The organism is Pseudomonas segetis, from assembly GCF_900188155.1.
GTDB classification, from domain to species: domain Bacteria; phylum Pseudomonadota; class Gammaproteobacteria; order Pseudomonadales; family Pseudomonadaceae; genus Aquipseudomonas; species Aquipseudomonas segetis.
In genome coordinates this window covers 169,001-225,840 of the sequence record NZ_FZOG01000005.1, presented here as the reverse complement: position 1 = coordinate 225,840, position 56,840 = coordinate 169,001, and the positions used below count along the sequence as shown (strand labels likewise).

At 55.8% G+C, this 56,840-nt stretch carries 59 protein-coding genes (2 of these 59 running past the window's edge); 21 read left to right on the top strand and 38 right to left on the bottom strand.

What is annotated here, in order from left to right; translation table 11 throughout:
• A protein-coding gene (locus CHB79_RS16965; RefSeq protein WP_089360758.1) for a xanthine dehydrogenase family protein molybdopterin-binding subunit crosses the window boundary here: on the bottom strand, positions 1–1,907 show its 5' portion. Its footprint begins 925 nt before the window's first position; 1,907 of the gene's 2,832 nt are visible here — the first part of the coding sequence; its start codon is at positions 1,905–1,907; its stop codon lies off the left edge, out of view.
• Between the two features lie 332 nt (positions 1,908–2,239).
• On the opposite strand from CHB79_RS16965, the gene CHB79_RS16960 reads away from it, so the two are divergent.
• The gene (locus tag CHB79_RS16960; RefSeq protein ID WP_089360757.1) at positions 2,240–3,496 is read left to right on the top strand and encodes a cation:proton antiporter; all 1,257 of its coding nucleotides are present in this window, start codon (positions 2,240–2,242) and stop codon (positions 3,494–3,496) included.
• Between the two features lie 18 nt (positions 3,497–3,514).
• Here the strand turns inward: CHB79_RS16960 and CHB79_RS16955 are convergent, their stop codons facing one another.
• From CHB79_RS16955 to tam, 3 genes are all read right to left on the bottom strand, one after another.
• A complete protein-coding gene (locus tag CHB79_RS16955; RefSeq protein ID WP_089360756.1) occupies positions 3,515–4,207 on the bottom strand; it encodes an RES family NAD+ phosphorylase in 693 nt (230 codons plus the stop codon).
• Positions 4,201–4,605, bottom strand: a complete 405-nt coding sequence (locus tag CHB79_RS16950) for an antitoxin Xre-like helix-turn-helix domain-containing protein (RefSeq protein WP_010488852.1) — start codon at positions 4,603–4,605, stop codon at positions 4,201–4,203. The genes CHB79_RS16955 and CHB79_RS16950 overlap by 7 nt, the downstream gene beginning before the upstream one ends.
• A gap of 123 nt (positions 4,606–4,728) precedes the next feature.
• Entirely contained in the window at positions 4,729–5,490 is a 762-nt protein-coding gene (gene tam / locus CHB79_RS16945; RefSeq protein WP_089360755.1) for a trans-aconitate 2-methyltransferase, read from the bottom strand.
• 206 nt (positions 5,491–5,696) lie between these two features.
• On the opposite strand from tam, the gene CHB79_RS16940 reads away from it, so the two are divergent.
• The 11 genes from CHB79_RS16940 to CHB79_RS16895 all read left to right on the top strand — a co-directional run bounded on the left by CHB79_RS16940 (position 5,697) and on the right by CHB79_RS16895 (position 13,747).
• Positions 5,697–6,044: a metalloregulator ArsR/SmtB family transcription factor gene (locus tag CHB79_RS16940; RefSeq protein ID WP_089360754.1), complete on the top strand. Its 348-nt coding sequence runs from the start codon at positions 5,697–5,699 to the stop codon at positions 6,042–6,044.
• A gap of 47 nt (positions 6,045–6,091) precedes the next feature.
• Positions 6,092–6,562, top strand: a complete 471-nt coding sequence (locus tag CHB79_RS16935; protein WP_089360753.1) for an arsenate reductase ArsC — start codon at positions 6,092–6,094, stop codon at positions 6,560–6,562.
• A gap of 9 nt (positions 6,563–6,571) precedes the next feature.
• On the top strand, positions 6,572–7,270 hold the full coding sequence (gene arsH, locus CHB79_RS16930) for an arsenical resistance protein ArsH (protein WP_089360752.1): 699 nt from the start codon (positions 6,572–6,574) through the stop codon (positions 7,268–7,270).
• 197 nt (positions 7,271–7,467) lie between these two features.
• Positions 7,468–7,785: an isochorismate lyase gene (locus tag CHB79_RS16925; RefSeq protein ID WP_089360751.1), complete on the top strand. Its 318-nt coding sequence runs from the start codon at positions 7,468–7,470 to the stop codon at positions 7,783–7,785.
• A gap of 316 nt (positions 7,786–8,101) precedes the next feature.
• Positions 8,102–9,085 (top strand): DUF1852 domain-containing protein, encoded by a 984-nt coding sequence (locus CHB79_RS16920; protein ID WP_089360750.1) that lies wholly within the window; start codon positions 8,102–8,104, stop codon positions 9,083–9,085.
• A 27-nt stretch (positions 9,086–9,112) separates the two neighbouring features.
• Complete coding sequence (locus tag CHB79_RS16915) at positions 9,113–10,147, top strand: methionine synthase (RefSeq protein WP_089360749.1); 1,035 nt, start codon at positions 9,113–9,115, stop codon at positions 10,145–10,147.
• 52 nt (positions 10,148–10,199) lie between these two features.
• Entirely contained in the window at positions 10,200–10,709 is a 510-nt protein-coding gene (locus CHB79_RS16910; protein ID WP_089360748.1) for a flavin reductase family protein, read from the top strand.
• A gap of 136 nt (positions 10,710–10,845) precedes the next feature.
• The gene (locus CHB79_RS16905; RefSeq protein WP_089360747.1) at positions 10,846–11,499 is read left to right on the top strand and encodes an epoxyqueuosine reductase QueH; all 654 of its coding nucleotides are present in this window, start codon (positions 10,846–10,848) and stop codon (positions 11,497–11,499) included.
• Between the two features lie 73 nt (positions 11,500–11,572).
• Positions 11,573–11,860 (top strand): hypothetical protein, encoded by a 288-nt coding sequence (locus CHB79_RS16900; protein WP_141133435.1) that lies wholly within the window; start codon positions 11,573–11,575, stop codon positions 11,858–11,860.
• A gap of 355 nt (positions 11,861–12,215) precedes the next feature.
• Complete coding sequence (locus tag CHB79_RS21945; protein WP_141133434.1) at positions 12,216–12,587, top strand: hypothetical protein; 372 nt, start codon at positions 12,216–12,218, stop codon at positions 12,585–12,587.
• 464 nt (positions 12,588–13,051) lie between these two features.
• The gene (locus CHB79_RS16895; protein WP_141133433.1) at positions 13,052–13,747 is read left to right on the top strand and encodes a hypothetical protein; all 696 of its coding nucleotides are present in this window, start codon (positions 13,052–13,054) and stop codon (positions 13,745–13,747) included.
• A 356-nt stretch (positions 13,748–14,103) separates the two neighbouring features.
• On the opposite strand, the gene CHB79_RS16890 is transcribed toward CHB79_RS16895, so the two are convergent.
• Both CHB79_RS16890 and CHB79_RS16885 read right to left on the bottom strand, forming a co-directional pair.
• Positions 14,104–14,772 (bottom strand): MAE_28990/MAE_18760 family HEPN-like nuclease, encoded by a 669-nt coding sequence (locus CHB79_RS16890; RefSeq protein ID WP_089360744.1) that lies wholly within the window; start codon positions 14,770–14,772, stop codon positions 14,104–14,106.
• 1 nt (position 14,773) lies between these two features.
• On the bottom strand, positions 14,774–15,817 hold the full coding sequence (locus CHB79_RS16885) for a DUF262 domain-containing protein (protein WP_089360743.1): 1,044 nt from the start codon (positions 15,815–15,817) through the stop codon (positions 14,774–14,776).
• A gap of 524 nt (positions 15,818–16,341) precedes the next feature.
• On the opposite strand from CHB79_RS16885, the gene CHB79_RS16880 reads away from it, so the two are divergent.
• Positions 16,342–17,022: a tetratricopeptide repeat protein gene (locus tag CHB79_RS16880; RefSeq protein WP_089360742.1), complete on the top strand. Its 681-nt coding sequence runs from the start codon at positions 16,342–16,344 to the stop codon at positions 17,020–17,022.
• A gap of 68 nt (positions 17,023–17,090) precedes the next feature.
• On the opposite strand, the gene CHB79_RS16875 is transcribed toward CHB79_RS16880, so the two are convergent.
• The 4 genes from CHB79_RS16875 to CHB79_RS16860 form a co-directional block, all read right to left on the bottom strand.
• The gene (locus tag CHB79_RS16875) at positions 17,091–17,780 is read right to left on the bottom strand and encodes a GNAT family N-acetyltransferase (RefSeq protein WP_089360741.1); all 690 of its coding nucleotides are present in this window, start codon (positions 17,778–17,780) and stop codon (positions 17,091–17,093) included.
• A 148-nt stretch (positions 17,781–17,928) separates the two neighbouring features.
• Entirely contained in the window at positions 17,929–18,360 is a 432-nt protein-coding gene (locus CHB79_RS16870; protein ID WP_010488886.1) for a carboxymuconolactone decarboxylase family protein, read from the bottom strand.
• A gap of 23 nt (positions 18,361–18,383) precedes the next feature.
• Positions 18,384–19,004: an FMN-dependent NADH-azoreductase gene (locus tag CHB79_RS16865; RefSeq protein WP_089360740.1), complete on the bottom strand. Its 621-nt coding sequence runs from the start codon at positions 19,002–19,004 to the stop codon at positions 18,384–18,386.
• Positions 19,001–19,447, bottom strand: a complete 447-nt coding sequence (locus CHB79_RS16860; RefSeq protein ID WP_089360739.1) for a GNAT family N-acetyltransferase — start codon at positions 19,445–19,447, stop codon at positions 19,001–19,003. The genes CHB79_RS16865 and CHB79_RS16860 overlap by 4 nt, the downstream gene beginning before the upstream one ends.
• An 88-nt stretch (positions 19,448–19,535) precedes the next feature.
• On the opposite strand from CHB79_RS16860, the gene pdxR reads away from it, so the two are divergent.
• Complete coding sequence (gene pdxR, locus CHB79_RS16855; protein WP_089360738.1) at positions 19,536–20,939, top strand: MocR-like pyridoxine biosynthesis transcription factor PdxR; 1,404 nt, start codon at positions 19,536–19,538, stop codon at positions 20,937–20,939.
• Positions 20,940–20,975: 36 nt separating this feature from the next.
• Here pdxR and CHB79_RS16850 read toward each other — a convergent pair whose 3' ends face one another.
• Together CHB79_RS16850 and CHB79_RS16845 are read right to left on the bottom strand one after the other, a co-directional pair.
• The gene (locus CHB79_RS16850; protein WP_089360737.1) at positions 20,976–21,869 is read right to left on the bottom strand and encodes a radical SAM protein; all 894 of its coding nucleotides are present in this window, start codon (positions 21,867–21,869) and stop codon (positions 20,976–20,978) included.
• Between the two features lie 153 nt (positions 21,870–22,022).
• The gene (locus tag CHB79_RS16845; protein WP_010488898.1) at positions 22,023–22,661 is read right to left on the bottom strand and encodes a TetR/AcrR family transcriptional regulator; all 639 of its coding nucleotides are present in this window, start codon (positions 22,659–22,661) and stop codon (positions 22,023–22,025) included.
• A 74-nt stretch (positions 22,662–22,735) separates the two neighbouring features.
• Here CHB79_RS16845 and CHB79_RS16840 point away from each other — a divergent pair, with 74 nt between their 5' ends.
• Complete coding sequence (locus CHB79_RS16840) at positions 22,736–23,869, top strand: aminotransferase class V-fold PLP-dependent enzyme (RefSeq protein ID WP_089360736.1); 1,134 nt, start codon at positions 22,736–22,738, stop codon at positions 23,867–23,869.
• 230 nt (positions 23,870–24,099) lie between these two features.
• Here CHB79_RS16840 and CHB79_RS16835 read toward each other — a convergent pair whose 3' ends face one another.
• The 13 genes from CHB79_RS16835 to CHB79_RS16775 form a co-directional block, all read right to left on the bottom strand.
• Entirely contained in the window at positions 24,100–24,885 is a 786-nt protein-coding gene (locus CHB79_RS16835) for a TatD family hydrolase (RefSeq protein ID WP_089360735.1), read from the bottom strand.
• 90 nt (positions 24,886–24,975) lie between these two features.
• A complete protein-coding gene (locus CHB79_RS16830; protein ID WP_003245164.1) occupies positions 24,976–25,332 on the bottom strand; it encodes a PilZ domain-containing protein in 357 nt (118 codons plus the stop codon).
• A 37-nt stretch (positions 25,333–25,369) separates the two neighbouring features.
• Positions 25,370–26,356, bottom strand: coding sequence for a DNA polymerase III subunit delta' (locus tag CHB79_RS16825; protein ID WP_089360734.1), 987 nt, complete (start codon positions 26,354–26,356; stop codon positions 25,370–25,372).
• Positions 26,349–26,981: a dTMP kinase gene (tmk, locus tag CHB79_RS16820; protein WP_010488913.1), complete on the bottom strand. Its 633-nt coding sequence runs from the start codon at positions 26,979–26,981 to the stop codon at positions 26,349–26,351. The genes CHB79_RS16825 and tmk overlap by 8 nt, the downstream gene beginning before the upstream one ends.
• Positions 26,978–28,042 carry an endolytic transglycosylase MltG gene (mltG, locus tag CHB79_RS16815; protein ID WP_089360733.1) on the bottom strand — a complete coding sequence of 355 codons (1,065 nt, stop codon included), beginning with the start codon at positions 28,040–28,042 and terminating at the stop codon, positions 26,978–26,980. The genes tmk and mltG overlap by 4 nt, the downstream gene beginning before the upstream one ends.
• A 3-nt stretch (positions 28,043–28,045) precedes the next feature.
• Positions 28,046–28,861, bottom strand: a complete 816-nt coding sequence (gene pabC / locus CHB79_RS16810) for an aminodeoxychorismate lyase (protein ID WP_089360732.1) — start codon at positions 28,859–28,861, stop codon at positions 28,046–28,048.
• Entirely contained in the window at positions 28,861–30,105 is a 1,245-nt protein-coding gene (fabF, locus tag CHB79_RS16805) for a beta-ketoacyl-ACP synthase II (protein WP_089360731.1), read from the bottom strand. Before fabF ends, pabC begins: the two co-directional genes overlap by 1 nt.
• A 466-nt stretch (positions 30,106–30,571) precedes the next feature.
• On the bottom strand, positions 30,572–30,805 hold the full coding sequence (acpP, locus tag CHB79_RS16800; protein WP_010488922.1) for an acyl carrier protein: 234 nt from the start codon (positions 30,803–30,805) through the stop codon (positions 30,572–30,574).
• A 195-nt stretch (positions 30,806–31,000) separates the two neighbouring features.
• Entirely contained in the window at positions 31,001–31,744 is a 744-nt protein-coding gene (fabG, locus tag CHB79_RS16795) for a 3-oxoacyl-ACP reductase FabG (protein ID WP_010488924.1), read from the bottom strand.
• Between the two features lie 14 nt (positions 31,745–31,758).
• Positions 31,759–32,697: an ACP S-malonyltransferase gene (gene fabD / locus CHB79_RS16790; protein ID WP_089360730.1), complete on the bottom strand. Its 939-nt coding sequence runs from the start codon at positions 32,695–32,697 to the stop codon at positions 31,759–31,761.
• A gap of 107 nt (positions 32,698–32,804) precedes the next feature.
• A complete protein-coding gene (gene plsX / locus CHB79_RS16785) occupies positions 32,805–33,815 on the bottom strand; it encodes a phosphate acyltransferase PlsX (RefSeq protein WP_029529613.1) in 1,011 nt (336 codons plus the stop codon).
• Between the two features lie 2 nt (positions 33,816–33,817).
• Positions 33,818–34,000, bottom strand: a complete 183-nt coding sequence (gene rpmF, locus CHB79_RS16780; RefSeq protein ID WP_010488930.1) for a 50S ribosomal protein L32 — start codon at positions 33,998–34,000, stop codon at positions 33,818–33,820.
• A gap of 12 nt (positions 34,001–34,012) precedes the next feature.
• Positions 34,013–34,540, bottom strand: a complete 528-nt coding sequence (locus CHB79_RS16775; protein WP_010488932.1) for a YceD family protein — start codon at positions 34,538–34,540, stop codon at positions 34,013–34,015.
• A gap of 241 nt (positions 34,541–34,781) precedes the next feature.
• On the opposite strand from CHB79_RS16775, the gene CHB79_RS16770 reads away from it, so the two are divergent.
• A complete protein-coding gene (locus tag CHB79_RS16770) occupies positions 34,782–35,360 on the top strand; it encodes a Maf family protein (protein WP_089360729.1) in 579 nt (192 codons plus the stop codon).
• 180 nt (positions 35,361–35,540) lie between these two features.
• On the opposite strand, the gene sppA is transcribed toward CHB79_RS16770, so the two are convergent.
• The 3 genes from sppA to rluC are packed head-to-tail and all read right to left on the bottom strand — an operon-like array spanning position 35,541 to position 38,164.
• Entirely contained in the window at positions 35,541–36,536 is a 996-nt protein-coding gene (gene sppA, locus CHB79_RS16765) for a signal peptide peptidase SppA (protein WP_010488936.1), read from the bottom strand.
• Entirely contained in the window at positions 36,526–37,218 is a 693-nt protein-coding gene (locus CHB79_RS16760) for an HAD-IA family hydrolase (RefSeq protein ID WP_089360728.1), read from the bottom strand. The genes sppA and CHB79_RS16760 overlap by 11 nt, the downstream gene beginning before the upstream one ends.
• The gene (gene rluC, locus CHB79_RS16755) at positions 37,211–38,164 is read right to left on the bottom strand and encodes a 23S rRNA pseudouridine(955/2504/2580) synthase RluC (protein ID WP_010488940.1); all 954 of its coding nucleotides are present in this window, start codon (positions 38,162–38,164) and stop codon (positions 37,211–37,213) included. The genes CHB79_RS16760 and rluC overlap by 8 nt, the downstream gene beginning before the upstream one ends.
• Positions 38,165–39,011: 847 nt before the next feature.
• Here rluC and rne point away from each other — a divergent pair.
• The gene (gene rne / locus CHB79_RS16750; RefSeq protein WP_089360727.1) at positions 39,012–42,053 is read left to right on the top strand and encodes a ribonuclease E; all 3,042 of its coding nucleotides are present in this window, start codon (positions 39,012–39,014) and stop codon (positions 42,051–42,053) included.
• 434 nt (positions 42,054–42,487) lie between these two features.
• Here rne and CHB79_RS16745 read toward each other — a convergent pair whose 3' ends face one another.
• The 4 genes from CHB79_RS16745 to CHB79_RS16730 all read right to left on the bottom strand — a co-directional run bounded on the left by CHB79_RS16745 (position 42,488) and on the right by CHB79_RS16730 (position 47,587).
• Entirely contained in the window at positions 42,488–43,453 is a 966-nt protein-coding gene (locus CHB79_RS16745; RefSeq protein ID WP_089360726.1) for a CobW family GTP-binding protein, read from the bottom strand.
• A 52-nt stretch (positions 43,454–43,505) separates the two neighbouring features.
• Positions 43,506–45,242: an amidohydrolase gene (locus CHB79_RS16740; RefSeq protein WP_089360725.1), complete on the bottom strand. Its 1,737-nt coding sequence runs from the start codon at positions 45,240–45,242 to the stop codon at positions 43,506–43,508.
• 132 nt (positions 45,243–45,374) lie between these two features.
• Positions 45,375–46,763 (bottom strand): YjiH family protein, encoded by a 1,389-nt coding sequence (locus tag CHB79_RS16735; protein WP_029529615.1) that lies wholly within the window; start codon positions 46,761–46,763, stop codon positions 45,375–45,377.
• Positions 46,764–46,843: 80 nt separating this feature from the next.
• Complete coding sequence (locus CHB79_RS16730; RefSeq protein ID WP_089360724.1) at positions 46,844–47,587, bottom strand: class II aldolase/adducin family protein; 744 nt, start codon at positions 47,585–47,587, stop codon at positions 46,844–46,846.
• Positions 47,588–47,760: 173 nt separating this feature from the next.
• Between CHB79_RS16730 and CHB79_RS16725 the strand changes: the two genes are divergently transcribed.
• From CHB79_RS16725 to CHB79_RS16710, 4 genes are all read left to right on the top strand, one after another.
• Positions 47,761–48,660 (top strand): LysR substrate-binding domain-containing protein, encoded by a 900-nt coding sequence (locus CHB79_RS16725; protein WP_029529616.1) that lies wholly within the window; start codon positions 47,761–47,763, stop codon positions 48,658–48,660.
• Positions 48,661–48,779: 119 nt separating this feature from the next.
• Entirely contained in the window at positions 48,780–49,556 is a 777-nt protein-coding gene (locus CHB79_RS16720; RefSeq protein ID WP_089360818.1) for a (Fe-S)-binding protein, read from the top strand.
• A complete protein-coding gene (locus CHB79_RS16715) occupies positions 49,556–50,989 on the top strand; it encodes a lactate utilization protein B (RefSeq protein ID WP_089360723.1) in 1,434 nt (477 codons plus the stop codon). The genes CHB79_RS16720 and CHB79_RS16715 overlap by 1 nt, the downstream gene beginning before the upstream one ends.
• Positions 50,986–51,615 (top strand): LutC/YkgG family protein, encoded by a 630-nt coding sequence (locus tag CHB79_RS16710; protein WP_089360722.1) that lies wholly within the window; start codon positions 50,986–50,988, stop codon positions 51,613–51,615. The genes CHB79_RS16715 and CHB79_RS16710 overlap by 4 nt, the downstream gene beginning before the upstream one ends.
• On the opposite strand, the gene CHB79_RS16705 is transcribed toward CHB79_RS16710, so the two are convergent.
• The 6 genes from CHB79_RS16705 to CHB79_RS16680 all read right to left on the bottom strand — a co-directional run.
• Positions 51,612–52,628 carry a LacI family DNA-binding transcriptional regulator gene (locus CHB79_RS16705; protein ID WP_245851538.1) on the bottom strand — a complete coding sequence of 339 codons (1,017 nt, stop codon included), beginning with the start codon at positions 52,626–52,628 and terminating at the stop codon, positions 51,612–51,614. The genes CHB79_RS16710 and CHB79_RS16705 overlap by 4 nt on opposite strands.
• A gap of 112 nt (positions 52,629–52,740) precedes the next feature.
• Positions 52,741–54,354 (bottom strand): 5-guanidino-2-oxopentanoate decarboxylase, encoded by a 1,614-nt coding sequence (locus tag CHB79_RS16700; RefSeq protein WP_010488963.1) that lies wholly within the window; start codon positions 54,352–54,354, stop codon positions 52,741–52,743.
• Between the two features lie 155 nt (positions 54,355–54,509).
• Entirely contained in the window at positions 54,510–55,529 is a 1,020-nt protein-coding gene (murB, locus tag CHB79_RS16695) for a UDP-N-acetylmuramate dehydrogenase (protein ID WP_089360720.1), read from the bottom strand.
• On the bottom strand, positions 55,526–55,990 hold the full coding sequence (locus CHB79_RS16690; protein WP_010488966.1) for a low molecular weight protein-tyrosine-phosphatase: 465 nt from the start codon (positions 55,988–55,990) through the stop codon (positions 55,526–55,528). The genes murB and CHB79_RS16690 overlap by 4 nt, the downstream gene beginning before the upstream one ends.
• Entirely contained in the window at positions 55,990–56,754 is a 765-nt protein-coding gene (kdsB, locus tag CHB79_RS16685) for a 3-deoxy-manno-octulosonate cytidylyltransferase (protein ID WP_089360719.1), read from the bottom strand. Before kdsB ends, CHB79_RS16690 begins: the two co-directional genes overlap by 1 nt.
• Positions 56,755–56,840 carry the final stretch of a Trm112 family protein gene (locus tag CHB79_RS16680; RefSeq protein WP_089360718.1) on the bottom strand. The gene runs 100 nt beyond the window's last position, so 86 of the gene's 186 nt are visible here — the last part of the coding sequence; its start codon lies off the right edge, out of view; its stop codon occupies positions 56,755–56,757.

The window sequence follows — 56,840 nt, the reverse complement described above, 5'->3', positions numbered from 1 at the left end:
AACTTGCCGACCCAACGCGGATTACGCAGGAAGCTGTCCTGCTCTGCCTGGCTCATGGTGTAGGGATTACCGCCACTGGTGAGCTGCAGCTCCTTCCACTCGGTCTCGCCGGTTTTTACTTCAGTGGCTGGCATGCCGAGGAAATCCGCAACGACCAGCGCCTGGGACGTCGACATGCCTGTGCCGATTTCGATGCCGATGTGACGCAGACTGATGTGCCCATCGGCCGTGAATTCGATACTGGCCATCGGCGCCTCGGAGCCAGTACCGAAGTCTTTCTGGCAAATAGCGAAGCCAACGCCATGCCAGTGATCCGGATCCTGCGCCTCGCGTTGCTGCTTGAGCGCATCGCGATTTTTCCAGACCTCATGCACAGCTGCCTTGTCGAGGATTTCATGCAGGCGCAACGCACCGCCCGGCACCGCGCCCTGGGTATTTTTCATACCCGAAACCATGGCGTTCTTCTTGCGCAGGTCGATAGCATCAATGCCCAGACGTCCGGCAATTTCGTCGACCATCATCTCGGTGGACGCCATGCTCTGCAGCGTCCCGTAACCGCGCATTGACCCAGCCTCGACCGCGCGCGAGTGATAGGCAGTCACCTGCAAGTCGTTCTGCGGCATGTAGTAGATCGACTGTGCAGCGGTGGCTCCGACTGCCGCCACCGAAGGGCTGTAGTTGGCCCGCCCACCGCCATCGACTGTCATTTCAGCGCGGAAAATCTTGAAACTATGGTCGTTCTTGTCGACCGCCAGTTGGTAACGGATATCGAATGGATGACGCTTGATTCCACTCTGGAACTGCTCATAGCGATCATTGGCCAGACGTACCGGCACACCTGCGCCATACAGGGCTGCAAGTGCCGCGTAGTAGACAAATATATTGTGATCCTTGGAGCCGTAGCCAACTGTGTAGCCAGGATGCATGTTCAGCTTGGCCAGGCCGAAACGCGAAGGTGCGATCATCTTCGCCGTTTCCGTTGCGGCCTCATGCGGGCACTGGGTTGCCACCACGAAATGCAGGGTTTTGCTTACAGGATCGAACCAGCCATTGCCGTTGTCGGGCTCCATTGCGGCAGGCTCGATCGAAGGGGTCTTGTAGCGCTCGTCGAACACCAGCCAATCATCTGATGGATTGTCGATCTGTTGCTTCATGCGCTCGGCATAGAAAAGCCCGCGCTCGGTCAGGTTGCCGTGCAGGTCCGGCTGCGAATTCCATACCGGACGGCGGTTGCGCAGCATCGGGAACAGGATCGAATCCTTGAGGCTGGCGAACTCGTCTTCATCTGCGGATGTGGCACCACCGACCCGCACATAGCGGAAGCTGCCGTAAGGGTCTGCCTGGTACAGCGGCGCCTTGTCACCGTAGCGAATCGCCTTGTCATTGAACTTGAGCTTGAGCTTGGCCTGACGAAAACGCTCGAAATCATTCCAGATCAGAATCGCCACCGGATGACCAATAAACATTGGCACCTTGCCAACAGGCAACAGTGGATCGGGCGCATGCTCCTCGGGGAAAACAATGCCATCGTTGAGCAAATCTTCGGCGGTAACGATTCGGTCTGGCTGCAACTCGGCGCCGAGCCACGACAGATCCATGCCTGCGTATATGCGATCGGCCTTGATGGTTTTCAGCAGCATGGCATGCCCCTGCTGCGCGGGCCAACCCGGCATGTCCTTGGCCCGAATATCACGGGCAAAGACCTTGCTGCCGCACACCTTGGACAATGCATCATTACGCGAGCGCGCCTTGCCGTTGTTGCCGAGCCACTGCTCGGACGGCACGGTCACGCTGTCTTCCATCAAGGCCGCCATGGCCTTGCTGCCGAGTGGCATAAGCGTCACGCTCACGCCTGCCACCAGCCCGCCCTGAAGAAAGGAACGCCTGGATATATCACGGTTGGACATAAATCATCCTCTGGGCAGTTATCGACCTGCCCTTTTGCTTATGTATTGCACTTCAGCAATGCGCTTGCTGAAAAAGAGAGCCTTTGCATGCCAGTCAAATCCTGACTTACTGGTTAGGTTATTGGGTTTCAGCATCTGCCGCAAACAATCCGTTACAAAAACCTAAAAAAATCCGAGGACACCGCTTTGCTGACAACCAGTCGAAACCGCGTCGCCGACCGCAACGGGGGTTTGCTGATTGGGCAAGGTGTATGCTCTATGCCTTGGAAGTCAGTCGCTGGCAGCCCCAGCTCAACAAAGGGGCGCTAGCTGAGTAAGGAAATCCCCGCACCATGCTCGACATCATTGCGCTATTTCTCTGCATCACGGCGGCGCTCGCCTACCTTAATCGTCGTTATATAGGCTTGCCGCCTGCGATCGGCGTAATGGGGATTGCCCTGGCGCTGTCGTTGCTCAACATGTCACTCGATGCACTGGGCTTTCACACCCTGCACAGCCTTGAGCAATCGCTGGTCAAGTCCATCGACTTCTCCGAGTTGCTGATGCAGGGCATTTTGTCGTTGCTCCTGTTCGCCGGCGCACTCCATGTTGACTTGTCGCACCTGCGCGCTTACAGGTGGCAAGTTGCCTCGCTGGCCGTCGTGGGCACAACCCTTTCAACGCTCCTCATCGGCTTTGTTCTCTGGCAGTTGCTGACCTTGACTGACTTGCAACTGCCACTCTCCTATTGCCTGGTTTTCGGTGCCCTGATCTCACCGACCGACCCTATCGCGGTAATGGGCATCCTCAAGTCAGCGGGTGCGCCCAAGAGCGTTGAACTGGTGATCTCGGGAGAGTCGTTGTTTAACGACGGGGTCAGCGTCGTCTTGTTTTCACTCATTGTGGCGATGATTGCCAGCGGTGAAGCGCCCTCGGTATCAGGAGCCTCGCAACTGCTGCTCAAGGAAACCGGCGGCGGCATACTGTTGGGCGCAGTAGTCGGCTATGTCACTTACCGAATGCTCAAGAGCATAGACAGCTACCAGGAAGAAGTACTTATCACCCTGGCAGCGGTGCTGGGCGCCTATGCCATCGCAGCACACCTGCATATTTCCGGCCCGTTGGCGATGGTGGTCATGGGCCTGATAGTCGGCAATCAGGGACGCTCCTATGCAATGTCTGAACAGACCGAGAAGAACGTCGACATGTTTTGGGAGCTGATCGATGAAATCCTCAATGCCGTGCTCTTCGTACTGATCGGCCTGGAAGTGATTCTGATCCAGTTCTCCAATTCGCTTGTGGTCACCGGCCTGATGATTATCGTGCTGACGCTGCTCGCACGACTGTTGACTGCCGGGGTGCCGATTGCCCTGCTCGGCCAACGCTTCCGGCTGCCCAAAGGTGCCTGGAGTGTTGTCACCTGGGGCGGCTTGCGCGGCGGTATCTCGGTAGCACTGGCATTGTCGCTGCCGCCAGGCGAGGCGCGTGACCTGGTGGTGTCCCTCACCTACCTGGTGGTGGTTTTTTCCATCCTGGTTCAGGGCATGACCATCGGCAAGCTGGTCAAGCGAGTGATTCCCTGCAACCACGAGGCAAAGCCAAATGAGTGAGGCCTGAGCCGGCTCTGCTCAGAGCGTGCTGATCCGACTGACGCTGATGATGTGCCCATTCCAGACCATCTCATAATGGGCCGCCTGGATGATTGAGGCTACAGGTCGTGGCGTCAGCAGCGCCCAACAGATACCGCCAGGCGAACGCACCGAGTTGTAGCGCAAGCCCGGGCAATTGTTCTGTTTGGCTTGCTGACCAAGCTGACGAGCCTGGGTGTAATCATCAGGGTCATATATGGGGTCCGACAGCGGCACCTTGGTTGCATCAAGCATGCCCGCATCGGAGATAGTGCAGGTCAGCCCCCGGAAGACAAAACGCTCGTAGTTCAACCCTTCGACGTTCGCCCAATACACCCCCTGGTGATGACGCACCTCGGCAATGGCTACATCCATCTTATCCGCCATGTACAGGACCCCAAAACTGCCGTCGCTAAAGCGTGAGCCAGCCGGATTAACATGGGTAAACGGCGCCGTTGCGTAGGAACAGCCGGTGATCCCAAATGGAATCTCACTGCGCGCGATCAACTCCAGCCGACCGACCTGGTTGAGCAATCTTGGATTGGTCAGGGCCTGTAGCTGATAAATGGTTTCGAAATCAGCCACATCGGCAACGTCATCGAACAAGTCGATAGGCGGAAACTTGGAATTGACCAAGCGATGCAGCTGTAAATCCTCGCCGCCCAAGACCTCAAGGCTGTCCAGCCTTACCACTGGGCACCGCGCAACGCATCAATGCGCCGGAACGTCTCGTACAGCGAAATCATGTCGCCCTGGGCGATGATCTCCAGTGGCGTACGGCCATTGAAGAACTCGTTGCGGTTGGCCATCGAGACAAAGCCATAGACGTTTTCAGGGTTGTCGAACACCAGGCGCAGCGCGGCATGGATATTCAGCACAAAGCTAATGCGTTGCATCTGGTCAGCGTCGAGGCCGACTGTCCACTCGGCGTCGTTTTGCCTTGCCCTGGTGTAGGTGCTGCGTGAAATACGCAGCACCCGGCAGGCTTGTTCGGCCGATGCCTGCCACTTGTCGAGTATATTCAGCGCCGCCCGCAGCCCTGCCACGCACTGGCTCTTGGAAAAATCCTGAGTCTGTATAACTGCGGTCATATATACCACCCCGCCAATAATCTACAGAATCAAAACTAGCAGAAATGGATCTACAGAACAACAAGCAGATCAATTCACGGAGTCAATGCAAGCAACCGGATTACAGTCGGCAGAGCCAAAAGGCTAACGCTGGGCGACAACAAAAAGCCGTGGAAACGGCAGCAGCACGGTGCCATTAGCCAGTGCCGGGTATGCCTGGCTGATTCGAGCCAGATAATCATCGAGAAATACGCCCTGCTCTGCCGCCGTCAACTTGGCTAAAAACGGACGCAGAGCCGTACCCTTGAACCATTCCACTACAGCCTGATGCCCCTGCGCCAATGGGTGGTAATAGGTCGTATGCCAGACATCGACCACACTGCAATGCGGGCTGAGCAACTCATAATAGAAGTCCGCCGAGTGACGCGGGTTATGCTTGACGTCACCGATCTTGTCGGCCCACGGCCCCTGTACTGCAATCTCACGAGCGAGCACATGTGCAGGCTCAGCGAGGTTGTCTGGCATCTGCACCGCCAAGCTTCCACCCGGCGCCAACTGGGCGACCAGATGCGGGTACAGATCAGCATGATCCGGCACCCATTGCAGCGATGCATTGGCCAGGATCAGGTCGAAGCGTCGAGTGGGCTGCCATGCGGCAATGTCCGCCAGTTCGAAATCAAGCTGCGGCAAACGCTGGCGAGCGCTCTGCAGCATATCCTCGGAACTGTCGATGCCCATCACAACGGCATTTGGATAGCGCTGCGTCAACACCTCGGTCGAGTTGCCTGGCCCGCACCCCAAATCGACAGCAAGCCGCACATCGCTCGCAACTGCGGCGACAAGGTCGCGAACAGGCCGAGTTCGTTGTTGCTCAAACTTCGAATACTGCTGTGCAGACCAACTCATCACTCTTTCCTCATCCAACAATACGAGGCACACAGAGTAGTTGCTCATCACCCGGCAAACAATTATCTCACCTGGCGTCAACACCCCGAGCACAGTCCTCCCGACACTGAGCCTTACCCACAGTCTGACCTGCTCCGGTTTTATGTCTTGCATCTCATATATGAAAATACGTATATTCGAATATCCACATACCAAGAGCGCTTCACATGATCCAGCCTCCCGAGGTGTTCAAGAGTTTGGCCGACGAAACCCGCACCCGAGCCATGCTGCTTATATCTGAACAAGGCGAGCTTTGCGTTTGTGAGTTGATGTGCGCGCTCAACGAGAGCCAACCGAAAATCAGTCGCCACCTTGCACTATTGCGCAGTAATGGCCTGTTGCTTGATCGACGCCAGGGCCAGTGGGTCTATTACCGCCTCAACCCCGACCTGCCGGATTGGGTTCTACAGGTGCTGCAACTGACCTCCAGCGCCAACGCCCATTGGCTCCAGGACAACGCCACACGCCTGCAAAGCATGGATGGTCGCCCCGTCCGCGAAACGGCCTGTTGCTGACCCCGAGCCGAGTCAAACGCCTGAACCTCTGACATCTGGAGTAACCCATGCAAATCCTGTTCATGTGCACAGCCAACAGCTGTCGCAGTAGCCTCTCGGAAGCCATGTTCAATCACCTGGCACCGCAGGGATTCGAGGCTGTGAGTTCCGGCAGCTTCCCCAAGGGCCAAGTGCTGCCCCGCAGCCTGTCCACTTTGCAGCAGGCCGGGATCTCGATTGAAAACTTATACAGCAAAGGCAACGACGCCTTTGAAGATAACCCGCCAGATATCGTGATCACCGTCTGTGACAAAGCAGCTGGCGAAAGCTGCCCGGTGTATTTTGGCCTGGCACTCAAGGCCCATTGGGGGCTTGCCGACCCATCAGAGGTGACTGGTGACGAAACCGCGATTGACACCGCCTTCCGCTCCACCCTCGCCCACATAGAGCGACGTTGCAAAGCCTTTCTCGCACTGCCCTTCAACCGCTTAAGCCGTGATGAGCTCAAAACCGAGCTTGATCGAATCGGCAGGCTCTAAGGAGAATTTATGTCTGAACACCTGCCCAACCTGGATCAAACCCTGTTAGAGGGCGTGCAAAATCCGACACAGGCTTCGCACAAACCACGCATCTTGTTGCTTTACGGATCAACCCGCGAGCGTTCATTCAGCCGTTTGCTGGTGGAGGAAGCCGCGCGCCTGCTTGAGCACCTGGGCGCTGAACCACGCATCTTCAACCCCTCCGGTTTGCCATTGCCTGACGACGCGCCGGTCGAACATCCCAAGGTTCGTGAGTTACGTGAACTGGTGCTGTGGTCCGAAGGCCAGGTCTGGTGTTCACCTGAGCGCCACGGCGCAATGTCAGCGGTATTCAAGGCACAGATCGACTGGATACCTTTGGAACTCGGCGCGGTTCGCCCCACCCAGGGCAAAACCCTGGCGGTGATGCAGGTCTGTGGCGGCTCGCAATCATTTAACGCAGTCAATCAACTGCGCGTGCTGGGTCGCTGGATGCGCATGTTCACCATCCCCAACCAATCCTCGGTGCCCAAGGCCTACATGGAGTTTGACGAGGCCGGGCGAATGAAACCCTCCCCCTTCTACGACCGGGTTGTAGACGTAATGGAAGAACTGATGAAATTCACGGTGCTGCTGCGCGACCAGCAGGAATTTCTGGTGGATCGCTACTCGGAACGCAAGGAGTCGGCAGAACAACTGATGGCACGCGTAAACCAGCGGGCAATCTGAGAGGCGTGTTATAGATGGCATGTGTGGAAGATGCTGCGGGTATCCCGGCAAAACACTGGAGCGCAGGCCACGGCTATTTTGTTTCGGCTCGAACACTCAAACCAATAGCATGCTGCACCCCTATTATTTTTAATAAGTAATATCTGCGCAGAACCAATTTGTACCTACCGCTTCTATCTACAAAAGCAATTATCTACATGGATGTTATAAATCAGATGCCTCCCGCCGAGTGCGCAGGCATGGAAGATATCCGGCGCGACATCGACACCCTGGATCAAGCGATTGTCCAGTTACTAGGAAGGCGTTTTCAATACGTAGTTGCTGCCTCTAAATTCAAGACCTCTGCGGCCTCGGTACGGGCTTCGGATCGATTCGATGCCATGCTGATGACACGGCGCAATTGGGCAATGGAAGCAGGCCTAAGCCCAGACGCAATCGAAAAAATGTTTCGGGACCTGGTGAACCACTTTATTGCCGAAGAAATGAAGCACTGGGCAAGTCATCAAACTGAATAATCATTTCTGACTCCATCGCAGTTGCGTCAGGCTGCTTTTGGCTGAAACCTGCAGCTCGCGACGGGCAAGCGTCGGCCAGAAGTTGACGCTGATGACGGACAGAAATGCGCCATAAGCTTCAAATTATTCCATAAACAGAATCAGGGCAATCTAGATCCAGAAGCATACACACTTCACCCGAAACAGTTCATGAGACGAACTAACGTTTCAGTGAAATCAATTCATTTTCACTCAATCAAAGACCCACCCTAGAATGCGTATTAATTAAAGATCATATGAACTCATATGCATCCCGACATCAGGGCGTCCGTTTCCAATGAGCAACGCATTCACTTTCAAGATCAAGAATATTCGCTTCGACGAGCATTATCAGCCGTCCGAAAATACGCGAATCACCACTAACTTCGCCAACTTGGCCCGGGGTGAAAGCCGTCAGGCAAACCTGCGCAATACCCTAACGATGATAGACAATCGTTTTAATACCCTGGCGCACTGGGACAATCCCAAAGGGGATCGTTACAGGATCGAACTTGAAATCATTTCCGCCGAAATGAATCTGGATGCCGAAAATACCAGTCATGCCATTCCATTGATTGAGATATTGAAAACCACCGTGGTGGACCTGCATACCCACGAACGTATCGACGGTATTGTCGGCAATAATTTCTCCTCTTATGTACGTGACTATGACTTCAGCGTGCTGTTACTGGGGTACAACAAGGGGCAGGCCGAGTTCAGCACGCCCAGCGATTTTGGCGACTTGCACGCCAAGCTGTTCAAGTGCTTTGTGAACTCGGACACCTACAAAGAGAACTTCAAAAAACCGCCGGTCATCTGCCTGAGTGTGTCGAGCAGCAAAACCTATGAACGTACTGAAAACCAGCACCCTGTCCTGGGAACCGAGTACCTGCAGGATGAATACTCGCTGACCGATGAGTACTTCAGGAAAATGGGGTTGAAAGTTCGCTACTTCATGCCTCCCAACAGTGTTGCGCCGCTGGCTTTTTACTTCTGCGGCGACTTGCTCGGCGACTACACCAATCTGGAACTGATCAGCACCATCAGCACCATGGATACTTTCCAGAAAATCTACAGGCCAGAGATTTACAACGCGAACTCGGCCGCCGGAAAGTCCTACCGGCCCAGCCTCAAGAACCAGGACTATTCGCTGACCCGCATTGTGTACGACCGGGAAGAGCGCAGCCGCCTGGCAATCGAACAGGGCAAGTTTGTTGAAGAGCACTTTATCAAACCTTACCAAGCTGTTCTTGAGCAGTGGTCTGCTCACTACGCTCTTTGACTTACTCCACCTACAAGGTCATCCCTCATGAAAAAACTGCTACCTACTTCAACGGCTGGCAGCCTGCCCAAACCTGCCTGGCTGGCCCAACCTGAAACCCTGTGGTCACCCTGGAAGCTGCAAGACGCGGAGCTCGTCGAAGGCAAGCAGGACGCCTTGCGCCTGTCACTGCAAGAACAACAACAGGCCGGTATCGATATCGTCAGTGACGGTGAGCAAACTCGCCAACACTTCGTCACCACCTTTATCGAACACCTCAGCGGTGTTGACTTTGAAAAACGTGAAACCGTGCGTATTCGTGACCGCTATGACGCCAGCGTCCCCACGGTAGTTGGCGAGGTAACCCGTCAAAGACCGGTGTTCATTGAGGATGCCAAGTTCTTGCGCCAGCAAACCGATCAACCCATCAAATGGGCGCTGCCTGGCCCAATGACGATGATCGATACGCTCTACGACAACCACTATAAAAGCCGCGAAAAACTCGCTTGGGAATTTGCCAAGATCCTCAACGAGGAGGCCCGCGAGCTGGAAGCGGCGGGCGTGGATATCATCCAGTTTGATGAGCCGGCTTTTAACGTCTTCTTTGATGAAGTCAACGAGTGGGGCGTTGCCACCCTGGAAAGAGCAATCGAAGGCCTTAAGTGCGAAACGGCTGTGCACATTTGCTACGGCTACGGGATCAAGGCCAATACCGATTGGAAAAAAACCCTGGGATCGGAATGGCGGCAATATGAAGAGGCCTTCCCCAAACTGCAAAAATCCAGCATCGATATCGTCTCGCTGGAATGCCACAACTCCCATGTCCCCATGGACCTGATTGAGCTGATTCGTGGCAAAAAAGTGATGGTCGGGGCCATTGATGTGGCCAACCATGCCATTGAAACACCCGATGAAGTGGCCAACACCCTGCGCAAGGCCCTCCAGTTTGTGGACGCCGACAAGCTCTTGCCGTGCACCAACTGCGGCATGGCTCCCCTGCCCCGTCAGGTGGCCAGGGGCAAGTTGAATGCATTGAGCGCCGGTGCAGACATCGTTCGACGCGAACTCTCACTATCACGCTGATGATGCAGCGGTACGCGGGCTTTGCGGCCCGCTCCCGTTTTCAGGAATTGCCATGCCACCGTCTACAACAACCATCGAGCCCTTGATCTTTCGTGAAGCACTCGGGCACTACGCCTCCGGCATCACGGTGATCACTTCACACTTCGAAAACGAGCCGGTCGGCTTCACTTGCCAGTCGTTCTACAGTGTGTCGATGAACCCGCCGCTGGTGTCATTCAGCGTCATGTGCAGCTCGGCCAGCTATCCCCGGATTCGCCAGGCCGGAAGATTCGCCGTGAACATCTTGTCGGATGAACAGGCTGGCATTTCCAACCAGTTCGCCCGCAAAGGCACTCAAAAATGGCAGGGCATTGACTGGCAGACCTCCCCTCTCGGTAATCCGGTCATTTCTGGCTGCCTTCACTGGCTGGACTGCGAAATACACGCAGAATACGCCGCCGGCGATCACATGATCGTGATTGGTGAAGTCAAAGCCCTGAACCTGCAGGAAGCTGTAGCGACGCAGCCCTTGCTGTATTTCAAAGGCCAGTATTGCAACCTTGAGGTACATGAGGGTGCTTGAGTATCTACTCCTTTCGTGAATACCTCGGGCACTGATCCGACCTTCAAAACCTCACGGCCACCTCTGCCAACGGGTCATCGGAGCCCTTCACGCCTGCCGGTGCTCATATGAACCGATAGACCCAGGACACACCGCCATGACAGACCTCAAAAGGCCCCAACTCAGCCTTCCCGAAGGTGCGGACAAGCTGTTGCTTCACTCGTGTTGCGCGCCGTGCTCGGGCGAAGTGATGGAAGCAATCACGGCGTCAGGCATCGACTACATCATCTTTTTCTACAACCCGAACATTCACCCCGAACGTGAATACCTGTTGCGCAAGGACGAGAACATCCGCTTTGCGGAAGATAACAACGTGCCGTTTATCGATGCCGACTACGACACAGACAACTGGTTCGAGCGCGCCAAAGGCATGGAGCACGAACCTGAACGCGGCGTGCGCTGCACCATGTGTTTCGATATGCGCTTCGAGCGTACCGCCCTTTACGCTTATGAAAACGGCTTCCGTGTGATTTCCAGCTCCCTCGGCATCTCGCGCTGGAAAGACATGCAGCAAATCACCGACAGCGGTATCCGCAGTGCACAAAAATACCCGGGCGTGACCTATTGGGACTACAACTGGCGCAAGGGTGGCGGTTCGGCGCGGATGATCGAAATCAGTAAACGCGAACGTTTTTATCAGCAGGAATACTGCGGTTGCATCTACTCGCTGCGCGACACCAACCATCACCGTAAAGACCAGAGTCGGGACATCATCCGCATTGGAGTCAAATATTACGGAAACGACAAGTGATCGTTTTACATCCTAGCCTGGGCATGGCTCATACGCTGCGTTGTACTGCAAGATCACCAAGCACTCTTGCCCCATGAGTACTATGAAGAAGGCGCTGAACGATCGCCTCTTCACTTGTGTCATGGAGCGAGTACCCACGCGCTCCACGAAACGTTTGGCTTCATCTGAAAAACTCATGCAGCAAATGCAGTTGGCTGCGATGGCTGACCGGGCCTCTGGGGATTTTGACATTGCACCGCTGAAAGAGGAGCGCTTACAAGTGATCAATAACTGTTTTTGGCCAAAAGCTGACACTAGTGACGGGCTGCTTTCGGCCAAGAGCGGTCATCGAGTGTCTACAAGAATATTTGCGATTCACTGATCCAGGGAAATCGAGCCGTTATTTTCTGCCCGCGCTCTTCCGTTAAGCCTTGCGATTACTGGGTTATAGCTAACTCACATCTGCTTTTCTTCGCTGTAGTTTCGACACTTTTTGACACGTCAGCTAGACAGCCTTGATGCCGATCAGTAGCGTCTAGCCATTACGTTGCTTTGGCTGGCTTGGTACGTGTTGGCTTTACATACCGTTTTTTCACCTGGCTTAGTCGCGATTGCCATTTTCGCATCTATGCAAATCAGGAGATTACTGAATGACAACGGATGTTATCAGACAGCTCAAGGTGTGTTATGCGACAGCAATGTCGCCTAATTAATAGTTAGGTGCCTTTGGAGGCTTTGTGGAATATCTAAACCGCATTAACGAAGCAGAAGTTACATTTCAAGATCTATGGCACATTGCAGGCGAAGCTGAAGAAGCTAGGGATTTAGGAAACATAATGCTTTTGATTGCCAAGCGCTTTCATGGCCAGCCAAGCAAAGGCAGTGCAGTGCTTTTCCGACTACAAGCTTTGGCCAGACTACTTGAAGAACATGGCGCTCCCGGCTGGGCGTTACCACCTCAAGCTGACGGTGCAATACCAACCCAAGAATGGGTGTTTGCTGCTGCCGCAGTTCAACCGTTGGTATTAATAAACGAGGAACTATGTTTTGAGCACGAATCATTTCTTTATAAAGTACTTGAGCTCGCCGAAGTTGAGGGTCGTGGCTAAGGCATCTAACAATGCGCTCAAAGCGCTCACTTCGTTCGCTGGGACCGGCGAAGCCTGCCCCTTAGCTTAATCGTTAGGGACTCTCTCAAAATCATGTGGCACAGAACAGTAGACCCAGAGGAATTAAAAGGGCTTCCGCCGAGGGCTAAACAACTATTTGTTCAGTTCTACAACATATCTGGCGGCAGCATTACCCACCCTAACGACCATCGCCGATTCAATGAATTTGTACGACATTGCCATGCTAAGAGAGTCAAGCTTTCAGAAAATTCCTTCAAGGCACTATTAAAGCGGATTGGCTGCACCGAAGTACACATTCAGGAATTGAGCACTATTTACTATTATGGTCGGGAGCTACTCAAATGCAGTTGTCCGTAGTCGCCCTTAATAATGTGCTCAAATCGCTCACTCCGCTCGCTGGGACCGGCAGAGCCGGCTCCTTAGCTTAATCGTTAGAAGCCAATATGAACTACCTAATAACTCCGCCGAATACACACTATGATGGTGGTTTAGGAATTACAGCATGCAATTTCTCGCAAGCTGCCGACTCCCTACGGGAGGTAAAAAATCTAATGATTGGCATACTCCCGACTTGTTACCTACAGAGGCATGCAATCGAGCTGTTTCTAAAGTCACTTATCGTAATACTTCACAAAAAATATGGCCTAACGTATGGTCAGGGTTTTTCACAAGAGAAGCCAGCTATAAAAGTCAACACAAAATGGGTTCCCCTATCAAACACCCACAACCTTCTAGATCTATTCAATTATTTCCAAGAAATATTCATACCCCTAATTCCTGAGCTACCTTCACGAACCGACTGGAGCCTGGAACCGGGCATAGAAAGTAAAATAAAATTAATTAGTGGCTCCGACCCAAAAAGCACGTATTTTCGCTATCCAGAATCAACAAACAGTGTTCAGGACTCCAAGAAATCCTCTATACAACCTGAAACCATGGAATCAATACTTGGAAAATTCAAAGCGAAAAAAGAATTCGTAAAGTGCACGCTATTGCTCGACGAAAATGACAATTTAGTCCAAGCATACAGCTTAGATCACCCGCCAATACCAAACACTCTTGCAGCGCTTAAGTATTTGAGTGAATACTTTTATAACATGCATGCGGCATTTAGGTCCGAAATCACCAAAGGCTTCTAATAATTGGTTAAAATCGTTCGCTTCGCTCACTGGGACGGGCTAAACCCCGCCCCTTAACCAAGCGTTACACATATGACCAAGACCGATATTTCCATACGGCCAGCCAAATTTAGTGACCTTTCGACCATTCAAAAGCTTGGTTGCGAGACATATGGCGAACCATCCATGTGACTCGATGTACTAAAAACACTAAGGCTCAGAAGTTTTATTCACGCTCCGGCTTTAATCAGGTTGAAGCGCCCTGGTCTTGTAGACAGTCGATGACCGCTTTTGGCCGATTGCAGCCGACTTCGCAGAGTTCGGCAACAAGCAGCCAGCCAAAGAATTTAGGAAACCAAGTGCAATTCAGCACGTCTTTAATTCACTTTTAAAAAGGCCCTGGTGTTATAAAAAATTTCTAGATGAGCAATTACTGAGTCTATTAGGTTTGTAACAATTGAGAATTTATCCCGCAAAATTCTTGATCGATGCCTTTCCCCTACCGTTAATGCACTTTCGCGCCCGTGAGCTACTTTATTTCGGTTTTCTACGAGTTCATCTATTGTAGTGCGCACTCGCGGTTCCACTACGAAGCTTGCGATTCCAAAGGAGTTAAAAACTTCCAATATGGAGTTTGTCCATACGTTCATTAATACGTCTGAAAACTGAAACTCATCGATATTTGTTATCTCATTCGATTCCAAGCTAGAAAATATCGAGGATGCATTATCGTTATATACTTTATAGCTACAGCCCTTAAACGCCTGAAGCCGTCCGCGAGCGACCACGCTTCCAAAGCTAAGTTTATAGTCTTTGGCAGGAGTATTCTGAGATGCGATCAGTCGTAAAGTCAACTGCACTGCTTCATTGATGCTTTTTTCGAGGGCAGCGTATAGGTGTACGTAGAAAAAACCTCGCAGTATTTTTACTTCTGGCGGGTGAGGGGTAGTTACATCCTCTGGCTCTAAAGAGACAATATGATTTAAGAGCTGCTGAACTTCTGCGAGTCGCTCTCTAGATAAAGCTCTTACACCCTCGAAAAGCATATTATACGTTATCCTTTACATACATTATTCTTTCAAGTAATTTTTTTCTGCTGTTAGTTGCCCCCGTTGTTAGCACGGTTAGAGTTTTATTGTCTAGCAGATCTTTAAGCTTTTGGGGGTCAACCACCTTGCCACCTTTCAATGCATCAGCGACTCCTATGGCTATGGCTTCAAATAGAATCAATGGGGTAGTGTTTTTCCTGTTCGATCGAACAACCCCATCGGGCAGCATTTCTTCTAGCAGAGTAAATGTTGATTCGAATAAAAATTTCAGCTCTTTTTTGTTTTTAAAAGCTTGAGTTTTTTGTGCCATGTAATCATTAAGAAATCCTTTTACGCTATGAACAAACTGGTCGCGACTTTCGTAATAAGCGAAGAATTTTAAAACCAGCTCTTCAAGGTTTCCGTTTTTTTCAGCGTTAGCGCCAACTTTTACCGAATTTTTGAATGATGAAAACTTTGAGCATTCCCTTATGAATTGATTAAATGGACCTAAGTACACGCAGTTTCTAATTTCTTGGGGGTGAAGAATAACCCCGCCGGTATTCAGTCGCTCAAAAAGATCAAAACGTAGATCGAAATCACTTCTGTCGTTCAGAACGGTGATTCTTATCGGGCGCGTCATAAACATAAGCTGAATAGATTTTGGAATTTGGTCAAATTCAAATCCATTTAATGTATCGAGCTTATCGAGACCTTTTAGTTTTAATGGCTTACAGTCTTCGCTGATTTTATCAATTGCGGCTTTGTTGCCGATAAAATTTACAATTGTTGTCAGCCTCTGAAGACCATCAATTACCTCCCAGGTAGAATCTTTATTTGTGGCCATAAACAAGCTTGGAACCGGAATTCCTAGCAAAATCGACTCAATCAACTGAGATTGTCTCTCCTGATTCCAGACGAAGTGTCTTTGATATTCGGGTGTAACATCAATAATGTCTTCCGAGATCATGTCGTAAAGTTGTCTGACAGTGACATCGTAGCTATCAAAAGATACAGATCGTCGATTTGCATCTAGCTGTGATTGAATTGCTGTGCTGTCCATAAAGTCCTTTATAGCTGAGTATTCTCTCAGGGCACCAAAACTCCCTAAGTTAAGAGGTGAGTTTTTGGTAGGTGAGTAACATTACCGGGGCCTGCACCTCCTGTCGACAGTACGACTGGAGTCGCCCGATGGTTATTATTGGTGTAGGCGCCATGCTGGTGTGTCCTGCCAGATGATTTGCCATAAGCGTTACGAATAACCTCTCACCTGAGCCTGAGGGGAATGTTCGCTTCTGATCGATCGCGGATCTAGCCGAGCGTATGCTTTTTGGCCGGTATCGGTCGCTTGTGAGGGGCCGTTAATGGCCGACTCCTACCGGTCGCAACCTGCAAAATTGCGGGCTTATGGCTTGAGCCAGAGGTGGCCGCCAAGACTGCAGAAGCTCCGCGAGAGGCGTGAGTACACCAATATCGAGGGATAGGGCAAGATTAAACCTTAGTTGCCTAAACCGGGGTCTGCTCCTGGCTGTCATTACGTGTTAAACATAGGTCAACGGTCTTCACCAGCGAGCAAGAGACTTTCAGATGAAAGCAATGAACCGAATACTTCCTCCCACTACAGCCCTGGCGCTCGTGGCGATTTTCAGCTTCACGAGTGGACCGGCGCAAGCCGGCTTGGAGGAAGGTGTTGCGGCCTATCAAGCCGGTGACCTGCCGCAGGCATTCAAGGAGTTCAGCACCTCCGCGGAAGCAGGCAACCCCTATGGCCAGTTCAATTTGGCTCTGATGTACGAACAAGGCATCGGGGTCACCAAGGACGAAACACAGGCAGTTAGCTGGTACGAGAAATCCGCGCAGCAAGGCAACTCCAACGCGCAATACAATCTCGGCGTGCTCTATGAAAACGGCCGTGGCACTCCCGTGGACTTTGCGCAGGCCAATCAGTGGTATCGCAAGGCAGCAGCGCAAGGCGATGCCCTTGCCGTCGGCAATCTGGGCATGCTCTATATGCGTGGTGATGGCGTGAAGGTGGACAAAAATCTCGGCCTGGCCCTGCTTATACAGTCAGCAACCATGGACAGTTCGCCCACAAACAACGCCAAAAAGAACATTGCAGCGACCAGGGGCTTGACCACCGACATGATCACAACAGCCCAGGCACTTTCGAATGAACTGGGCCAAGCCCAAAACCTGCTGATACCGCTGGATCAATACTTGAAAACCGGGACGACTGCCGCTGGCGGCGAATCGCAAGTAGCCAATTAGCCGCCGCCAATAAGGGACAGGCCAGTTTTTTGTAAAATTGATTTAAACGTGGCCTGTCCCCTACTCCATCAGTGAATTGTCGGGAATCGCTCTTTCAGTAATGCCTGAGCTTGATAGGCCATCTGGTCGAGCAGGCGGTCGCGCTTGTTTTCGGCATCACTCATGGCCTTGTTTCCATTCTGTTGCACAAGGTAGGTGTGGATCTGCCGCACTTCCTTGGATTGGAAAATCGGTGCCAAGTCCTGGACCGCCACCATTCCAGCCGAGCGGTAAGCCCGGCTACTGAGCACCATATGCGGCCCCTGCGCTGCCACTACTTGCAAACCCATGGATTCAAAGATCGGCACCTTGCTCGCCGCACAGGCCAATTCGAGGTGTGGGCGATGCTCGATCACCTGCTGCAACAGTGCCTTGGCGATGCCACGTCGGCGGTGACTGGCTTGAACGGCCAGATAAGCAAGCGTGCAGGCTTCGGCGTCATCCGGGCTCGGCAGATACAGCGCAAAGCCCAGCACCAGGGCAGGATCGTCATCATCCAGGGCCAAAACCAATTTCGGCGAGCCGCCCTGAGCGCCGCTGATGGCCTGCAGGTACATGTGCACCTCGTAGCCAATCACATATTGGTAGAGCTGATAGAGCGGATTGCTGGGCGTCAGCGGCACCGGACTGATGTCGCTAAAGTAGTCCACCACCATTTGCAGAACCTGAGCGTTCAGGGCCTCCGGTGGTGAGCTATCCAGGTGTACAAGGGTGAACATCGAGACGCTGGCTCCAGCTGTGCCCGATCAGGGTAATCGGTGCTGATGCCATTGTAACGCCCACCGCCATGGCTTGCATGGCTCACCCAATCAACCGTATGGCTGTGCGCCTTATGTCGCTGGCGCACAGCCTCGGCTTAACGCTGGGCTAAAGCTTCATGCCCACGGCCAGGCGGTTAAAGGCGTTCATCAGTGAAATTGCCAGGGTCAGGTCGGAAATCTCGACATCGGAGAAGTGGCTTTGCAGCGGTTCGTACAGGGCATCCGGCGCGCCTTTCTCGCTGACAAAAGTGAGTGTTTCGGCCCACGCCAAGGCAGCACGCTCACGCTCGTCAAACAGCTCGCTGATTTTCCAGCCGGCAAGGCAATCCAGTTTTGCCTGCGCCACTTCGCACTGGCGCAGGCTCGCGGAATGCTTGCCCAGGCAGTAAGCACAGCCGTTGATCTGGGAGATACGCAAATACACAAGCTCAAGCAGTGGCAAGCCGAGCGAGCTTGAAGCCAGTGCGGTATTGGTTGCATGCAAGCCTTGGTATGCCGCAGGCGAAAGCGTGGAAAAAGGCAGTCTGAGTTGGCTCATGATGAAACTCCTTAATAAATTGCTCAGTTACAAACAAGGTTGCTAAACAAGGGGGTGAGTGAAAGTTCGCGTCGCGCCTGCTCAATTGCGGCCTGGACAACCTCTTGACCCAGGACCAGGCCCTGCAAGTAGGTGAACTGCAAATCGAAAAGTCCGATGGTGTTCAGCGCGTAACGTAGATAGACCGTCAGGAAGTCAGGCTGGCGTGCGCGCTCACCCCTGTGGAAGCCACCGGAGCCAACCACGACATGGACTGGACGATCCTCCAGCAAGCCGACTTTGCCTTTGGCGGTTGATTTGAATGTGCGCTGTATGCGCAAGACATAATCGATCCAAAGCTTGAGTGCGGCCGGCACCGTGAAGTTGTGCATTGGCGTGGCAATCAGCAGGACATCGCTGCGTTCCAGCTCGGCAATCATTGCCTCCGAAACCTCGAAGGCCGGTGAATCGAATGGCGTGTTCGAGGTCAGCGCCCGGGCATAGTCGGTACCCAATGGCGGTAGCGGATACGCGCCCAGGTCACGCTCGATCAACTCCAGGCCCTGGTGCTGCTGTTGCAACACCGCCACCAATTCCAGGGCCAACTGATGCGCATGGGAGTCATCCCCATGGGGGCTGGCATTAATCAACAGGACAGTTTTCATACCGACTTAACCTCGCGCAGGCTCTGGGTGAAGTGCATGCCACGTGCCAGCAGGCCATGGCGAAAGTAAAAGCGCTGGGCCAGTGGCATATGTAAGCCGGTGTCCAGCACAAAGTGATCGCATTGTTGCCGCACGGCTTCATTACGAACGGCGTCCAGCAGGCGACCACCCAGGCCGCTGCGCTGCAAGGCCGGGCTCACGACCAGGTCATCAAGGTAAATAAAGCGTCCATAGAGCAGGTTTTCCATCTCACGGTAACCGGCCAGACCGACAATTTGCTCACCGTCCAGGGCCGCGAGCAGGCGGTAGCCTTGCTGGGTTTGTCGAACCAACTGCTGCACGTAATCCGCGCAATTGACAAGGTGGGGGCGCAAGACGCGCATAAGCTCGAAACTGGTCCGTAAGGCCTGCTCGTTATCGAGGTGCTCCAGGGTAAATGACATATCAGCCAGCCTGCTCAAGAGTGATGCCTTACTTTAGAGTCAGGATGGCTTAACCTATAGATCCAAAAATTGCATAAATGACTAGACCATGATTGCTCAATTCAAGCTCGACCGCAGTCAATCGGCGCCGATCTACCGCCAGCTTTACCAGCGCTTTCGCGAGTCAATCGCAGACGGGCGTCTGCGCCCGGGAGATCGGGTGCCTGCGGTTCGTGCCCTGGCCGCGGAATTGAATTTGGCCCGTGGCACTGTGGATGCAGCTTATCAACTGCTTATTGGCGAGGGTTATCTGACTGCACGCGGGGCGGCCGGGACTGTTGTGACCCCTCACTTGACCCCGACCACTGCCCCGCCTCGTACAAGGGTTGCATCCCTGGATTTCCACGGCACGCATTCGGGAAAGTTGCCGATGGCACTGCAAATGGGTCTTCCTGCACTGGATGCATTTCCACGCAAGCTCTGGACAAGGCTTGCGGGTCGTCAGTTACGCCAATCAGGGATTGATACGCTGGTCTACCCGGATTCACGCGGCTATGCACCACTGCGGGGGGCAATTGCTTCCTATCTTGGAATTTCGCGAGGCATTGCCTGTCATCCAGATCAAATACTGGTGTGCGCGGGCTATCGCGCCTGCCTCGACCTGATTAGTCACACATTGATGCGCCCAGGCGATAAATGCTGGCTGGAAGAGCCCGGTTACTTCATGGCCAGGAATGCCTTGCAAGAGGCCGGCGCAGAACTGGTACCGATCAATGTGGATGATCAGGGGCTTGAGGTCGAGCAAGGCATTGCTCGCTGCCCTGATGCTCGTTTTGCAGTAGTCACCCCGACCCACCAGAGTCCGCTAGGAATATCGCTGTCACTGACCAGGCGCCTGGCGCTATTGGCTTGGGCCAATCGCCAGGGCAGCTGGATCATCGAGGATGATTACGACAGTGAGTACCGCTATCAAGGTAAACCCCTGCCAGCCCTGAAGAGCCTCGATCAGCAAGGTCGGGTGCTGTATACCGGAACCTTCAGCAAAGTCCTGTTTCCCAGCCTGCGCCTGGCCTATCTGGTGGTCCCGCTTGAGCAGAGCCAAGCATTCGCCAAAATGGCGGATCGCCTGCACAGCCACTGCCCGCACCTGCTACAGGCTACCGTTGCGGCCTTTCTCAACGAGGGTCACTTCGCCCGGCATCTAAAGAAGATGCGCAGCCTTTATGCACGGCGCAGGCAATGGCTGGTCGATGCCTTGAACCTGCATTTGGACGGATATTTACAGATCAACCCCCAGGCCGGAGGTATGCACTTGGTCGCCTATATGCATAAGGGCAATGATTGCGCGCTTGCCCGGCAAGCCAGAACCCTGGGTATTGCAGTAGAACCATTGTCGCAGTGGTACCTGCAGGACACCCCAAAAAAGGGGCTGGTCATGGGCTTCACTAACATAACAAGTGCCGAGCATGCAGAAACTGTGGCGTCGAGCCTGGCCCAGATCATTCAGGAGTAGCGAGGACGGGCACGACCTAGAGCGGGCAGGCCTAGCCTACAGGCCGCGTTGCCACTCTTGGCGCAGCTGCGCATGTTGCGGACGTTCAATAGCCTCGCGAACCTGTGCCAGCAAACGTTGCTTATCAGCCCCCAGGTTGCCTTTAAGCACCAGGTAATTCGAGGCGTGGTCACTGCGAAACACCGTATCTTGCAATTCAAGCCCCTGCAGCAGCCGCTCTATCTCAACAAAAAGTTGCGCCTGGCTAAGCGGCTCGAAATCAGCGAAGCCGCGACGCAACCTCGCTTCGCCTTGGGGAAAGCTCACCACCAAGGTCGAGAGAAACTCAGGCTGCGCAGCATTCATCAGGCGCGCTGAATTATCGGCATGCTGCTCGCTCAGCACGCTGCCGCCAAGACCATTGAGAATCATCACCGAGCGCGTGATGCCCGCGTCGCCCAGCTTCTCAAGCGCACTAAGGCTCGACTCATAGGTTTCGCCCTTGTTGATGCGCGCCAACACCTCATCATCGCCTGACTCACAACCCACATAGGCCATCCCCAGGCCCGCATCTGCAAGTTCCTTCAGCTCAGCCACTGACTTTTTGCGCAGGTTACGCGGCAGGCAGTAGCTCGATACCCGATTCACCTCGGGCATATGCTCGCGGATTGCAGTGAGAATATTCAACAAACGCCGTGTTGGCAGCACCAAGGCATCGCCATCAGCCAGAAACACCCGCTGCACGATCAATTGCTCGCCGGCCTTGCGGATTTCTTCGAGCACCTGCACTTCATCACGGGCGCGAAACTTCTTCTGTTCCTGGGTATACATTTCACAGAAGGTGCAATTGTTCCACGAGCAGCCGTTGGTGACCGGCAGGATCAACGAGTGCGCCTCGCTGGGCGGGCGGAAGACGGGTTCGATGTAGTCGATAGGAAATGCGGCAGCCACGGCAAATCACTCTGCAGGATCAGTAACCTTGCTTGCGCAACTCAAGCCACTAAGCTCAATAAGCGCAAGTACGGCTGAGTGCGTTCAATATACAGGACGTATGTGCTGGCCTCGGACTTATGCCCAAGACCAGCAAAATGACAGCTAAGACGCTTAGCTGTTCGGGGTATCGCCATCGCGCTTGCGCTTGTTGCCCATGCGCACGCCGATGTCCATCAGGAACTGGAAAAAGCCCTCCTGATCTTCCAGGACATTGCTCCAGAATGGCGAGTGGTACAGCGCCACAGCGCCGTGTACCAAAGCCCATGCAGCGCAATAATGGAAGTAAGGCGGCACATCTTCGAGCTTGCCTTCGGCGATCCGCCCCTTGATCAGCAGGGTCAGGCGCTCGAAGTTTGAAGCACGGATCTTGTGCAACTGCTCGACCATTTCCGGGACTTGGTTACCCTTGACCACCTTTTCCTCAAGGCGATCAAACAGACGATAACGCTGCGGGTCGCGCATGCGGAACTCAAAGTAGGCGCGCGACAGGGCTTCCTGGTCACGGTCGACATCGGCCGAATGCAGCAACTCGTTCAAATCGCGCTCATAGTCGAGCATCAGGCGCAGGTAGATCTCGGCCTTGGATTTGAAGTGTTTGTAGATGGTGCCTTTACCTATGCCTACTGCGTCGGCGATCATCTCGACAGTCACGCTGTCTTCGCCTTGCTCAAGGAATAGTTTTAGCGAAGTGTCGAGAATTTCCTGCTCACGGCGACGAAACTCACGGACCTTACGGGGTTCTTTCTGCATAAAGGGACTAAGTGGTCAAAAATCGAGCCGACTATTATGCCTCAATAGCGCCAAATTGCACGGATCATCGAACCATGAACGCACTTCGTTACGAGTTTGAGCAGCTTTCTGCGATCAATTACCTCAATCATGCCGCCATTTCGCCATGGCCGCAGCGCACTGTTGATGCGGTAAATCGCTTCTCAAACGAGAACGCCAGGCTCGGTGCGCGTAACTATTCTGACTGGCTGGCAACCGAGCATTTATTGCGTGAACGCCTGGCCCGCCTGGTCAACGCACCATCGAGCGACGATATCGCTCTGGTCAAGAACACCTCGCAGGCGTTGTCCTATGTTGCCTTTGGACTGGATTGGCAACCGGGTGACCAAGTGGTTATCAGCGACGAAGAGTTCCCTTCAAATAAAATTGTCTGGCAGGCGTTAAATGCGCAAGGTGTCGAGGTCAAACAGGTCAATCTAGCCAACAGTGACCCTGAAACCGCCCTGCTCGACGCTTGTGGCCCTCGAACACGCCTGCTTTCAATAAGCGCTGTGCAGTTTGCCAGTGGCTTGCGCCTCAACCTGCAACGCCTCGGCCACGGTTGCAGGGAGAAAGGCGTGCTGTTTTGCGTCGATGCCATCCAGCAAATCGGCGCCCTGCCCTTTGATGTTCAAGCCTGTGGGTGCGATTTCGCCATGGCCGACGGCCACAAATGGATGCTCGGCCCGGAAGGCCTTGGTCTGTTTTATTGCCGCAGCGAATTACGCGAGCAACTCAAGCTCCATGAATACGGCTGGCACATGCTCGAACATGCCGGTGATTACTCACGCACCGACTGGCAACCGGCAAAAAGCGCAGTGCGCTTTGAATCAGGCAGCCCAAACATGCTTGGCACCATGGCCCTGGAAGCCAGCCTGTCGCTGCTTGAGGAAGTGGGAATGGTAGCCGTGGGCCAAGCGCTGGAAGAGCGCGTGCTAGAGCTGACCACCGGGCTGGGGCGAATTTCGGGGGTTAACCTGCACAGCCCGCTGAACCCGGAACGCCGGGCCGGCATTATCAATTTCAGCCTCGACGGTTGGGACACCCGGGCGCTGTTTGAAAAACTCAAGCAAGACAACCTGATATGCGCGCAGCGTGGCAAGGGCATCCGCCTCTCGCCGCACTTCTACACCAAACCCGAGGTGATTGAGTCAACGCTGCGCCTGATACGCCAGGCCAGTGGCCGCTGAGAACTGAGCGGTAGCTCGGGTATTCCAAATCCGTTTAAGAACCCGCCAAATTGGGCTGGACGATCGGAAAAGTTGACCAATACTCATAAGTACTGGCGGGGCATCTCCCCCAAGTGACTCGCCAGCCAAGGTACCGTGGACCGCGTACCTTGATTACTCCTAATGGTCTTAACCCGGATTCATCCCCCAGAACCCGGGTTTTTTTTGCGTTGTGCCCCAGGCTGGTTGCGCTATCCGCTGACACGGGCCAGCGGAAACAAACGCTTGAAGTTGTTGCTGGTCTGCTCGGCCAGTTGTTCGTAGCTGACGCCGCGCAGCACCGTCAGATATTCAGCCACGTCTCGCACATACTCCGGCAAGTTGGGTTTGCCGCGATGCGGCACCGGTGCCAGATACGGCGAGTCTGTCTCGACCAGCAGGCGATCTACCGGAACCTGGCGAGCGACTTCACGGAGCGCATCGGCATTGCGAAAAGTGACGATACCCGACAGCGAAATATAAAAGCCCAAATCCAGCGCAGCCTTTGCCATGTCCCAGTCTTCGGTGAAACAGTGCAGCACACCGGCTTGCGGTAATGCCGCCTCGCGCAGGAGCTGCAAGGTATCGGCACGAGCGCCACGGGTGTGCACTATGACCGGCTTGGCGGTGGCCTGGGCCGCTTGCAGGTGCAGGCGGAACGAAGCCTGTTGCAGTTCGGCGGCCTCAGGCTCGTAGTGATAGTCAAGGCCGGTTTCACCGATGGCCACCACGCGCGGGTGCTCAAGCTCACTGAGCAACCAGTCCATGGCCGGCGTTGCGCCTGGCTCCAGATCCAGTGGATGCACGCCGACCGAGCAATCGACATCTTCATAGCGATCAGCCAGGCCTTTGACCGCAGCGGCATTATCCGCGCTCACCCCGATACACAGGAAATGGCCAACCCCACGCGCCCGCGCAGCATCAAGTGCGGCATCAAGCGACCCATTGTGAGCGCCAAGATCCAGTCGGTCGAGATGGCAGTGCGAGTCAATCAACATAAAAAACCACTAATGTTCAGCAAAGAGAATGAATGCAAAAGGCCGCAATCAATGCGGCCTTTTGCCTTAGAGCATGTACGGACAACCCGGCTACATGGTGTGCGTCGGACGGTCCGACTTCAGCGCACCGGCCAGATAGGTCTCGATCTTGTTACGGGCGGTGTTGTCACCGTCATTGAACTGTACGCCAACGCCTGCTGCACGGTTGCCCTGGGCGCCTTTTGGCGTAATCCAGACCACTTTGCCCGCAACCGGAATTTTTTCAGGCTCATCCATCAAGTTGAGCAACATGAACACTTCATCACCCAGCTTGTAGCTTTTGTTGGTGGGGATAAACAACCCGCCATTTTTGATGAAAGGCATGTAAGCGGCATAGAGCACGGACTTGTCTTTGATGGTTAGAGACAAGATTCCATTACGCGGACCCAGGTTAGGTGGCAAGCTCATGCGGCATTCCTGATTTTTTAATACTTAGTGGGCGATTCTAGCCCGGTCCGGGCAAGCTTGCCCACTGTACCAACAAGGCTTCGAGAAGCAGAACACGGTTAAGGTTAGCTTTGGCAATGACTTTTTGTCGTTGCAGCAATATCCAGTCCTGCATTTTTATGACCTTGGCCTGGCTGGCCTTGCCTGCCATGTACTGCACAACCTTGCGCATATCCGCCTGGCCAAGGCCATGTTCATCTTGTGTCAGCTGGTAACGCAACATCAATTGCGACCAGTCATAAAACCAGTCGAACAACAGCTGCAAGGATACCGAGTTCCAGCTTTCAGCCAGCGGGCTGACAGCAATCTGCTGCTTGAGCAGTTTTTTTACGCCATCAACCACCTGAGCACGTTGTTCGCGCACGCCCTGCTCCTGCATGCGCACCGCCACCAGTGGCGACCCGGCAGCCAAACACAGCAGCTCAGCACGTTCTTCGGCACTGCTATCCGGCAATGCACTAGCCAGCCATTGCAGGCTCATGGTTTCGCTGGGCAACGGACAGGCCTGCTGCACGCAACGGCTCTTGACGGTCGGCAGCAAACGGCTTGGCTGATGACTGATCATCAAGATAACCGTATCGCCAGAAGGCTCTTCAAGACTTTTGAGCAAGGCATTGGCGGCATTGAGGTTCATCGACTCGGCCGGTTCGACCACCACCACCTTGCGGCCAGCCAACTGGGCCGTCTGAACCAAGAAGTTAACCAGGCTACGCACCTGATCCACCTTGATCGGCTTATCAAACTCTTCAGGCTCAAGCACCGCCGAATCAGGATGAGTGCCAGCGGCCAACAGGTGACACGACTTGCACTCGCCGCAGGCATCAAGACCCTGTGGCTGCTGGCAGAGCAAGCGTGCTCGCAAGCGCTCGGCCAGCGCCCTTTTGCCAATGCCAGGTGCACCGTGCAACAGGTAAGCATGGGCATGCTGAGTGCGCCCGGCCAATTGCTGCCACAGCGAGTCTTGCCAAGGATAGGCCTCAGCCACGGCTCAACTCCAGGATAGTGGGCAACAATGCATCCAGTGCGACTTGTACCTGCTCCAGGGGTTGCGCGGCATCGACAATGCGATACCGCTCAGGTGCCGCCTGGGCGCGCTTGAGGTAGGTCTGGCGTACCGCGTTGAAGAAGTTCGAACCTTCCTGCTCGAAGCGGTCCAGCCGGCCACGCGCGGCGGCCCGCGATAGACCTACCTCGATCGGCAGGTCAAAAACCAGGGTCAGGTCTGGGCGCAAATCACCCTGGACAAAGTCTTCCAACTGACTGATGCGTGCTTCTGACAACCCACGGCCACCACCCTGGTAGGCATAGGTCGCATCGGTGAAACGGTCACACAGCACCACGCAACCACGGGCCAGTGCTGGCGCAATCACCTGGGCGATATGCTGAGCGCGCGCCGCGAATACCAACAGCAACTCGGTGTCGGCAGCCATTGGCTCGGCATTGGGTGTCAACAGCAACTCGCGTACACGCTCGGCCAGCGGTGTGCCACCAGGTTCACGGCTTAATACGACCTCTAGGCCTTGCGCTTCGAGCTTACGGGCCAAGTAGTCGCGATTAGTGCTCTTGCCTGCACCTTCCGGGCCTTCAAGGGTGATAAACAAACCGCTCACTGACTGTCCTTTTGATCAGGGGTTGAAACCGGCGCAGGGCTCGAGCGGTAATCCGCCCGACGCTTGAGCTGATACTCGCGTACCGCCCGGTTATGCGCCTCAAGGGAATTGGAGAATATATGGCTGCCGTCGCCACGAGCGACGAAATACAAGCTCTTACCAGGTGCCGGATGCAGCGCCGCATGAATGGCCTCACGCCCCACCAGGGAAATCGGCGTCGGCGGCATGCCGGTAATAATATAAGTGTTGTAGGGCGTTGGCTCGCGCAGGTCCGCGCGGGTGATGCGCCCGGTGTAACGCTCGCCCATGCCATAGATAACCGTCGGGTCGGTTTGCAGGCGCATGCCCAACGCCAGTCTGCGGATAAACACCCCGGCTATCTGGTCACGCTCGTGCGGTACACCAGTTTCCTTTTCGATCATCGAGGCCATGATCAGCGCTTCATAGGGTTCCTTGTAGGGCAAGTCATCAGCGCGTGCCTGCCACTCCTCCTCGAGCACTTGCTGCAAACGTGCATGGGCCTGCTTGAGCAACTCGTAATCACTCATGCCACGCACATAGCGATAGGTATCGGGGAAGAAGCGCCCCTCGGGGTTCATGCCCGGCTCGCCCAGACGCTCCATCAACTGCGCATCAGAAACATCCTCCAGGGTCTTCTGCAAGGCATCCTGGCGCGCCAGTGCCTGACGAACCTGGCGAAAATTCCAGCCCTCGACCAAGGTCAGGCTGTACTGCACCACTTCGCCGCGGCGCCACAGCCCGAGCATGTCACGCACGGTCTGCCCGGGCATTAGCCGGTACTCGCCGCTGTGCAGGGGTTCGCCGCGCAGGTTGAAGCGCCAATACAGGCGCAACCAAAAGGCCTTGTCGATGACCCCTTCGCGCTCCAGCTGATTGAGCACACCGCCCGGTGTAGCACCTCTTGGCACTTCAAGCAGGCGCTCCTGGCTTAACTGCAAGGGCTGCTGCAACGCGGTGTGTTGCTGCCAGGCAGCCACGGCAAACGTCAGGCCTGCCAGCACCACACAGACTTCAAGAAACAGCAGTATTTTGCGTATCACGAATTAACTATCCAATAAATCACGAGCAATTGCCTGCAGTCTACGGGTCATGGGCCCGGCCAGCCAGCGACAATCAAGCAGCTCAAGCACCGGCCAAACGCCATAGACGCTATTACAAACAAAGACCTCGTCGGCACTGCGCAGTTCGTCGGGGCTGATATCCGTCACCGAGCATGGGATGGACAACTGCGCGGCCTGATCCAGCAGTTCCGCCCGCATCACCCCCGCCACACCGCAACGGCTCAAGTCAGGCGTGGACAACCGCCCATCCCTGACCATGAAAATATTGCTGTAGACACCCTCGATTACACGACCGCCAACATCGCACATCAGGCCTTCAGCGTAAGCGGGATCATCCCACTCGGCACGCGCCAGCACCTGTTCAAGGCGGTTGAGGTGCTTCATCCCGGCAAGCAGGGGTTGCTCAGCCAGTCTTGTCTTGCAGGCAAACAGACGCACGCCCTCTCGAGCATTTTCAGGTGCGTAGCTGGCCGCTGGCGAACCTTGCAGGATACGACGCGACTGGGCCGCCACAGGCGGCGCATAACCGCGCAGACCATCGCCACGGGTGATAATCAGCTTGGCGATGCCATTACCCAGCGCGGCACAAAAAGCTTGCAGTTCATTGCGCAGCAGGGATTGATCGAGCGCAATGTTCAACCGCGCACAGCCCTGGGCCATGCGGCTCAGGTGACGCTCCAGCAACACTGGGCGGCCGGCTGTCACGGCGATGGTCTCAAATAGCCCATCACCGTAAGCCAGGCCGCGATCCTTGATCGACAGCAACTCTTCAGGGCGACCGTCGATCCAGCTCAACATCAATCGTTAAACCGACGGAACACCAGCGAGCCATTTGTGCCGCCAAAACCGAAGGAGTTGGACAGCACCACGTCGATCGGTTTTTCTTTGGCAGTGTGCGGCACCAGGTCAAGATCACAACCCTCATCAGGCTGATCGAGATTGATGGTCGGCGGCGCAACCTGGTCCCGCAGCGCAAGGACGCTGAAGATGGCTTCAACAGCGCCGGCAGCACCCAGCAAGTGCCCGGTCATCGACTTGGTCGAGCTGACGCTGAGCTTGTAGGCGTGATCGGCGAACACCGACTTGATCGCAGCGATCTCGGCCTTGTCGCCGGCCATTGTCGAAGTACCATGGGCATTGATGTACTGCACCTGGTCAGGATTCAAGCCGGCATCACGCAAGGCATTGACCATGCAACGGGCAGCCCCTTCACCGTCTTCTGGCGGCGAGGTCATATGAAAGGCGTCGCCACTCATGCCGAAACCAATCAGTTCGGCATAGATATGCGCACCACGGGCCTTGGCATGCTCCAACTCCTCGAGCACCAGGGTGCCAGCACCGTCGGACAAGACAAAGCCATCACGGTCCACATCCCATGGACGGCTGGCCTTGGTTGGCTCATCGTTACGCGTAGACAGTGCCCGCGCCGCAGCAAAGCCGCCCATGCCCAAGCCGCACGCTGCCATTTCAGCGCCGCCTGCCATCATGACATCAGCTTCGCCGTAGGCAATGTTACGCGCAGCCATGCCAATACAATGGGTGCCCGTAGTGCAAGCCGTTGCAATGGCATAGTTCGGCCCCTGTAAACCCAGGTGGATCGACAGGAAGCCTGAAATCATATTGATTATCGAACCCGGCACGAAGAATGGCGATATGCGCCGCGGACCTTGCTCTTGAAGCGCCTTGCAGCTGTTCTCGATATTGGTCAGGCCACCAATACCCGAGCCAAGCGCCACACCTATGCGTTCACGATTGGCATCCGTGACTTCCAGGCCGGAATCACGCATGGCCTGAAAGCTGGCCGCCAAGCCGTATTGAATGAATAAATCGAGCTTGCGCGCCTCTTTGGCAGACAAGTACTGCTCGACGTCAAAGCCTTTGATCGAGCCACCAAAACGAGTGGTGTAAGCAGAAAGATCAATATGCTCGATCGGGCCGATACCGCTTTTTCCGGCCAAAATGCCCTGCCAACTGCTCGGCACATCGTTACCCAGCGGCGACAACATGCCCATACCGGTAACTACGACGCGTCTACGCGACACAGCAATCTCCTTTACTCTGTTTTATAAAGCACGGTTGCAGTCCACGCGAGAGCAACAAGCGCTCAATCACGTTGCTGTTGTACAGTGCCGTGAAGGCTTCGCGTATTACCAGGCAGGTTAAGCCGAGCTTTTGCGCGCTGCAATCCAAAAGAACAGGCCATTTACAGCCAGTTAAGAAATCACTAAAAAACTACTGCGCTAGATATTACCGGGGCAGCCCGTGCCGCGTTAAAAAACTGCTCAGAATGCTCATGCGAGCCACTAGAGTCGAGCACGATCCCGGCCGCTTTCCGCAGTGTTTTACTCGCTGCGCTCGTCCTTCGGGCCAGCCTTGAGCTGATACTCCCGTTGGTCGTTGCGCCTTGTACTATCTTCGCTCGCTACCTTTTCAGATGATCCTTAAAGAAAAGCCGCACGGACATAAAGACCGTACGGCTTTTTCTAATCGGGTAACCGACGATAAACGTTAGGCGTTAGCGGTAACGTAATCGATAGCTTCCTGAACAGAGGTGATCTTTTCAGCTTGCTCGTCCGGGATCTCGGTTTCGAACTCTTCTTCCAGAGCCATCACCAGCTCAACGGTGTCAAGAGAGTCGGCACCCAGGTCTTCAACGAAGGAAGCGCTGTTGGTTACTTCTTCTTCTTTCACGCCCAGTTGCTCAGCAACGATTTTCTTGACGCGTTCTTCGATGGTGCTCATACCGTATTTTCACTCCTAGTTGGACAAATCCAGGCAGCTTGTCTGTGCGGCCAGTATATAAAGGGTTTTTAGCATTTCAAGCTGAATGCGGGGTGGCCCCAAAAACACTTCAACGATCTGTCTATAAACCTGTTGCAGCTTTATAACGGATTTTAGACAAAACCTATGACAGTTTTCTGAAGACCGCCGTCACATTTAGCTCATGTACATCCCGCCATTCACAGGGATAGTAGCCCCTGTGACATATGCTGCGCCATCAGAAGCGAGGAAAGAGACAACATTTGCGATCTCTTGTGCCTGCCCCAGACGACCCAGCGGAATCTGTGTCAACAACGCCTCTCGCTGTGCTTCCGGCAACTCACGGGTCATATCGGTATCGATAAAGCCCGGTGCCACCGCGTTCACTGTAATCGAACGCGACCCTACTTCACGTGCCAGTGCGCGACCGAAACCTTCGAGTCCCGCCTTGGCGGCAGCGTAGTTTACCTGTCCGCCGTTGCCCATGGCACCCACTACCGAACCAATATTGATAATACGACCAAAACGCGCCTTGGTCATACCCCGCAAAACAGCTTTCGACAGGCGATACAGGCTGTTGAGGTTGGTATCGATGACATCAAACCATTCATCGTCTTTCATCCGCAACATTAAATTGTCACGGGTAATGCCGGCATTGTTGACCAAAACCAGCGGCTGGCCGAACTGTTTCTGAATGTTTTCCAGCACTGCAGTGACTGATTCGTCACTGCAGACATCGAGCATCATGCCAACGCCTTCGATGCCGTTGGACTTGAGCGTTTCAGTGATACGACCAGCGCCCGACTCGGAAGTCGCAGTACCAATCACAACCGCGCCCTGACGCCCCAACTCAAGGGCAATAGCCTGGCCAATACCACGGCTGGCGCCGGTTACCAGTGCAACTTTACCTTGCAAACTCATACTTGCTTCCTCAATCAGGCCAACGCCGCACGTGCAGCAGCGAAAGCGTCTGGGGTTTCCAGATTGTGGGTGTTGATGCCTTTGACACAACGCTTGTTCAGACCCGAAAGCACCTTGCCAGGGCCACACTCAACCAGGTCGGTAACACCTTGTTCGGACAGGCAGACGATAGATTCAACCCAACGAACCGGGCTATACAGCTGCGCCAGGAGATCAGCCTTGAGCACATCAAGGTCAGCTACCACCGCAGCACTGACGTTTTGCACCAGCGGAATCTGCGGCGCTTGCCAGTCGATAGCCGATACCGCCGCGGCAAAATGCTCAGCCGCCGGACGCATCAAGGCACAATGCGAGGGCACGCTAACTGGCAATGCCATGGCGCGCTTGGCACCACGCGCCTTGCAGACTTCGATGGCGCGGGCCACAGCAGCAGCACTACCGGCAATAACCACCTGGCCTGGGGCATTGAAGTTCACGGCACTTACCACTTCACCCTGCGCAGCTTCATCACAAGCGGCCAGCACATCAGCGTCTTCAAGACCGAGAATCGCCGCCATGCCGCCTTGGCCAGCAGGTACGGCCTGCTGCATTAATTGACCACGGTGCTCAACCAGCTTCACCGCATCAGCCAGCGTAACGCTGCCAGCGGCGACCAGGGCTGAATACTCACCCAGGCTGTGGCCCGCAACAAAGGCCGGCTTGGCGCCGCCCTCAGCCAACCACAAGCGCCAAAGAGCGATAGACGCGGTGAGAATCGCAGGTTGGGTCTTGTCGGTTTGATTAAGTTGCTCTTCCGGACCTTGCTGGGTCAGTGCCCAGAGATCGTAACCGAGCACGGTGGAAGCCTCGGCAAAGGTGTCGGTAATGATTGTGTGCTGGGCGCCAAGGTCGGCCAGCATGGCCAAGGACTGCGAGCCTTGACCAGGAAAGACGAATGCAAATGATGCAGACATTAAACAGATCCCTAGTGTTGTTTTAACCTCGGGTAAGTCGGCGCAGGAGCTAACCTGCGCGCAACACGCTGTCGCTTGGATGTCCGAGCATCCAGTGCAGTCACATTCTAGCGCAACAGATCGTCAAGGCGACCCTGCAATCGTTGCGGTAAATTTTCTTCGATTTCCGCCAAAGCTCGGCGAATTGCACTCTGAAAGCCTGTTTGATCAGCCGCGCCATGACTTTTGACAACAATACCCTGCAATCCCAGCAGGCTTGCACCATTATGCTGTGCTGGCGCCAATTCGCCCTGCAGGCGCTTTAACAGAGGCAAAACCATTAGCCCCAAGGCACGGGTCAACAGGTTAGCCTTGAACAGGTCCGCCAAGCGCCCAGAGATCATGCTGGCCAAGCCTTCGCTGGACTTGAGAACGATATTTCCGACAAAACCATCGCACACAACCACATCGGCAACGCCACGATAGAGGCCGTCACCTTCAACGAAGCCGACATAATTGAGCCCGCTGTTTTGTTGCAGCAACGCAGCCGCCGCCCTCACCTGCTGATTACCCTTGATCAACTCAGTGCCGACATTAAGCAAGGCAACACGCGGAGCGCGGATACCTTGCGCCTCGGCGGCAACAGCGCCCATTACGGCAAACTGCGACAGGTTCTCAGCCGAACAATCAACATTGGCCCCCAGGTCAAGCAGGTAACACACGCCCTGCTGTGTCGGCACCGCAGTAATCATCGCAGGTCGATCAATGCCAGGCAGTGTCTTGAGCACATAGCGCGACAGCGCCATCAACGCACCAGTATTGCCTGCACTGACACAGGCATCCGCCTGGCCTGAACCAACCAGATCCAGGGCAACGCGCATGGAGGCATCCGTCTTGTTGCGCAAGGCATGCGCAGGCGACTCATCCATCGCAATGGTTTCGCTGGCATGAACAATTTTCAGGCGCGAGCGATCAATGCCAGGATGCTGGTCAATCAGACGCTGGATAACAGGGGATTGGCCGACGAGGACCAGGTGCAACGAGGGGTATTTCTGCAGGCAAGCGATACTTGCCGGAACAATGCAGTGAGGACCGAAGTCCCCACCCATTGCATCAATCGCGATGATTGGAGCGGACAAGATTACTCGTCAGCGCCCTTATCAATCACTTTGCGACCTTTGTATACGCCTTCTGGCGATACGTGGTGACGCAGGTGAACTTCACCGGTGCTCTTCTCTACGGACAGAGCGTTGCCTTCGAGGGCGTCGTGGGAACGGCGCATATCGCGGGCGGAACGGGATTTTTTGTTCTGCTGAACAGCCATACTAATTAACTCCTAAACGTTTGGGTCACGCTTTAACTGTGCTAATACACTGAACGGGTTGGACCGCGTTACCTCGTCCTCGCTCGGTTCAGGCTCATCGAGCCCACCGGGCTGCTGGCAATCATCGGGGTCATGAGCTGGGACAATGGGCAAGGCAAGCAAGAGCTCATCCTCAACCAGCGCAAGCAGATCCAAAGGATCTTCACCCAACTCCAGCACGTCATAGCCTTGCGGCACAGACTGGGTATTCGCACCTTCTTTCACCACAGCGTAATCACATGCGCTTTGGATCGGCAGAGCGACCAGTTCCAGACAACGCTGGCAAACCATTTTGACATCAACCTCAAGTTCGCTATGGAAAACCACAGCATTGCGCTCGTCGCGCTCGAAGAAAAACTTCGCGCGCACCTTGCCGTCGTTAGCGGCAAGCGGGCTGCAGAGCCTTTGTAAATCGGCAAGCGCAATCTCACCCTCAAGGGTGGCAGTGCGATCTGCTAACTTACGCGGATCAACGTGAGGTGGAATCGGTCCATTCGACATAGGCGCCGCATTCTAGGGATGAGACCCGTACCTGTCAAAGGAAATTAGGCTTATCTACGGCACAAACGACCACCGACCCTCGGCAAAGTCAGTTTGGTGCCAATATTTGCCGGTTTTATCGCCATGACCACAGCAACTCAAAGCCTTCTATATAAAGCAGCAAGGTCTTTATATAGAATTTTCGGCATTACATGAGCATCGACTTATTTATAGCTGTTTTCACAAGACAAACAGGCCCCGCATGCTGCCACTGATTCTTGCCTCAAGCTCACCCTACCGCCGCGAACTGTTGAGCCGACTCAACCTTGCATTCAGCTGCAGCTCGCCAGATATCGATGAAAGCCGGCTCGATGATGAAACACCCAGCGACATGGTCAAGCGCCTGGCCCTGGAAAAAGCCCGCGCCCTGAGCAATACCTACGCACATCACCTCATCATTGGCTCCGACCAGGTGGCTGTGCTGGATCACCAGGTCCTTGGCAAGCCACACACCATGGAGCGGGCCTTTAGCCAACTGAGTGCCGCCAGCGGCAAGAGCGTGAGCTTCCTGACCGGCCTGACATTGCTCAATAGCGCAACCGGCCAATACCAGGTCGATTGCATACCCTTTACCGTGCACTTCCGCAACCTCGCCCCAGAACAGATCCAGCGCTACCTGGAAGCCGAGCAGCCACTCGACTGCGCTGGCAGCTTCAAGGCTGAAGGCTTGGGCGTGAGCCTGTTTCGCAGCACCGAAGGCAGCGACGCCAACAGCCTGATCGGCTTACCACTGATTCGCCTGGTCGACATGCTGCATGCGCAAGGCTGGCAAATCCCTTGACCCGCCAGGGCCTGACAATGCAAAGCCAGCCCATCAAAGCGCCATCCAATACAGGCGCAGACACTGCCAATGGCGGATAAAGAAGCGTTATCCGTCCCACGAAACCAGCCTGCCGAACATCGCACCCAGACAGCAAAAAGCCCGAAAAACCGGGCTTTTTGCTGAATCCAAGCGATGCGACTAGCGCAAGGCCGGCCCCTGAAAGCCCATCCATAGCGCAATATTTTCCGCCACGCTTGCGCCCAGTTTCTTGGCAAAGCGATCCAGCGGCGAGTCCTGCACAGTAAAATCGACCAGTTCTTTCTGCCCAATCACATCACGGGCCACATAGCTGGTGCTGCCCAGGCCATCAATCAAGCCAAGCTTCAGCGCCTGCTCGCCAGACCAGACCAAGCCTGAAAACAACTCCGGATTTTCAGCGACCTTGAGACGATCGCCACGCCCCTTCTTCACACTGTCGATAAATTGCTGGTGAGTGGTATCAAGCACGCCCTGCCAAAACTCTGTTTCTTCAGCCTTGGGCGGCTGGAACGGATCAAGGAAGGCCTTGTGCTCACCCGAGGTGTACACACGACGATCCACGCCCAGCTTGTCCATCAGGCCAACAAAGCCAAAACTGGCCGCAGTCACGCCAATGGAACCCACAAGACTGGCCTTGTCGGCGTAGATTTGATCTGCGGCGCTGGCGATGTAATAGGCACCCGAAGCGCCAATATCGCTGATAACGGCATACAGCTTGATATCCGGATGCTCGCCGCGCAGGCGCTTGATCTCGTCATAGATATAGCCCGACTGCACCGGACTCCCGCCCGGGCTGTTGATACGCAGGATCACACCCTTGGTGTTTTCATCCTCAAAAGCCGCGCGCAGGCTGCCAACAATATTGTCGGCACTGGCAGCTTCCTTGTCGGCGATAACGCCACGCACCTCGATCAGCGCTGTATGGGCACCGCCTACCTCCCCCGCCTTACCGAGCTTGAGCATGGGCGAGAACAGCACCAAAGCCCCAAACAGATAAATAAAGGTCAGCAACTTGAAGAAAATCCCCCAGCGCCGCGAACGACGCTGCTCTTGCACGCCCGCCAACAAGGTCTTTTCCAGCAGCTTCCAGCTTTTCGCATCTTCCCTGGATTCTTTTGCTTGGCCTGACTCAGGCAAATTCCACTCATCCGACATAACTGCTTACCTCAACTCGTTGACTATCTACACGCCCTTGCAGCCAGGTGCGCAGCTCAATGAACTCTTCAATCGCCAGCGTCGGAGAGCAGCCGCGCAAAACGTCCAGAGGCTGCGCGCCATACCCTACAGCCACGCAATCCATTCCAGCATTGTGCGCCATCTGCAAATCAAACGAAGAATCACCCACCATCAGCGCCTGACTCGCCTGCAGGCCGAACTCAGCCAGCAACTGCTCAAGCATCAATGGCTGCGGCTTGCTCGCCGTTTCATCGGCGCAGCGCGTGGCATCAAAATATTCACTCCAGCCTCGCCCCTGAAGCACACGCTGCAAGCCATGGCGCCCCTTGCCGGTTGCAACGGCAAGTAAATAACCTTGCTCGCGAAAGGCCTCAAGCGATTCCTCAACCCCGGCGAACAAGGGTGAAGGCTCAGCTTCGAGCGCCAGGTACTGCGTACTGTAGACACCACGAAAGGTCTCGATGGCAGCAGTATCCAGCTGCGCATAGAGGGTCGCGATGGCTTCCGGCAAACCCAGGCCGATTATGCCCCGGACCTGATCATCAGTGCAGCGAACCAGGCCACAGGCATCAGACGCCCGGTGCATGGCCTCGACGATACGACCAATCGAATCAACCAGAGTGCCGTCCCAATCAAAGATCAACAACCGATAATCAGACACTCAAGCGCTCCACGGTCCGCGCCCACATGTCATCAACCGGGGCCGAGAGCTTAAGCTCGCCACCATCCAGCAGCGGCACGACCAACTCATAAGCGTGCAGAAACAGACGCTTGCCGCCTAAATCGCGAATTTCGCGACTGAAATCATCATCACCGTACTTGGTATCGCCAGCGATACAATGCCCGGCGTACTGGGCATGCACGCGAATCTGATGGGTACGCCCCGTCACCGGCTTGGCCTCGACTATGGTGGCGAACTCACCAAAGCGACGCAGCACACGAAAGCGCGTCAACGCCTCCTTGCCCTCGTCACTGACCTCGACCATGCGCTCGCCTGAACGCAGGTTGCTCTTTTGCAGCGGCGCGTTAACCGACTTCTTTGCAGTGGGCCAGTTGCCTCGGACCAAGGCCATGTAGCGCTTGTCGACGCCATCGCCGCGCAGGGCTTCGTGCAGATGACGCAACATGCTGCGTTTTTTCGCAATCATCAACAAACCGGAGGTATCGCGGTCAAGGCGGTGCACCAACTCAAGCTCCTTGGCATCAGGACGTAGCTGGCGGAACGCCTCGATCACCCCATAATTGAGGCCACTACCACCATGCACGGCAATGCCTGCCGGCTTGTTGATCACCAGCAGCGCTTTATCCTCATAGACGATGGACGCCTCAAGGCGCTCCAGCAAACCCAAGGCCAGGGGCGCCGGTTCATCTCGTTCGGGCAGGCGCAATGGCGGGACACGGACGATATCGCCCACCTGTATTTTGTATTCAGGCTTGATCCGACCTTTATTCACACGCACCTCGCCTTTACGCAAGATGCGGTAAATCAATGTCTTTGGCACACCCTTTAATTGGGTGCGCAGGAAGTTATCAATGCGTTGGCCGGCAAGTTCCGGCGCAACCTCTATCAGCTGTACGCCGGAGGTTGGAGGGGAAGGATTTGTCATCAAGGGTCTGTTCTCGTTTCGTTCACGGCCGCGCCGGAGCCTGCTTTAGCGCGAGACAAGGCACGAGACACGAAGTTTGGTTGTTCCAAATAAGTGTCGAAAAACGCAGTATCGCACTAAAACAGGCCCGTCTCTTCGGGTTGCGCGTAAAATCTCGCCATGCGGTGTTGGAGAACTTGGCAAGGGAACAACCATTACCAGCGTCCTCCGCCTAGCCTCGCGAGATTTTACACTGCAACGCGGCTCGCAATGAAACGGGAGCAGACCCTGTACCGATAATAACAATTTTTATGGATTTGAAGCACTTAATCATTGCTGTTATAGTCGCGAATGCCGCCAAAAGCGGTCTGGTTCGGAGATGTTCGCTAAATTGCCATCCCAACCAACGCAACCCATTTGGGACGCAAGGCCGTCCGACGGGTTCTTCAGAGCTAGCAAGGCCACATGGGCCCTCGAAGAATTCGGAAATAAAGCCTCGAACATAATGATGCGCAACTCTCCCCTTTGGTGAGTTGCGGTAATAGCCAACCCGCTACGGATTTTGCGAGCGGCACAGGATTTTCAGCGATACGTGTAAGGTGGAGATGTACAGCAACTGGCTTGCGTAGCAATAAGCTTTATCAAGACGCCTTATCTCGTCCGCTACCAGTTGCTGATTCCTCCTCCTGACTTAGTGCTTACTGTCACATACAGCAAGCAGGAGACGTCCGTCGCGGCCCAGCACAATTGGCTGACCGTCGCTCGACAATGAAACGCCTTACAACCGTTTCTGACGCGCCTAACACCGACTCTGAACGTCGTGTTTGCCGAACGCCGCTTCCGATGCAACGGAAACCGACGGTACTACATGAAAAGAATGCTGATTAACGCAACTCAACCTGAAGAGTTGCGTGTTGCTCTGGTCGATGGCCAACGCCTCTATGACCTGGACATTGAATCCGGTGCTCGCGAACAGAAAAAGGCCAACATCTACAAAGGCCGTATTACCCGCGTTGAACCTAGCCTGGAAGCCGCTTTTGTCGACTTCGGCTCAGAGCGTCATGGCTTTCTCCCCCTCAAAGAAATCTCCCGCGAGTACTTCAAGAAAGCCCCCGATGGCCGCGTCAACATCAAAGATGTGTTGAGTGAAGGCCAGGAAGTTATCGTTCAAGTCGAAAAAGAAGAACGCGGCAACAAGGGCGCTGCCCTGACCACCTTTATCAGCCTGGCTGGCCGCTACCTGGTACTGATGCCAAACAACCCTCGCGCTGGTGGTATCTCGCGCCGCATCGAAGGCGAGGAGCGTAACGAATTGCGCGAAGCCCTCAACGGCCTCAATGCTCCAGTGGACATGGGCCTGATCGTTCGCACCGCTGGCCTGGGCCGTAGCAGCGAAGAAATGCAGTGGGACCTCGACTACCTCCTGCAACTGTGGAGCGCAATCAAAGAAGCCTCCCAGGACCGCGCCGCGCCGTTCCTGATCTACCAGGAAAGCAATGTCATCATCCGCGCCATCCGCGACTACCTGCGCCAGGACATCGGCGAAGTACTGGTCGACAGCGTTGAAGCGCAGGAAGAAGCCCTGAGCTTCATCCGCCAGGTGATGCCGCAGTACGCCAGCAAGATCAAGCTGTACGAAGACAGCGTTCCCCTGTTCAACCGCTTCCAGATCGAAAGCCAGATCGAAACCGCCTTCCAGCGTGAAGTGAAATTGCCTTCCGGCGGCTCGATCTTCATCGACCCGACAGAAGCACTGGTGTCGATCGACATCAACTCGGCGCGCGCCACCAAAGGCAGCGACATCGAAGAAACCGCACTGCAGACCAACCTTGAAGCAGCCGAAGAAATCGCGCGCCAACTGCGCCTGCGTGACATCGGCGGCCTGATTGTTATCGACTTCATCGACATGACTCCGGCGAAAAACCAGCGCGCCGTCGAAGAAAAGGTCCGCGAAGCACTCGAAGCCGACCGCGCCCGTGTCCAGGTTGGACGCATCTCGCGCTTTGGCCTGCTGGAAATGTCACGTCAGCGCCTGCGCCCATCGCTCGGCGAGACCAGCGGCATCGTCTGCCCACGTTGCAACGGCCAAGGCATCATCCGTGATGTTGAGTCGCTGTCGCTGGCAATCCTGCGCCTGATCGAAGAAGAAGCCCTGAAAGACCGCACGGCTGAAGTTCGCGCCCAGGTGCCGATTCCGGTTGCAGCCTTCCTGCTTAACGAAAAACGCAACTCGATCACCAAGATCGAACTGCGCACCCGCGCACGCATTGTCATCCTGCCGAACGATCACCTCGAAACGCCGCACTTTGAAGTCCAGCGCCTGCGTGACGACAGCATGGAAGCGCAAACGACCCAGTCCAGCTATGAAATGGCTACCGCTGAAGTCGAAGAAGAAAAGCAAGCTACCGGCACCCGCACCCTGGTGCGCCAGGAAGCAGCGATCAAGACAGCCCCGCCTCGCTCGGCACCAACCCCTGCAGAAGTGCCTGCTGCTGCCGCTGCAACCGAGCCAAGCCTGTTCAAGGGCCTGGTCAAGTCGCTGGTCAGCCTGTTTGCGACCAAGGAAGAAGAACAGCCTGTTGTGGTGATCGAGAAGAAGTCGGAGCGCCCGGCGCGCAATGACGAGCGTCGCAATGGTCGCCAGCAAAACCGCAACCGCGGTGCTCGTCGTGATGGCCGCGACGAAGAGCGCAAGCCACGCGAAGAACGCGCCCCCCGTGAAGAACGCCAACCGCGCCAGCCGCGCGAAGAGCGTGCGCCACGTGAAGAGCGCCAGACACGCGATGCCGTAGAAGTTCGTGAGCCACAGGAAAACCGTCAGTCACGCCCTCCTCGCGAGCGCAAGCCGCGTGAAGAGCGTCAGGTACGTGAACTGCGTGAGCCGCTGGACGCACCAGGCAACAACGCCACTGAAGAAGCTGGCAATGAGCGCCCACAACGCGAACCTCGCCAGCCGCGTCAACCGCGCGAAGAGCGCCAGCCACGCAAAGAACAGACTGCAGCAGCGACTGAAGACGAAGAACTGAACAGCAACGAAAATGCCCAGGACGACGATCAGGACAGCAGCGAGAACGAACGCCCACGTCGCCGTTCACGCGGTCAGCGTCGTCGCAGCAATCGTCGTGAGCGTCAGCGTGATGCCAACGGAAATGTGATCGAGAATGCCGAGGAAAACAGCGAAGCCAAGGATGCCGCCAGTGCCGTAGCTGCTAGCGCAGTTGCAACTGCTGCCGCGACACAAGCCGATCAACCGGCTGCTGCAACTGAGGCCACTGCCACTGAAGAGGCTCAAGCGCCAGCTGAAGCCCCGCAGCGTCAGAGCCGCAAGCCAGAAGCCGAGCAACCTGCAGTTGAAACCGAAGCTGCTCCGGCCGAAGCCAAAACTGAAGAAGCACCGGCACCTGCCGAATCGGTTATCGTGCTCCCTGCCACTGAAGAAGTCGCTGCACCAGAAGCGCCAAAAGCAGAGCCAGCAGCTGAAGCTGATGCACCAAGTGCGCCTGTCACTGCCGAGCCAGTGGTTGAGGCAAAAGCCGAAGAGACTGTTGAACCAGTCGCTGAAGTTAAAGCGCCTGAACCAGCAGCGCCTGTTGCTGAGCCGGTCGCCGAACCTGCGGTAGCAGCACCTGCCCCAGCGCCAGTGGTCATTCCAAGTAACGGTCGCGCACCAAACGACCCACGCGAGGTTCGTCGCCGCAAGCGCGAAGAAGAACGCCTGGCGCGTGAAGCCGCCCAGGCCGCCGAAGCAGCTCCAGCTGAAGCTCCCGCTCCTGTACAGGCGCCTGTTGAAGCCGCACCTGAACAGGTAAAAGCTCCAGAGACGACTGAAACAGCAGCTGAGCCAGAAGCAAAAGAAGCTGAGAACGCTCAAGAGCAACAGACCGAAGACGCGCCTAAACCGCAAGCCTGAGGTTACTCAGTAAAATAAAAAGGGACGCTTCGGCGTCCCTTTTTTTATAGCTATTGTCCCGTCCTGAATAAGGTTTACCCCCCTTCCGGACAGCTGGATGGAATAAGGTGTAGAGCCTACACAGCGAGATTATTCACTGCCTTTTGAATTGGCGGTGGTTGATCAGCTTTGGTTACATACAAGCTCAGGAGCGCCATGGCAACAGAAGACCGCAATCCCCTGCCAATGCGAAACTTGCCGGCCGAGCAATTGGATGCGCTGCAAGTGGTGCAAGGATGATACCTCTTCCACGCTACTGATCAGCGTGACAACGCGATGCTTGCCCAGCGCAGATCCAGCAAGCAGAGAGTCAATTGAAAGTTAAGCAACCGGTTATTCGCACTGGCAGATCATGACTCAAAAGCATCACCACGGCCTGCCAGTCAAGCAAATGCCTATGCAATGCACTTTTCAAATGCAGCTTGCAGGTTCGCCGGATTGATCGCGTCGTGCGTGCCAATAACAATCAATTGGCTATAAGGCTTGGCGTCATGCCAGTCTTCGGCCAGATTGATCTCGCTTCGACTGCCAACCAAATGCAGCACGCTACGTTGCCGTGGCGCCTCAGCGATATTGCAGATGCCTTTGGCCCGGTAGATGTTCGCTGGCAAGGCTGCCAGCGCCTGGCGCAGTGCTTTGAGCGAGAGCGGCTGATCACACCGCCAGCTCCAGGTCGCAAAAACCGAGGAATGATCAGGCTCGGGTACGGCCCCCAGCACGCTGGCCGTGGTCACCGGCTTGAGCTTAGGTCCTGAACTCAAACGCCCGACACCCAGGATCAACTCAAGCGGCACCTCGCAATGCTGCGCCTGCAACAAGCGGACATTGGGGTACAGCCAGCGCGCACGCAAAGCTGCAACCTGCTCATCACTGACCTGATCGATCTTGTTAAGCACGATAATGTCAGCTGCATCGAGCTGATCCATGGCCAGTTGCGCCATTTCTCCCTTGAGCCCATCGAACTGAGCGGCATCGACCACAGTAACAATGCTGTCGATGTTCAAGGCATTGCGAAACTGCGGATAGCGCAGGGTATTGGCGATTTTCTGCGGATTCGATACACCGCTGGCTTCGATCACAATGTACTCGGGGCGGTTTTCCCGACTCTCGAGCATGCGGCTCAACTGCTCGATCAAGTCGCTTTCTACCGTGCAGCAAATGCAGCCATTGGTGAGGCTGACAGTGGTTTGGGTCTGGCTGACAATAAGCTGGCTATCGATATTGATCGCACCGAAGTCATTGACCATCACCGCCATGCGCAGTCCATGATCGCTATTGAGGATGCGATTGAGCAGCGTGGTTTTACCGGCCCCTAAAAAGCCGGAAACGATGGTGACTGGGATGCTTGGTCTTCTGTTCATAAGCCTGAACCTCAACAGGTTTCAGCAGGGTCAAGTGCCCTGCTGACATGGATCAAAAGTTGGGCAACTCGCCCTGCCAGATGGCCGCATGGTCGGTATCTACGAACTCGCCCTGGCGATCCCACATCACCTCACCTTCAAGCAAGGTCAACTGCACCTGGGTGTTATGGATGTTGCCCTTGGGGCTCTGGGCGAACAGGTCACGATCAAGGACGATCAAATCAGCCGACTTGCCCACCTCGATTGAGCCAGCCTTGTCATCAATACCCATGCACCAGGCGCCATTGATGGTCATGACACGAATGGCCTGCTCCAAGGTGATCGGATTGCCATAGAAGCACCCTTCTACATCGCCGAATGGGTTCTCGCGGGTAATCATCGCTTCGAAGCCGATCCAGGGGTTGATGCTGGAAACCGGCCAGTCGGTGCCCATTACCGCCACACCACCTGCCTCCAGCACACCCTTGAAGTTGTAGGCACGCTGCATGCGGTCTTCGCCAAATACCGCCCGGGCGTTGGCAAAGGAAGACGGGAACCAGCCCACAGGGGAAAATTCTGCGGTTACCTGCAACTCGGCGAAGCGCGGCAGGTTGGCGTCGAGCAAGGTGGTGCTGTGCGCACACTGGTGACGCACACCGCTGTCGCCATTGCGCCGACGTGCTTCGGCCACGGCATCGAGGAACAAGTCGGATGCGCCGTCGCCGGTGCAATGGGCAATCACCCGCACGCCCTTGCGATCCATATCCACAACCATGTCGCTGATATGTTCAGGCGTCAGGTTGAGGTGGCCGCGCCAACTGCTCTCGCCAGGCCAGGCGCTCGACAGGTAAGACGAACGTGACTCATGGGTGCCGTCAAAGTGGAACTTCACTGCATTGGCATTGAGCCGGGCACTGCGGTAGAAATGCCGCTCACCAGCCAGCAACTCCCAACGCCGCTTGACCGGGAAGATATCGTCCTGCCAGCTAATTGCAGCCTCGACACGCACGGTCAGTTCACCGGCTTGATCGATCGACTTCAGTGCATTGAGACGGTGCTCGCAAACATGCACATACTTGGTGCCGACCACGCCATGGCCACTCTGGAACTGGACCCCTTCGCGATAGGCGCGCTTCAGTGCATGTTGCGGGGTTGGTGGCATGGCGGCGTGAATCAGTGCATAGGCACCGTCAACCAATATCCCGGTTGGCTCGCCGGTAATACTGTCGCGCTCGATATAACCGTGGCGCGGGTCCATGGTGTCGGCATCTATACCAGCCAGCTCCAGCGCCTTGGAGTTGACCATCATGCAACCCCAGGAGCGATCCAGAATCGCCACCGGACGATCTGGCATAAAGCTATCGAGCCACTCGCGATCCGCGACCAGGCCAGCTTGCTTGAATGTATAGCGCACAAAATATTGGCCGTAGACCCAGCCATCACCTGGGTTCGCAGCAGCATAATCAAGCACCGACTGCTTGACCTGTTCTGGTGTCGGATCATTCAAGCCGATCGCCAGATCCCCCGAATAGCCCGGCGCCAAGGCCAGGTCTGGGTGGGTATGCATGTCGTACAGGCCGGGCATGGCGAAACGCCCCTTGAGATCCAACACCCGGGTCTGCTCGCCAATGAAGGGCGCCACACTGTTGTAATCGCCAACCGCTACGAAACGACCATGCTTGATCGCGACGGCTTCAGCCCAGGGCTGCTGGTCGTCGACGGTATAAATTCGGCCGTTGATCAGCACCAGTTCAGCGGCACCGATTGCACCGCGAATATTGGAGGAAAGGTAGTTATCGGACTTCGCCATAGCATTCGCCTCGAAGCAATTTGCTCCGCGGCTCAGCCAAGCCAAATCGGAGCAGGCAGATTGTTGTCAAAGAAATAAAAAGGCGCTCCAGCGTGCGGGACAAACTGCTGGAGCACCAAAAACAAGCCTGGGTTACAGCACCAAGTGAGCCATCAATGACAGCACCGGCAGGGAGATCAGCACCCGTAGCAGATAGATCATGAACAGGTCGCGCAAACGCAAACCGAAGTTGGCCCGGACCAGGATGATCGCCGCCTCGGTGAAGAAAATGATCTGGGTGACCGCAACACCGACCAGTACAAAGCGGGTGATTTCACTTTCGATCCCCGAAGCCAGGATCGACGGCATGATGCTGTCGACAATCCCTGCCAGCAGCGCAGGCGCCGCTTCAGCGGCCTGTGGAATTTGCAGCAATTCCAGGTAAGGCACGAGCGGCATCGAAAGTACGTGGAACACCGTGGTGTACTTGATCAATGACAGGCCAACGCAGCCGATCAACATCATGGCCGGGTAGACCGAAATCGCAATGTCGGCACTGATGTGCACGCCCTGCTTGATCAACTCAAGCGGGCCATTGGCTTTTTCAGCGCGCTGGATTGCACGGCTCAGGCCCAGGGCAAACAAGCCTTGGCTCTTGTCGTCATCAGTTGCCAGCTGCTTGCCAACACTGGGTTCATAGTTGTCGAGCTTGCCACGCAGCGGCGGCAGCTTAGGCACGATAAGGGCGCAGATAACCCCGGTAACCGCGACCGACAGATACCACTGGATAAACACATGCTCCATGCCGATCAGCTTGAGCAGCAGGTATGCGTAGGCAATGGATACGATCGAGAAGTTGGTCGAGATTACGCAGGCTTCACGACTGGTGTAGAAGCCACCCCGGTATTGCTGGGTTGTCAGCATAATGCCCACACTCGATGCCGACAGCCAGGATGCCGCACAATCGACTGCGGCGCGCCCAGGCAAGCCAAACAGCTTCTCGAATACGCGACTGACCAAGGTGCCGATAAACTCCATCAGGCCAAAGTCTGTAAGCAGCGGCAGCAAAATAGCCGAAAGCAGATAAATTGCCAGTACCACCGGGCCAACGTCATAGAGCATTACCCCGCCCGTATCACGGCTCCAGACCCACTCAGGCCCAATCTTGAAGAACACCATGATCATCAGCACCGCGCCAATTACCCGGACCGCAGTCCAGGCCAGGCTTGGGTTGAACAGCTGAACAAAACGGTTGGGATTGTTTCTCAGCGGGCTAAAGCGCACCAACAAGGTAATCAGGCTGGGAATAGTCGCCACGGCAACGGTGGCCGGCACCAACATGGGTTTGAGCACATCGTTTACATAGTCGATGATGAACGCAATCATCACCGTGATACGCCCATCGACACTAACTGGCGTCAGAAACAGCAACACGCCAAACAGGGTTGGGATGATAAAACGCAGCAATTGCTTGGTGGTATAGGGCCCCAAGGGTGCTCCATCTTGACTTGATGAGGGTTGTGTCTCGGTTGATTCCAGCATGTTGTCACCTTTTTATAGTTGTGGTGCTGCTTGGTTGGCACGCAGTTCTAATATTTGAAGCCGGTCGGTTGTACTGGGGTTCAGTCTCTAAATGAGCGGTCAAGACGATCCAGGCGGCGCAACTCTGCCTGCCAGACAAGTTCAAAACTTTCCTGGTGGTATGCCGGGTGCTCGAATTGACGCGCGGTCATTTCACAATCTTCGTCCGAGGGAATAACCAGGGGGCGCCCGGCCTTCATCGCTTCAAGCTGGATTTCACAAGCCTTGTTCAGGTAGAACATCAGGAAATAGGCTTCAGCAACGCTGCGGCCTACAGTGAGCAAGCCGTGGTTACGCATGATTGCGCAGTTCTTGTCGCCCAAGGCACCGACGATGCGCTCGCGGACTTCCAGGTCGAGCGGGATACCTTCGTAATCGTAATAAGCCACACGGTTATAGAAGGCCATGTTGGTCTGGTTGAGTGGCAGCAGCCCCTCTTCCAGCGCAGCAACACCCATGCCTGCCAGTGTGTGGGTGTGCATGACGCAGACCGCATCGTGACGCTGCATGTGAATGGCACTGTGCACGGTGAAACCGGCCGGATTGACTTCGGGGCTGCCGGGATCGAGCTTTTTGCCGTTGACATCGATTCCGACCAGGTTGGAGGCGGTAATCTCTTCAGGCAGCAAACCGTACTGATTGATCAGAAAAGCCGGCTCATCCGAGGGCAGCCGCACAGAGATGTGGGTGAACACCTGATCGGCCCAGCCATTGAGTTGCAGCAGCCGATATGCGGCGGCCAAGTCGGTGCGCAGGCTTTGCTCTGTGGTCGAATTATTATTCATGAAAGCTCCTCAGACGATTGGGCAGAGCTGAGAAAACCTGCGACCAGTCATTTGACCGCACGAGGTCTGCTTACAGCTGCGTGCTAATGTAATGCGCCGAGAGTAAGCGGCTTGTGGACCGGCGAATATCGACTTATTCTTATCCAGGTCATTCCATAACGTCATGAACTATTGTGCGCAGACAACTTCCCAGCATGATTTCCCTGAGCTGCTTTTCGGCCTTCGCTCGCCACATGAGCGTGACCAAGGCCGCGGAAGAGCTGAACTTGACGCAAAGCGCGGTCAGCCGGCAGATCAAGAACCTGGAGGAAATGCTCGGTTGCTCGCTGGTCGAACGGGTCAAGCAACGACTGCAACTGACCGACAATGGCCGCCAGTATGTGCAGGAAATCAGCCTCCTGCTGGACCAGATCGAAGCCGCGACCCACCAGGTTCGAAGCAGCCATGCCGGGCATTTGCGGGTCGGTGCCGAACCCTCCTTCACCACCCGCTGGCTGCTGCCTAAACTGCGCGACTACGCACGCCTGCACCCGGAAATCGACCTGGAGATAATGAACGATCTACACCGCCTGTATGACGGCCATGAAGGCTATGACGTAGGCATTCTCTATGGCGACGGCAACTGGCCAGAGTTCGATTCGCAGTTTCTGATGGAAGGTGAGATGGTCGCGGTCTGCACCCCGGAGCTGCTGGAAAAGCACGGCGAGATCATCCAGCGGCGCGACATCCTGCGCTACCCGCTCCTGCACCACGCTGCCCACTCCCCACAATTCAGGTCATCGACCCAGCTGTGGCTGGATGACGCGGGCCTGAGCCAGAAAGAAATTGAAATGCTGCCCGGCCAGCGCCTGGAACACTTCCAATTTGTCCTTGATGGAGCGCTCCACGGCCTGGGAGCCACAGTATTGCCACGGCTCTTTGTAACCCAGGATGTTGAAGCCGGGCGCCTGGTAATTGCCTGTCAAACGCCACTCAGCTGCGGCAAGTATTACGTTGTGACCCCAAAATCGAACCGTGACGCCAAGGCCAGCCATTTCGCCCAATGGCTGCTGCAATGGCGCGAGCAAGCCTAAACCCTCTCGTTCCAGCAACAGCAAAAAACATCCTCAAAATCCACCTGGAGGACAAATTGACAGCTATGTTATCGATAACATAGACTCGTTTGCCTCTATATATCGTCGATATGGCCACCATGACCAGATCCAGCGACAAGCCTTTAGTCGGGCTTCTTCATACGTGCTTGGTTGACTTCTATCGCCCCAGCATCGGCTTTGCCAGCGTCCAGCTGCTTGAGCAAGCAGGGTGCGAGGTGCGGGTTCCAGACTTGCAAACCTGTTGTGGTCAACCAGCCTTCAACAGTGGCAATTTTGATCAGGCACGGGCAATGGCCCGTCAGGTTATCAAGGCATTCGCAGGGTTCGATTATGTGGTTGGCCCTTCAGGCTCATGCATGAGCCAGGTCAAAGTGCATTACCCGCAATTATTTGCCGATGAACCTGATTGGCTGGCGCAGGCACAGGAACTGGCTGGACGCAGCTTTGAGCTCGTCAGTTTTCTCAGCGATGTATTAAACAAAACCGATCTGCAATCGAGCTATCAGGGCACTGTGACCTACCACGACAGCTGTTCGGGGTTGCGCGAACTGGGCATCAAGCAACAGCCGCGCAAGCAACTTGAGCAGGTGCAAGGACTAAGCCTCGTGGAGATGGCAGAAGCTGAGACCTGCTGCGGATTTGGCGGCACATTCTGCGTTAAATACCCAGAGATTTCCGTCCGCATGGCCAGCCAGAAAGTCAGTAATATCCAGGCCAGCGGCGCTGACACTCTGGTCGGCGGTGACCTGGGTTGCCTGCTGAACATCAGCGGACGACTCACCCGCGAAGGCAGTCCAGTGCGAGTATTCCATGTGGCCGAAGTGCTGGCGGGCATGACCCAGATCCCGGCCATTGGCGAAGGGGAAATGCGCTGATGCAGCTCTCGTCCGCTAATTTCAAATCTGCAGCCCGTGCAGCACTGCATGAGCCAAACCTGCAGGCGGCCATGGCCGAGAACCGCAACTTCGCCGCCCATGTCCGCGTGCAAGTCGACGGGACAGCCAACTTCCAGGGCCTGCGCGCGCAAGCCAAGGCCATCAAGGACCACACCCTGGCCCATCTCGATCATTACCTCGAGCGCTACGAGGCGGCAGCCATTAAGCAAGGCACGCAGGTGCACTGGGCACAAACACCCGAACAGGCGCAGCAGATTGTCGTGGATATCTGCCGCCAGGCCAGTGCCCGCAGCGTAATCAAGGGTAAAACCATGATTGGCGAGGAAATGGGGATCAACGATGCCCTTGCTCGCGCCGGTATCGAACGCTACGAAACCGACCTTGGCGAGTACATCCTGCAACTGGCCGACGAACCGCCAAGCCATATCAATGGCCCTGCAATCCACAAAACCCTGGAACAGGTGCAGGATTTATTCCACGAACACCACAAGGACCTTGGCCGCGAAAGCTTCCTGCACGAGCCTGCCGAGTTGCTTGCCGAAGCCCGACGCTTGTTGCGCAAGCGCTTTTTCGAAGCAGAGGTCGGCATTACCGGGGCCAACTTCCTGATTGCCGAAGACGGCAGCCATGTGCTGGTCACCAATGAAGGCAATGGCGACCTGACCAGCCTCTTGCCAAAGGTGCGGATTGTCCTGGCCAGCATCGAAAAAGTCTTGCCCAGCCGCGCAGACGCAGGGGTTCACCTGCAATTGCTCGCGCTCAGCGCCACAGGCCAGCCCCTGACCAGCTACACCAGCCTTTATGGCGGTACTAAAAACGCTGGCGAACTCGATGGCGCGGAGCAATGCCACGTTGTATTGCTGGACAACGGTCGCAGTGAAATGCTTGCCGGGGAGTTTCGACCAATGCTGCGCTGCATCCGCTGCGCGGCTTGCATGGATAACTGCCCGGTGTACAACTGGGTAGGCGGCCATGCCTACGGATGGATTTATCCGGGGCCGATGGGCTCAATCTGGACCCCACAACTGACCAACCTTGAACAAACGGTCGACTTGCCCAACGCCTGCACCCTCAATGGCCGCTGCGCGGAGGTTTGCCCAATGCAAATCCCCCTGCCCGACATGATGCGCGTACTGCGTAGCCAGCACTGGCAACAGCAACTGACCGCAACCACCACGCGCTGGGGAATTGGACTCTGGGCCGCCCTGGCCAGCCGTCCACGACTCTATCGCCTGCTGACAGCCATGGCCGCGCGCACCATGGCCTGGGCGGGCAGCAAGCGCGGGCGACTCAGCCGCCTGCCACTTGCACGCGGCTGGACCGAGCAGCGCGATATGCCCGCGCCACAGGGCGCAACCTTTCAGCAACTCTGGCAACAGCGCCAAGCCGACAAGAACGGAAGTGAACAATGAGCAGCTCACGCCAGGCCATTTTGTCCGATGTGCGTAAGGCACTTGGGCGCGAAGCGCACTCGGTCATCGAACCGCACCCATTCAAAGAGCGCATCGCCCTGAGCCAAGCCGGCATCGATCCGTACCAACAGTTCCTTGCCCGCCTGGAAGTGACCGGCGTGACCCTCGAAGCACTGGCTGATATTTCCCAGGTACCCGAGGCGGTTGCAGCATTTTGCACCCGACATCAACTGCATGGCCCGCTGGCGGTTGCCCCGGCCCTGGCCAGCTTGCCCTGGCAACAAACAGGCCTGCAGACAGACGTCGGCACAGCCCAGGGTCACCACCCTATCGGCGTTGCCCAAGCCTTTGCTGGTATCGCTGCGACAGGCAGCCTGGTGATGCTGGCAAATGCCGATAATCCTGCCGGGCTGAACTTCCTGCCCGAATATCATCTGGTGGTACTGGACAAGTCCCGCCTGCTCGGCCAACTCGACCAGCTCTGGCCATTGCTCAGCCACCCAGATGAAGGCACAGCCCAGGCGGTACAGCTGATCACCGGCCCATCAAGCACCGCAGACATCGGCGGGCAATTACTCTATGGCGCACATGGTCCAAGGGCCGTGCATATACTGCTGATTGACTAGCGCGCGGTTGACTCACGGGCGATCAATTCACAGCCAACATCAACCTGCCCTACGCTTGCGCCCTCGCCTTTGATCATTTGCGTAAGCAGCTCAACTGTGGCGTTAGCTACCCGCTCGGCCGGCACCCTGACACTGGTCAGTGTCGGCGTCGCAACACGGGCAATGGGCAGGTCGCCAAAGCCGCAGATACCGAGCTCGCCCGGCACATTGATCCCTTTGCGCTGGCAACTGAACAAAGCCCCGATGGCGGGCATGTCGTTGGTAAAGAACGCCCCATCGAACTCAAGCTCACCGCGTGCAAAGCGCTCAATCACATCGACTCCATCATCGATATGCGGAATCGCCGACGTCTTGAAGCGCAACGGCTCGACAGCCAGGCCTTGCATCACCGCATGGCGAAACCCCTGCCAGCGCAAGTCCTCACGGGCATCATCAAAGCCAAAGAATGCGGGCCGCTGATAGCCACACTCAACCAGGTGACGCCCCGCTGCAGCGCCCGCCTGCCAGTTCGAGAACCCAACGACTTGGCCCACTGGCTGGCGCGGATTATCGCCCTCGGGCAAGTCCCACAACTCGACCACCGGAATTCGCGCCGCCGCCAACAGCTCATGGGTTTCTGGCGTGTGATAGCCATAGGCCAAAATCAAGCCATCAAGCTGACGACCAAGAAAGGCGCGGAGCATTTGGGTTTCTTCTTCCGGCGAAAAGCGGGTTTCACCAATCAACATATGCAGGCCAGCCTTGCTCAGGCCCTGCTGCAGGATTTCAATGGTGGTCGCCAGAATTGGATTGGTGATGGTGGTAATCAGCGCGCCGACCACACCGCTGCGCCGAGTCACCAGGGCGCTGGCCGCAAGGTTGGGCACATAACCGAGCTCACGCACTGCAAGATCGATGCGTTCACGCGTGGCTTGCGATACCAGTTCGGGCTTGCTCAACGCCCGCGACACGGTCATGCCGGAGACACCGGCTAACCGCGCGACATCCTGTACGGTGGGTTTATTCTTGGTCACGCATTGGTCCCGTGATATTTACCTGATCCAGCTGCGGCTATTATCCATGCTGGCCAAGCCGCCGACCATTGTAGATTGGCCGCGAATGACTCGCGGCCAGCTCGCAACAGGGTTAAGCCGTCAGAAAGGCTGCGCTTTCCTGAATCTCGATCACCGTTGGGCGATCGGCCTTGGCCGCGCTCTGCAACAAATCACGCAGTTGAGCAAAGCTCTCGGCGCGTTCGGCGTTGCAGCCAAAGCCCCTGGCAAGTGCGAGGAAGTCCGGGGTGTAGATATCAACGCCAATGGTCGGGATATTGCGGTTCTGCATATAACGCTTGATCTCACCGTAGCCACTGTTGTTCCACAACAGGACGATAACCGGCGCATTGGCCTCAACCGCCGAAGCCAGCTCAGGCAGGGTGAACTGGATACCACCATCACCGATCAGTGATACCACCGGCCGCTGTGGCGCAGCCAGCTTGGCGCCGATGGCCGCCGGCAAACCATAGCCCAAGGTGCCGTAACCAGTGGACGAGTTGAACCAGGTCCGTGGCGAATTGGCTTCAAACAGGTGGTTGCCTGAGTAGACAATCTGCGTCGAGTCACCGGCAAAAATCATATCGGGCAAGGTTTCCTGCAAGACATCCAGCACCCGCTTCTGCGCATGCCAGGCATCCGGGATCAAGGCTTCTAGCTGCTTGCGAACCTTCGCCGCCAGCTTGCAACCAGGGCTGTCCTCATTGAAAGCTGCGCCCTCGCCCAGCCCTGCCAACAGTGCCTGGATAGCCAGGCGTGAATCGCTGAGAATGGCGATATCGGCCGGATAGTTGCGGTTCAACTGCTCGGCATCGATATCGATCCTGATCAACTGGCTGTCGATGCGAAAATTGCCGTCGAACACAGCGTCATAATCGGTTTCACCCAGCTCGGTGCCGATCGCCAATACCACATCGGACTGCAACACCAGCTCACGCACCGGCACCAACGACTGGTTCGAGCCCAGTGCCAGCGGGTGCCCCTTGGGCAGTACGCCCTTGGCATTGACCGTATAGGCAGTCGGCGCATCCAAGGCCTCGACCAGACGCAACGCTTCTGCGCTGGCACTGGCAGTACCGCCGCCAAGCAGTACCAATGGCCGCTGAGCGGATTTGAGCATCTGTACCGCACGCGAGATTGCATCCGGGCACGGCGCCGGGCGACTGGGTACAGCACCCAGTTTACGCTTGACATGGTCGGCAGGCGCAGTGATCACGTTAATCGGGATCTCGATATGCACCGGACGCGGCCGCGCGCTGTTAAAGACGGCAAACGCACGCGCAAGCACATCCGGCAGTTCATCCGGACGCATCAGGGTATGACTGAACGCAGCCACACCCGAGACCAGGTTGCTTTGCGACGGCAGCTCGTGGAGGCGACCGCCGCCCATGGCCAGTTGCTCGGTGTTGTTGACACTGGAAATCACCAGCATCGGCACCGAATCCGCATAGGCCTGGCCCATGGCCGTGGTGATGTTGGTCATGCCAGGCCCGGTGATGATAAAGCACACGCCCGGCTTGCCGCTGACTCGCGCATAGCCATCGGCCATAAAGCCCGCGCCCTGCTCATGCCGTGGCGTAATGTGGTTGATCTTGGTCGATGGCAGGCCACGATATAGCTCTACGGTATGCACGCCGGGAATACCAAAGACAGTATCCACACCGCAGTCTTCCAACATCTCAACCAACAATTCTCCACACGTCAGCATGGCCAGCACTCCAAGACAAAAATAACAGTGAGCGCTACTTTAACAGCATAATGTTATCGATAACATAGGCAGTTTTGTTTCAACTTTCCCAGGCAGTTTTAGGTGCAGCCCGGGTCGATCAGTAATCAATCCTGTTATTTGCGTGGCTTGCAGAGTCAAACCACGTTGGGCTCTATCTCAAGCTCAATGGCGAAGCGCTGCTTGATATCAGCCTGGATACGCCGGGCAAGCGCCAGTAACTGCTTGCCACTGGCATTGCCATAATTGACCAGCACCAAGGCCTGCAGCCGGTGTACGCCAGCATCGCCATCACGAAAGCCCTTCCAGCCTGCCCGCTCGATCAACCAGCCCGCAGCGAGCTTGAACTGGCCATCTTCCTGCGGATATGCCACCAGGTCGGCATGCAGCCTGCGCAAATGTTCAACCTGCTCGGCGCCGACCACCGGGTTTTTAAAGAAACTACCGGCATTACCCAGCACTGCCGGGTCTGGCAGCTTCTCGCTGCGAATCGCACAGATCGCGCGGCTGACGTCCTGGGCTGTCGGCTTGTCGATACCCTCCTCGCTCAAGCGCTGCTTGACCGGGCCATACGCCAGGTTCAAATGCGCAGTACGACTCAGGGCGAAGCGCACACGCAAGATAATCCAGCGCCCCGCTTCCCGCTTGAAAAGGCTGTCGCGGTAACCAAACTGGCAGTCTTGCAGGTTGAACTCACGGACTTCGCCCGTTTGTCGATCAAGGGCCGTGAGACCAACAAACAGGTCTTTGATCTCAACGCCGTAGGCACCTATATTCTGCATCGGCGCAGCGCCCACTGTGCCAGGGATCAGGCTGAGGTTTTCCAGCCCCGCCAGGCCCTGGCCGAGCGTCCATTGCACAAATGGATGCCAAGGCTCCCCGGCTTCGGCCTCGACCACCACGCGCTGATCATCTTCACTGAGAATACGAATACCAAGGCCGCTCATGCGCAGCACCAGTGCATCGACATCCGCGGTGAGCAGCAGGTTACTGCCGCCACCGAGCAACATCAGCGGCAACTGTTGGGTTTCGGCATAGGCAATCGCGGCGCGTACCTGGTCATCGTTGTGCGCTTCGGCAAATTGCGCAGCGAGCACATCAATACCGAAACTGTTATAGGGTTTGAGCGAAACTCCGCGCTCGACGTGCAGCTTCATAACCGTCCCTTGACTTCGACCAGCAAGGCGTCGCTGGCGCGCTCAATCAGGTCGAGCACATTCTCGAATCCTTGTTCGCCACCGTAATAAGGGTCTGGGACCTCATCGACTTCAAGCTGGTAACGACGCAGGAACAAGTCCAGTTCTGCGCCTTGATTGCCCGAGCGCAAACGCTTGAGGTTGTCCAGATTACTGTGATCCATAGCCAGCACCAGGTCAAAACGCTGAAAATCAGCGGCCTCGACCTGACGACCGCGCAAGGCAGACATATCATAGCCACGCAGTTGCGCGGCGCGTCTGGTGCGAGTGTCCGCAGGCTTGCCCACATGCCAGTCGCCAGTGCCCGCCGAATCGACCTGCACCAACCCTGCCAGCCCAGCCTGCTCCAGCTTGTGGCGAAACACGGCCTCGGCCGTTGGCGAACGACAGATGTTGCCCAGGCAGACGAATAAAACGCGCATTACTGGCTCAACAACTGACGTACACGATCGAGATCTTCCTGGGTATCAACGCCCGCAGGAGGCGCTTCAAGTGCATCGGCTACATGAATACGCACGCCGTGCCAGAGCGCACGAAGCTGCTCCAGGCACTCGGTGTTTTCCAGCCAGCATGGACCCCAGGCGACAAAGTCGTGGAGAAACTGGGTGCGATAAGCGTAAATGCCGATGTGACGACGATAAGGCACATCAGCAGGCAAGTGTTCACGGCTGGCAGCAAATGCATCCCGAGCCCATGGCAATGGCGCGCGACTGAAGGTCAGCGCCAGGCCGGTCAGATCGGTGGCGACCTTGACCACATTGGGATTGAACAGCGCAGCAACATCTTCGATGGGCTCAGCCAGCGTGGCAATGGCCGCTTGCGGATTGGCCGCCAGGTTGGCCGCGACCTGATCGATGATCGAAGGCGGTATCATCGGCTCGTCGCCCTGCACATTGACCACAATGGCATCGGGCTCCAGGCCCAGCGCGGTTGCGACCTCAGCCAAGCGATCAGTCCCGGAATTGTGATCAACCCGGGTCAGCACCACTTGCGCGCCAAATGCCTTGCAAGCGTCGACAATACGCGCATCATCGGTGGCGACAACCACCCGCTGCGCATTGCTTTTGCAGGCCTGCTCCCAGACGTGCTGGACCATCGGCTTACCGCCGATATCCTGCAAGGGCTTCCCCGGCAGGCGGGTCGAGGCGTAACGCGCAGGAATGACAACGCTGAATGCTTGGCTCATTTATTTATCCAGGCGCTCGTCTACATTGAGGGTCCGGGCTTCGGTTTCGAGCATCACCGGAATGCCATCGCGCACTGGAAACGCCA

Excerpts from the sequence above, each read along its gene's own strand:
- CHB79_RS16960 (WP_089360757.1), top strand. The coding sequence starts at position 2,240 with ATGCTCGACATCATTGCGCTATTTCTCTGCATCACGGCGGCGCTCGCC.
- CHB79_RS16950 (WP_010488852.1), bottom strand. The coding sequence starts at position 4,605 with ATGACCGCAGTTATACAGACTCAGGATTTTTCCAAGAGCCAGTGCGTG.
- tam (WP_089360755.1), bottom strand. The coding sequence starts at position 5,490 with ATGAGTTGGTCTGCACAGCAGTATTCGAAGTTTGAGCAACAACGAACT.
- CHB79_RS16940 (WP_089360754.1), top strand. The coding sequence starts at position 5,697 with ATGATCCAGCCTCCCGAGGTGTTCAAGAGTTTGGCCGACGAAACCCGC.
- CHB79_RS16935 (WP_089360753.1), top strand. The coding sequence starts at position 6,092 with ATGCAAATCCTGTTCATGTGCACAGCCAACAGCTGTCGCAGTAGCCTC.
- arsH (WP_089360752.1), top strand. The coding sequence starts at position 6,572 with ATGTCTGAACACCTGCCCAACCTGGATCAAACCCTGTTAGAGGGCGTG.
- CHB79_RS16925 (WP_089360751.1), top strand. The coding sequence starts at position 7,468 with ATGGATGTTATAAATCAGATGCCTCCCGCCGAGTGCGCAGGCATGGAA.
- CHB79_RS16920 (WP_089360750.1), top strand. The coding sequence starts at position 8,102 with ATGAGCAACGCATTCACTTTCAAGATCAAGAATATTCGCTTCGACGAG.
- CHB79_RS16915 (WP_089360749.1), top strand. The coding sequence starts at position 9,113 with ATGAAAAAACTGCTACCTACTTCAACGGCTGGCAGCCTGCCCAAACCT.
- CHB79_RS16910 (WP_089360748.1), top strand. The coding sequence starts at position 10,200 with ATGCCACCGTCTACAACAACCATCGAGCCCTTGATCTTTCGTGAAGCA.
- CHB79_RS16905 (WP_089360747.1), top strand. The coding sequence starts at position 10,846 with ATGACAGACCTCAAAAGGCCCCAACTCAGCCTTCCCGAAGGTGCGGAC.
- CHB79_RS16900 (WP_141133435.1), top strand. The coding sequence starts at position 11,573 with ATGAGTACTATGAAGAAGGCGCTGAACGATCGCCTCTTCACTTGTGTC.
- CHB79_RS16895 (WP_141133433.1), top strand. The coding sequence starts at position 13,052 with ATGAACTACCTAATAACTCCGCCGAATACACACTATGATGGTGGTTTA.
- CHB79_RS16890 (WP_089360744.1), bottom strand. The coding sequence starts at position 14,772 with ATGCTTTTCGAGGGTGTAAGAGCTTTATCTAGAGAGCGACTCGCAGAA.
- CHB79_RS16885 (WP_089360743.1), bottom strand. The coding sequence starts at position 15,817 with ATGGACAGCACAGCAATTCAATCACAGCTAGATGCAAATCGACGATCT.
- CHB79_RS16880 (WP_089360742.1), top strand. The coding sequence starts at position 16,342 with ATGAAAGCAATGAACCGAATACTTCCTCCCACTACAGCCCTGGCGCTC.
- CHB79_RS16875 (WP_089360741.1), bottom strand. The coding sequence starts at position 17,780 with ATGTTCACCCTTGTACACCTGGATAGCTCACCACCGGAGGCCCTGAAC.
- CHB79_RS16870 (WP_010488886.1), bottom strand. The coding sequence starts at position 18,360 with ATGAGCCAACTCAGACTGCCTTTTTCCACGCTTTCGCCTGCGGCATAC.
- CHB79_RS16865 (WP_089360740.1), bottom strand. The coding sequence starts at position 19,004 with ATGAAAACTGTCCTGTTGATTAATGCCAGCCCCCATGGGGATGACTCC.
- CHB79_RS16860 (WP_089360739.1), bottom strand. The coding sequence starts at position 19,447 with ATGTCATTTACCCTGGAGCACCTCGATAACGAGCAGGCCTTACGGACC.
- pdxR (WP_089360738.1), top strand. The coding sequence starts at position 19,536 with ATGATTGCTCAATTCAAGCTCGACCGCAGTCAATCGGCGCCGATCTAC.
- CHB79_RS16845 (WP_010488898.1), bottom strand. The coding sequence starts at position 22,661 with ATGCAGAAAGAACCCCGTAAGGTCCGTGAGTTTCGTCGCCGTGAGCAG.
- CHB79_RS16840 (WP_089360736.1), top strand. The coding sequence starts at position 22,736 with ATGAACGCACTTCGTTACGAGTTTGAGCAGCTTTCTGCGATCAATTAC.
- CHB79_RS16835 (WP_089360735.1), bottom strand. The coding sequence starts at position 24,885 with ATGTTGATTGACTCGCACTGCCATCTCGACCGACTGGATCTTGGCGCT.
- CHB79_RS16830 (WP_003245164.1), bottom strand. The coding sequence starts at position 25,332 with ATGAGCTTGCCACCTAACCTGGGTCCGCGTAATGGAATCTTGTCTCTA.
- pabC (WP_089360732.1), bottom strand. The coding sequence starts at position 28,861 with ATGTTGAGCTGGATCGACGGTCGCCCTGAAGAGTTGCTGTCGATCAAG.
- acpP (WP_010488922.1), bottom strand. The coding sequence starts at position 30,805 with ATGAGCACCATCGAAGAACGCGTCAAGAAAATCGTTGCTGAGCAACTG.
- fabG (WP_010488924.1), bottom strand. The coding sequence starts at position 31,744 with ATGAGTTTGCAAGGTAAAGTTGCACTGGTAACCGGCGCCAGCCGTGGT.
- fabD (WP_089360730.1), bottom strand. The coding sequence starts at position 32,697 with ATGTCTGCATCATTTGCATTCGTCTTTCCTGGTCAAGGCTCGCAGTCC.
- rpmF (WP_010488930.1), bottom strand. The coding sequence starts at position 34,000 with ATGGCTGTTCAGCAGAACAAAAAATCCCGTTCCGCCCGCGATATGCGC.
- CHB79_RS16775 (WP_010488932.1), bottom strand. The coding sequence starts at position 34,540 with ATGTCGAATGGACCGATTCCACCTCACGTTGATCCGCGTAAGTTAGCA.
- CHB79_RS16770 (WP_089360729.1), top strand. The coding sequence starts at position 34,782 with ATGCTGCCACTGATTCTTGCCTCAAGCTCACCCTACCGCCGCGAACTG.
- sppA (WP_010488936.1), bottom strand. The coding sequence starts at position 36,536 with ATGTCGGATGAGTGGAATTTGCCTGAGTCAGGCCAAGCAAAAGAATCC.
- rluC (WP_010488940.1), bottom strand. The coding sequence starts at position 38,164 with ATGACAAATCCTTCCCCTCCAACCTCCGGCGTACAGCTGATAGAGGTT.
- rne (WP_089360727.1), top strand. The coding sequence starts at position 39,012 with ATGAAAAGAATGCTGATTAACGCAACTCAACCTGAAGAGTTGCGTGTT.
- CHB79_RS16745 (WP_089360726.1), bottom strand. The coding sequence starts at position 43,453 with ATGAACAGAAGACCAAGCATCCCAGTCACCATCGTTTCCGGCTTTTTA.
- CHB79_RS16740 (WP_089360725.1), bottom strand. The coding sequence starts at position 45,242 with ATGGCGAAGTCCGATAACTACCTTTCCTCCAATATTCGCGGTGCAATC.
- CHB79_RS16735 (WP_029529615.1), bottom strand. The coding sequence starts at position 46,763 with ATGCTGGAATCAACCGAGACACAACCCTCATCAAGTCAAGATGGAGCA.
- CHB79_RS16730 (WP_089360724.1), bottom strand. The coding sequence starts at position 47,587 with ATGAATAATAATTCGACCACAGAGCAAAGCCTGCGCACCGACTTGGCC.
- CHB79_RS16720 (WP_089360818.1), top strand. The coding sequence starts at position 48,780 with ATGACCAGATCCAGCGACAAGCCTTTAGTCGGGCTTCTTCATACGTGC.
- CHB79_RS16715 (WP_089360723.1), top strand. The coding sequence starts at position 49,556 with ATGCAGCTCTCGTCCGCTAATTTCAAATCTGCAGCCCGTGCAGCACTG.
- CHB79_RS16710 (WP_089360722.1), top strand. The coding sequence starts at position 50,986 with ATGAGCAGCTCACGCCAGGCCATTTTGTCCGATGTGCGTAAGGCACTT.
- CHB79_RS16700 (WP_010488963.1), bottom strand. The coding sequence starts at position 54,354 with ATGCTGACGTGTGGAGAATTGTTGGTTGAGATGTTGGAAGACTGCGGT.
- murB (WP_089360720.1), bottom strand. The coding sequence starts at position 55,529 with ATGAAGCTGCACGTCGAGCGCGGAGTTTCGCTCAAACCCTATAACAGT.
- CHB79_RS16690 (WP_010488966.1), bottom strand. The coding sequence starts at position 55,990 with ATGCGCGTTTTATTCGTCTGCCTGGGCAACATCTGTCGTTCGCCAACG.
- kdsB (WP_089360719.1), bottom strand. The coding sequence starts at position 56,754 with ATGAGCCAAGCATTCAGCGTTGTCATTCCTGCGCGTTACGCCTCGACC.